Source organism: Streptomyces sp. NPDC045998, from assembly GCF_056430285.1.
In genome coordinates, this window is sequence record NZ_JBWKLJ010000003.1 from 795,250 (window position 1) to 850,984 (window position 55,735).

The following is a 55,735-nucleotide window of genomic DNA, read 5'->3' on the forward strand; positions in this document are numbered from 1 at the left end:
GTGTCGCCCTCCTCGCGGCAGGCGTAGTCCGCGTCCCACGCTCCCGGCATGTCCTCGGCCGCCGCGGCCCGGCAGGCGTCCTGCCCGCCGACCGTGCCCGCCCGCACGCCCTTGTCCGCGGCGTTCCCGGCCAGCGAGAAGGTGTAGCCGACGAGCGCCGCCTGCCAGAGCAGCGCCAGGGTGATGAGAATCAGCGGCAGCGTGCCGGTGAACTCGACGACCGTCTGTCCCCGGTCATCGAGGCGTGTCCGTGCAAGTGGGAGTGCCATGACTCAACGTGCCCCCTCGGTCCGCCGACGGCGTCGCCGTCGCCCGTCACTTGTTCCTGGTACGAAGCATGCCGATCGAACCCCGGTCGCCCCGGAACTTTCCCTGTTTCTCCACGCCCTCGGGTGCCTTGACCAAGCCGAGCTCGCCGGCCAGCGCCCACATCGCCTGCTTGACCGCCGACTTGGCCTCCAGGTCCTGCATGCGTCCCGCGTCGACCGCCGGCTGGAGCTCCTTGAAGCCGGAGGGCACGGCGGTCCGGGCGACGCGGGTGCCGGTGATGCGCTCGACGAGCGGCGGCTGGATCTCCGTGGAGCGGGTGTGGCGGTTGACCACGGTGACGGTCTCCTCCGCCTTGCGGATCTGGAGCCGGTCCCAGAGCCGCACCATCCGCTTGGCCGCCCGGACCGTGACCACGTCCGGGGTGGTGACCAGCAGCGTGAGGTCGGCCATCTCGATGGCGGCGGCGTTGGCGCCGGTCATGTGGGTGCCGCAGTCGACCACGACGATCTCGTAGCGGTGACGCAGGGCGCTGACGATCTGGCGTACGGCGCGCTCGTCGACCTCCTCGCCGCGCTCGCCCTCGCCGGGCGCGAGCAGCAGGCCGATGCCCGTGGGGTGGGTGAAGAGCGCGTCCTGGAGCACCCGCGGCGCGACGTCCTGGATGCCGGCGAGGTCGACGACGGAGCGCCGGAACTGCACGTCGAGGTACGAGGCGACGTCGCCGGCCTGGAGGTCGAGGTCGGCGAGCGCGGTGTTCTTGCCGGAGGCGCGGGCGGCGAGCGCCAGCTGGACCGCGAGCACCGTCGTGCCGACGCCGCCCTTGGCGCCGCTGACGGTGACGACGGTGCCGCCGGGGCCGGTGAGGGCCTCCGCGGCGCCGTGGCCGAGGTGGCGGCGTACGCCGGTCGACCAGGAGGCGGCCGCCTGGACGCGCTGGGCGAGTTCCTCGTACGACATCGGCAGCCCGACCAGGCCGCGGGCGCCGGAGTCCATGGCGGCCGAGTACAGGCCGGTGCCGGCGTCGGAGGTGACGAGGATGACGCCGACCGCGGGAAAGCGGAGGGCAACCTCCCGGATCAGCTCCAGGGCTGGGACCGGGCCGATCCGTTCGTGGACCAGGACGACTTCGGGCAGCTCGTCGAGTGACTCGGCGGCGAGCCGGGCCAGGGTGTCGAGCAGTGAGGTCGAGTCCCCCACCGGCCCGGCCGGCTCCGCGTCGGGGAGCTGGCTGAGCAGGGTGGTGACGGATCGGGCGGCGTCGGCGTCACCGACGGCCGGGAGGATGCGTGTGGTCATCCGGCCCTCACTTGTTCTTGTCTTCGTCGAGGGTGTACGTGCCGTCGCCGGGGCGCAGGGTGGTCGGGCTGCCGTCCGCGACCAGGGCGAGGCGTACGTGGACGGCGAACGACTCGGCGAAGGCGACGCGCTGGGCGTCGAGGGTGTTGAGCGCGAAGGTGATGGGCACGGCCTCGGTGGCGCGGCTGCCGCGGTCGTCGCGGCTCGGCTCCAGGGCGGTGAGCTTGCCGACGTCGATGACGCGGGCGTTGGTCACGATGATGCGGGACTCGGCGAGGGCGCCCTTGCCCTTCCCCTCGTCGTCGAAGGTGGCGAAGATGTTGACGAGCGAGCCGGGGGTGATCTTGCCGGCGACGCCGGTGGCGGCGTCGATCATGATGGCGATCTCCTGCTGGCCGTTCTCCAGCGCCGGGCGCTTGACGATCATGTCGCTCTGGAGCAGCGAGCCCTTGCGGAGCTGGGTGACGGCGATCTTCCCGTCGAGTACGCCGAGGTCGGTCACGGCGTTGTCGGAGAGCCAGCGCTTGGGCATTTTGATCTTTTCGAACTGGCCCGGCGCGAGGGCCGTATAGGCGGCCACATCCGATTTGACGCGGTACGCGGTCACCTCCGGCCCCACCTTGGAATTCACATCGCTGATCACCGAGAGAACTCCGGCGAACGCGCCGAACGCGCAGAGCACGGAGAGGAGGAGCAGAATGACGCCGCGGCGTTGCCGTGAATTCATGGGCAGGACGACCTCGTGGGAGACGGGGACTGACGAGCGGGCGATTCGGGCGGTCGGTCCGAGCGGTCGATTCGAGTGGTCGACGCGTACGAGCCGAGCCGGTGGTGCGCGCTTACGACCCGTGGCGCATCGGTGTTCCATGGTTCAGGACACCGTCGGGCTGTTGTCGGTTCTCGGGCGGCGCGAGCGGTGCGGAGCAGAAACCGCAGCGGTCACCGATGAGTTCGATCCCGCACCAGGTGCACATTTCCCGGCGTACCGAGGAGACCAGCTGGTAGAGCACGGAAACGTCCGGCAGGAACGCCGCGAATTCGATCATCTTCGCCGTGCCCCACCATCTCGGCGAATCGGCCGGCAGCGGGGATTCCTGAACTCCCTGGACGCGCCACGCGGGTGCGAGGACCGCGGTGACCCAGTCCGATTGCAACTGCCCTTTGGCGACGAGGAGCTGGGTGCCGAATTCGGGCCCGGCGAGCTCGCCGCCGCCGATCTTCACCAGCTGGGGGTCCGGATGGGCGAGCACCCCGAACTGCGAGCCGGGCACCCACGACTTGGCGTGCGTCTTCAGGCTCACCGGCACCCGGTCCAGCTTGGTCACCGAGTTGAGCAGGGCCCCCGCGTAGATGTAGTGCGCGAGCAGCCGCGCCGCGGAGGCGACGACCCCGGGGCTGAAGTCGAGGACCGACAGCTGGCGCAGTTGGCGTACGAGGACGGCGACGCCCAGCGGTGGCAGGTCGAGCTTGAGCAGCGCGATGCGGTCGCTCTCCAGGACCGAGCGGACGGTGTGCAGCCGCCGCTGGTGCGCGACCGGGATGGACGCCGGGTACAGGGCGATGACGTAGCCGTGCTGTTCGACCAGCACCTGCATGTCGGCGAGCGCGGCGTCCAGCGGCTGGCCCTCGGGCGGTGGCAGCACCGCCGCGGGGGGCGTCTGGCGGTCGGTCGGCGGCAGCACCAGATCGGCGCTGGTCACGGCTATTGCGGTCGGCACGCTGGTTCCCCGTTCGGCTCCGGCCACCGGGGTTCCGGCGGGCCGCAGTTACGTATTGCTACGTCGTGCTTCCGTGCTGCTCCTGCAGCAGCACTTTATCCACGTCCTACGTGGCGGAGAACACCTTTCGGCACCCTTGCGGAACCGGAATCGGCGGTGGGCGCCGGCGGGCCCGCCCGTGGCGCGCCTGGGCCCGTGCGTCTGGGCCCGGATTGGGGCCCGAGGGCCCACGTCCCCCGCCGGGTCGCTGCGTAATCTCCGCTTCCGGTCATCCGAATCATCCGAACGGGCGACGGGGGCATGGGACATGGGACCGAGACGTCTGCGCCGCGACCGCGGCGCGACCACGTCCGAGTACGTCGGGGTGGTCGTGGTGGCCGCGGCGATCCTCGGCGCGCTCGTCGGGACGAACGTCGACGCGGCGATCGCCGCCAGGTTCCGCTGCCTGCTGAGCTTCTCCACCGGCTGCTCGGCGGCCACCGGGGGCGGCGGGCGGGACGAGGCGGGCACGCCGAGGACCGACGCCGACTACGAGCCGCCGCTCTGCCAGATCTCGGCGCTCTCCGACAAGGCCGGCGCCAAGGCGAAGGTCCTGTTCGTCGAGTGGGGCGAGGAGTACGGCTTCCAGCAGCAGACGTTCCGCTCCAGCACCGACCAGAACGGCGACGGCAAGGTCGACGACGGCGACCGGCTCGTCATGATGACCTTCACCGACGCCGCGTCCCTCGCCGCGAAGAAGGACTTCAAGCCCGGCGCGAAGATCGGCAGGTTCGGCTCCGACAAGGTCGAGCTGGGCGCCGGCATCAAGGTCACGAACGGCGACACCTGGGTCTTCCGCAGCGAGGAGGAGGCCAGGGCGTTCCGCGACGACATCGAGAAGCTGAAGACGTACGAGCTCACCAACCGGCACGCCAACGCGCGCGGCGGCGGCCTGGGCAGCAGCATCCTCTACCTCTTCGGCAAGGGGCCGATGGCGGAGGAGGAGAAGCTGCGCGACCGCATCGAGGAGAAGCTCGGCAACCGGCACATCGGGTACGGCAAGGTCGGGCTGGAGGCGAGCGCGGCCGGCGGCCTCAAGGTCGGCCCCGGCGACGAGAAGAAGCTGAGCGCCACGCTCGGCGGGAAGTTCACCTTCTCCCCCGAGGTGACCTGGACCGACAACGACTACAAGGGCACCAAGTCGTACACGTACAGCGCGGCGATCGAGTACGGCTCGAAGGTGGGGTACGAGGCCGGGCCGGTCGCCGGCGAGTCGTCGGCGGCCACGACGCGGACCGGCACCCTCACCGTCACGCACGACAAGAAGACCGGCGAGCTGCTGCGCATCGACATGACGCGGACCGTGGAGAAGGGTGCCGTGAAGGACGGCGTCAAGGTGGGCGGCGACAACGGCGGGACCGGGGACGGCAAGCGCGGCGGCAGCGGCGGTGTGAAGGGCGGGGACCACGGTGTCGGCATCGAGGTCGTGACCCACTCCGTCGTGCTCAAGCCCGGCCCGCAGGGCGACGCGCACCGGAAGGTGGCACAGGCGTGGCTGGACGGCAACGGGCAGTACGGAGCACCCTTCGCCTACATGTTCGACGACCATGCTCCGACGACGCGACCCGGGAACGACGACCCGTTCGGGCAGCTGCTCTTCGACGAGGGCCTGTCGAGCCGGATGACGTACACGGGGCGGACCCAGGCGGCGGAGTACGGCTTCGAGCTGAACCTGGGGCTGAGCCTCGGCTTCTCGGTGTCGACCGAGAAGAAGGAGGAGACGCTCGACCGGGCCCGCTTCCTGGGGGCGCCGACCGGGAACACCCGCAGCTATGTGCCGTACAGCTACTGTGCGAACTGACCTGCCTGGGACGGGAGTGCCATGAGTGCCACGAGCTTCGTGCAAGGTGTCGTGCAAGGTGTCGTGCAGGGCGAAAGGACCCGGCTGCCGGCCGTCGCGCTGCTGGCCGCCGCCCTGGTCGTCGGGTGCGGGACCGGGGACACGGGCGGCGACGGCCCGGTGCCGGAGGGCTGGGGGACCCTGAAGACCCGGGCCGTGACGGTCGCGCACCCGCCCGCGTTCACGCCGCAGGGCGACGCCGAGCGCAGCAGGCACAACGCCGCGGCCGCGGTCCGCACCGAGGGCGGCAAGGCGACCGGGATGCTCTCGGTGCAGCTGGACTTCACCCACGCCGACTCGGTCGAGGAGGCGGCGATCGGCGCGGAGGCCGGGATCGCCCTCGGCTCGACGCTCGGCGAACAGGAGGACATCGAGGTCGCCGGGCCCGAGGGCGCGCGGGAGGCGCGGCGGATCGCGTTCGCCTTCACGGAGAAGGGGACGCGGTACGCGGGCGTGATCGTGGCCGGGCTGGACGCGGGGAAGAAGGCCTACGCGGTGCGGGTCGACGCGGCCGAGGGCACGCTGAGCGACGCCGACGTGGACCGGATCGTCCGCTCGATCACGGTCGTGGGGTAGGGGCGGCGCGCATGGAGGTGCCGGGCGGGGACCACCTCTTCTTCGGCTTCATGGTCGCGCTCTTCGGCTGGCTGACGGTGACGTACGCCAGACGGCTCGCGGCGGTGGTGCGCGGGGTGCGGGGCGGCGAGCGGGCCACGGGCGAGTGCGTGCGCGTGGAGTCGGAGCCGTACGGCCGCTCCGACGCGGAGCGGCACTTCTTCGCCTTCCGGGCGCGGGACGGGCGGCGGGTCGAGTTCGAGGACCTGGCGGGCCGGTCGGTGACGGCCGGGACGCGGGTGACGGTGTCGTACGACCCTTCCGACCCGGAGGGGACGGCGACGATCGCGGGGCGCGGGCGGTGGTCGACGCTCGTGCGGTACGGGGTGCTGGTCGCGGGGTGCGGGTTCGGGACGGCGGGCTTCGCGGTCGTGTTCCTGCTGACGTGGGGGGAGGGCCGATGACCCGGGGTGCGGGTGTCCTCGCGCTGACGTGGGCGTGGGCGGTGGGGATCGTGGTGCTGGTGGTGACGGAGTACGCGCAGGCCACGCTGGTGTACGAGCACCTCGCGTCGGAGGCGCGGCTGGAGACCTTCGGGGGCCGGTTGCTGTTGATCCACCTGCCGAACGCCCTGTGCGTGGCGCTGGCGGCGTGGGCGGCGGGGCGGTCGCACCGCGAGCCGTACCGGGAGCGGCCGGCCCGGCACCTGGCGGCCGTGCTGGCGGTGCCGGTGGCGGCGCAGGCGCTGCACATGGCGTTGCAGTGGCGGGAGCTGGCGGCGGAGGGGCTGTTCCTGTCGAACGCCGTGCTGGCGGTGGGGTGCGTGGCCGGATACGCGGCCGACCGGCTGCAGGAGAACGCCGCCTGACAGCCCGTCATATGACGGGGATCGGCGCCGGAAGTCTTGACAACACGATTGGTCTGGACCAACTTTACGGCAGCGGTGGCCACCGTTCTCCGTCCGTACCCCCCACTCCCCCACTCCCCACCGGAGGCAGCAAGTGGACCGCATTCGCGCACGCAGATGGCTCGGGGGCGCACTCGCGCTCGCCGCCGCCCCCGGGCTGGCGCTCACCGGCGGCGCGGGCACCGCGCAGGCGGCCGGCGCCGCCGCCGACGTCAACGTCGCCAGGAACGCGGGCTTCGAGTCCGGCCTCGCCAACTGGAGCTGCTCGGCGGGCAGCGGCACCACCGTCTCCACCCCCGTGCACGGCGGCACCGCGGCCCTCAAGGCCACGCCGAGCGGACAGGACAACGCGCGCTGCGCCCAGAGCGTGACGGTCAAGCCGAACTCCACGTACACGCTGAGCGCCTGGGTGCAGGGCGGGTACGCGTACCTCGGCGCGAGCGGCACGGGCACCACCGACGTCTCGACCTGGACGCCCGGTGCGGCCGGCTGGCAGCAGCTGACCACCCGCTTCACCACCGGCGCGAACACCACCTCCGTGACGGTCTACACGCACGGCTGGTACGGGCAGGCCGCCTACCACGCCGACGACGTCTCCGTCTTCGGCCCCGACGGCGGCGGGGGCGGCGACCCCGACCCCGTGGTGCCCGCCACCCCGGCCGGGCTCACGACCGGCGCGGTGACCTCCTCGTCCGTCGCCCTCGGCTGGAACCCCGTCCAGGGCGCCACCGGCTACCACGTCTACCGCGACGGCACCAAGGCCCAGACCGTGACCGGCACGTCGGCGACGGTGACCGGGCTCGCGGCGAACACCTCGTACAGCTTCCAGGTCAGCGCGGTCAACGCCGCCGGCGAGTCGGCGAAGTCGGCGGCCGTGACCGGGAAGACGGCCCCGGGCGGGACCAACCCGAACCCGGCCGTGCCGCGCCACGCCGTGACCGGCTACTGGCAGAACTTCGACAACGGCGCGACCGTGCAGAAGCTGCGCGACGTGCAGGCGCAGTACGACATCATCGCGGTCTCGTTCGCGGACTCGACCGCCACGCCCGGCCAGATCGTCTTCAACCTCGACCCGGCCGTCGGCTACGCCTCGGTCGCCGACTTCAAGGCCGACATCGCCGCGAAGAAGGCCGCCGGCAAGTCGGTGATCATCTCGGTGGGCGGCGAGAAGGGCAACGTCACGATCAACAGCGACGCCTCCGCGACCGCCTTCGCGAACAGCGCGTACGCCCTGATGCAGGAGTACGGCTTCAGCGGGGTCGACATCGACCTGGAGCACGGCATCAACTCCACGTACCTGACGAAGGCGCTGCGCCAGCTGTCGGCCAAGGCCGGGCCCGGCATGGTGCTGACGATGGCGCCGCAGACCATCGACATGCAGAACACCGGGACGGAGTACTTCAAGACGGCCCTGGCCGTGAAGGACATCCTCACGGTGGTCAACATGCAGTACTACAACAGCGGTTCGATGCTCGGCTGCGACGGCAAGGTGTACGCGCAGGGGTCGGTGGACTTCCTCACCGCGCTCGCCTGCATCCAGCTGGAGGGCGGTCTCGACCCGTCCCAGGTCGGCCTCGGCGTCCCGGCCTCGCCGCGCGGCGCGGGCAGCGGTTACGTCGACCCGTCGGTCGTGAAGAACGCGCTGGACTGCCTGACGCGCGGCACCGGGTGCGGCTCCTTCAAGCCGTCGAAGACGTACCCGGCGCTGCGCGGGGCGATGACCTGGTCCACGAACTGGGACGCGACGGCCGGCAACGCCTGGTCCAACGCGGTCGGCCCGCACGTCCACAACCTGCCGTAACTACCGCCTTCCGGCGAGGTAGTAGTGCAGTACGGGGCCCAGCTCCGCCAGCCACTGGTGGAGCTGGGCCTTGCGGCGCGCGGCGATCCGGCACTCGTAGAGCATGCCGCCGGGGTGGCGGACGGCCACCATCAGCACGTGGCCGTGGGGGGCGGGCGCGAAGTGCACGGTCGCGACCGCCTCCCACGGGAAGTCCATGGGGTAGCCGTTGACCTCCAGGCCGACCCCGGAGGCGTCGACGACCACGGAGTTGTGCTTGTCGTGCGCGACGAACTCGGGGCCGCCGGTGGGGTGGAGCGGTGGTACGGGTATCGGGGGGCCGAAGCCCGGAGGGGGCGGCTGGGGCGGCATGCTCATGCCGCAGTTCTACCAGGGGCGTTCCCGGGGTCCCTACCAGGGCAGCTCACGCACCTGCTGCACGCACAGCACCACGAACAGCAGGCCCGCCGCGACGAGCATGCCGTTGCTCAGCCAGCCGTTGCGCCACTCGCGCGGCGTACGGTCGGAGTTGAGCAGCCATACGAGGGTGAGCGCCAGGAACGGCATGAAGAACGCGCCGATCAGGCCGTACACGATCACCAGGCCGAACGGCTGGTCCAGGAACAGCAGGCTGATCGGCGGGAACGTCAGCCACAGCAGGTACGCGCGGAACGGCAGCGACTTCTCGCGCGCCACGACGTCGGCGGCTTTGCCCCCGCCCCTCCCCTCGCGGAAACGGGCGACGAAGTCGGCGAACATCAGGCTCACGCCGTGCCAGACGCCGATGAGGGAGGTGAAGGAGGTGGCGAAGAAGCCGATCAGGAACAGCTTGGCGGTGGCGGCGCCGTACCGGTCCTCCAGGACCTTGCCCAGGTCCAGCAGGCCCTTGTCGCCCTTGGTGAGCGCGACGCCGGAGGAGTGCAGCAGCTCGGCGCCGACGAAGAGCATCGCGACGACGAAGACGCCGGTGGTGAGGTAGGCGACGCGGTTGTCGAACCGCATGACCTTGATCCAGCTGATGTCGGTCCAGCCCTTGGCGTTGACCCAGTAGCCGTACGCGGCGAGCGTGATGGTGCCGCCGACGCCGCCGATCAGGCCGAGGGTGTAGATCAGCGAGCCGTCCGGCAGGACGGGCGCGAGACCGGCGACCGCGTCGCCGAGGTGCGGGGTGACCCGGACGGCGAGGTAGACGGTGACCAGGAACATCACGCCGACCAGGACCGTCATGACCTTCTCGAAGACGGCGTACCGGTTGAACCAGACGAAGACCAGGCCGACGAGGCCGCACAGCACGGCCCACCACTTCAGGTCCATGACGCCCGGGAAGAGCGCGCTCAGCGGCAGCGCACTGGAGGACATGGCGGCCGCGCCGTAGACGAAGCCCCAGATGACGACGTATCCGACGAAGTAGACGGTCGTCCAGGCGCCGAGGCTGCGCCAGCCGTCGAAGAGGGTGCGGCCGGTGGCCAGATGCCACCGGCCGGCGGCCTCGGCGAGCGAGATCTTGACGAGGCAGCCGATGACGGCGGCCCACAGCAGGGTGTAGCCGAACTTGCTGCCCGCGATGAGCGTGGCGATCAGGTCACCGGCACCGACGCCGGTGGCGGCGACGACGATGCCGGGGCCGATGGAGCGCCAGCTCGCCTTGCGGGGCGGCACCCCGGGGGCACCGGGGCTGCCGGGGGCACCCTCGCCCGTCCCCTCCGTCCGTGCCGTGTCCGCGTCCGTCATGTCCGGCCACCTTCCCCTCGCGCTCATGTGACGTCAGGTCACGTAACCGGGTGCGGGGTGATCGCGCAAGGGGCCGTGCGGGGTGAGGCGGCGGCGGCCGGCGGAGCGACCTTGGCCGGAGTCAGGCTCTTGACGCGGTCATGCCACGGCCGCACGATGCCTCGCACGGGGAGAGCCACCCCGTACCCCCCACCCAGGAGACTCAGCATGCGACTTCGCATACGCGGCTCACGCGGCAGAAGGTCCGCCACCCTCACGGCCCTGCTGGCGCTCGCCGTCGTCGTGCCCCTCGGCGCCTCGACCGGCACCGGAACCGACGCACCGGCCGCCCCCGCCGCCACCGCGGAGGAGGTCGTCCGGCAGTACGAGATCCACGGCCCGTCCACCCCCGCCGAGCGCACCGCCCTCGCCGCCACCGGCGTCTCGATCGACGAGGCCGACTCCCACGCGGTCGTCGTCAGCGCCACCGCCGACCAGGCCCGCCGCCTGCGCGCCCTCGGACACAAGCTGGAGGTCCTGCCCGGGCCGCCCGACCGGAGCGGCGGCAAGGCGTCCGGCACCTCCCTCGGCGCCCTGGACTTCCCGTCCGCCGACTCGCGGTACCACAATTACGCGGAGATGAACGCGGAGATCACCCAGCGGCTCCAGCAGTACCCGAACATCATGAGCCGCCGCGTCATCGGCAAGAGCTACCAGGGCCGCGACATCGTCGCCATCAAGATCAGCGACAACGTGGCGACGGACGAGAACGAGCCCGAGATCCTCTTCACCCACCACCAGCACGCGCGCGAGCACCTCACCGTCGAGATGGCGCTCTACCTGCTGCGCGAGCTCGGCGCGGGCTACGGCTCCGACTCCCGGATCACCAGCGCCGTCAACAACCGCGAGATCTGGATCGTGCCGGACCTCAACCCGGACGGCGGCGAGTACGACATCGCCTCCGGCTCCTACCGCAGCTGGCGCAAGAACCGCCAGCCCAACGCCGGCTCCACGTCCGTCGGCACGGACATGAACCGCAACTGGAACTTCAAGTGGGGCTGCTGCGGCGGCTCCTCCGGCTCGTACGGCTCCGAGACCTACCGCGGCTCGGCCCCCGAGTCGGCGCCCGAGGTGAAGGTCGTCGCCGACTTCGTACGCTCCCGGGTCGTCGGCGGCACGCAGCAGATCAAGGCGGGCATCGACTTCCACACGTACAGCGAGCTGGTGCTCTGGCCGTACGGCTACACGTACAACGACACCGCCCCCGGCCTGACCCAGGACGACCGCGACGCCTTCGCGGCGGTCGGCCGCAAGATGGCCGCGAGCAACGGCTACACGCCGCAGCAGTCGAGCGACCTCTACGTCACGGACGGGTCGATCGACGACTACCTGTGGGGCGCGCACAAGATCTTCGGCTACACCTTCGAGATGTACCCGCGCGGCTCGAGCGGCGGCGGCTTCTACCCGCCGGACGAGGTGATCGAGCGGGAGACCAGCCGCAACCGCGACGCGGTGCTGCAGCTGATCGAGAACGCGGACTGCATGTACCGCTCGATCGGCAAGGAGCAGCAGTACTGCGCGTAGGCGTCCGAGACCGCCGTGGCACGGACTTCCCTGCCGTGCCACGGCGGTCGCGTGCGTGTCAGCCCAGGACCGCCAGGGCGTCGATCTCGATGAGCAGGCCGGCGGGGAGGCCGACGTAGACCGTGGTGCGGGCCGCCGGGGGCGCCTTCAGGTCCTTGAAGTAGGCGTTGTAGATCTCGTTCATCTCGGCGAAGTGGTCCGTGTCGGTGAGGTAGACGCGGATCATGATCACGTCCTCCCAGCTCGCCCCGCCTTCGGTGAGGACCGCCTCGACGTTGGCGAGCGTCTGGAGGGTCTGCTCGCGCAGGGTGGGGCCCGCGACGGCCGGGGGTTCGCCCTCGACGGCCGGCAGGAAGCCGACCTGGCCCGCCACCTGGAGGATGTTGCCCTTGCGGACGCCGTGCGAGAAGGCGGCCGGGGGCGCGGTGTGGGTCGGGGGCGTGAGCGCGGTCTTCTCGGTCATGCGGCGTCCTTCGGTGTCGGTTGCGGGGTCGTGGTACCGGAGTAGTCCCGCGTGACGGCGTCGGCGGTGCGGCGCACCAGCGGGAGGAGGGCGACGAGTTCGTCGGCGGTGACGACCACGTTCGGGGCGGAGATCGACATGGCGGCGACGACACGGCCGTCGGCGCCGCGGATGGGCGCCGCGACGCAGTTGATGGACTCCTCGTGGCCGCCGAGGTCCGTGGCCCAGCCCTGTTCGCGTACGGTCGCGAGCTCCTGGAGGAAGGCGGCGGCGTTCGGGGTCGAACGGGCCGTGTACATCGGGTAGTCGAGCTTGGCGGCGACGGCGCGTCGCTCGGCCTCGGGCAGGTCGGCGAGGAGCAGCTTGGCGACGGCGGCGACGGTGATCGCGACGGGCTTGCCGATCCGCGAGTACATGCGGACCGGGTAGCGGCTCTCCACCTTGTCGAGGTAGAGCACCTCGCCGTCCTCGTACACGGCGAGGTGCACGGTGTGCCCGGTCCGCTCACCGAGCCGTACGAGGTGGGGGTGGGCGATCTCGCGGACGTCGAGGCTCTCGACGGCCTCCTGCGCGAGCGCGAAGAGCCGGGCGCCGAGGCGGTAGCGCTGGTCCTGCTGGCGGTAGACCAGGCCGTGCTCGTGGAGCGTGCGCAGCAGGCGCAGGGCGGTGGACTTGTGCACGCCGAGGGCGTCCGCGACCTGCCCGAGGTCGGCGGGGCCGCGCGCGAGCAGCGGCAGAATGCTGAGCGCGCGGTCGACGGTCTGGCTCATGGCGTGCGTGCCTCCTGGTCGTTCCCGGTTCCGTTTCCCGATCCCGGCCCCGTCACCGGCCCCGTCGCCGTCCAGCCCGGGCCGAGGTGCAGTCTCCCCCAGGCGGCGTCGTCGAGCTCCACGAGCCGGTCCGCGTACGCGGTGGCGGGTGGCGCGCCGAGGTCCCCCGGCACGGTGAGCGCGGCGGCGGCCATCAGGTGCCCGTGGCGCAGGCGCCGGCGCAGGTCGAGGCCGCGGAGGGTGGCGGCGAGGAAGCCGGCGGCGAAGGCGTCGCCGGCGCCGGTCGCGGCGACGACGTCGACGCGGGGCGCGGGGACGTGGGTGTAGCCGCTGCGCGTGTCAGCCCGCCCGGCGTGTGAGGACACGCGCGCAGCGCGTACGGGGTCCGGGGCGCAGCCCCGGTTACGGGAAGGGGCGGGGTGGGGAACAAGCCCCGCGCAGCGGCTCGATGCCATCGCCCCGGCCCCGCCCTGCTTCACGACCACCACGCACGGCTCCGGCAGCGCCTCCCGGATCTCCGCCGCGCCCCGCACACCCCACACCGCCTCCGCCTCGTCCTCGCCGACGAAGACGACGTCCGCGCCCCGCGCCAGCTCCAGCAGGACGTCGGCGGCGTCCGGGCGGCCGTGCCACAGGGCAGGCCGGTGGTTGACGTCGAAGGACACGAGCGGGCGGCCGGGCCACCGCCCCGTCAGGCCGCGCAGCAGAGCGAGGCAGCCGTCCGACAACGCGGCCGTGATGCCCGACAGGTGGAGGACGCGGGCCGGGCGGAGGTCGTCGTACGCCACGGTCTCGGGGGACATCGCGGAGGCGGCGGACCCGGCGCGGTAGTAGACGACCTCGTGTTCCGCCGCCGCGCGGTCGGTGGCCGTGCGGAAGTACACGCCCGTCGGGCGGTGCGGGTCGCGGCGCACGGCCCCGGTGTCGACGCCGTACGCCGCGATGGCCGCGACCAGGTGGTCGCCGAAGCCGTCGGTGCCGACGCGGCTCACCCAGCGGACGCGGTGCCCGCCGGCGGCCAGCGCGCAGGCGACGTTGGACTCGGCGCCGCCGATGGCGCGGGTGAAGGAGGGGACGTCGGCGAGCGGGCCCGGCCGGGAGGGCAGGAAGGTGACCAGGGACTCGCCGAGGCAGACGACATCGACTTCGATCACGCTGGGGGCTCCTCACGGGCCACGCGCATCCGGGTCCATTGACCCGGCGTTGAGCCGGATGTTAGACAGCGGCAAACGGCATACGCAACGAGCATTGCGCACCACGCAACGCTACTCCAGCAGGAGGAGGGGCCCGCATGACGGACGACCTCAAGGACGAGCGCGTCGACCACCGCTTCAAGGGGCTGCCGGTCGACGCCGAGGGCCTGACCGTCGGCGCGCTGGCGGCTCAGCGCCGCAACCTCTTCACCGGCGGCTTCACCACGCCCGTCCTCGCGCTCTCCGCCGAGTCCGTCGAGCACAACCTCGCGCTCCTGGAGGCGTACTCCGAGCGGCACGGCCTCGCCTTCGCCCCGCACGGCAAGACGTCCATGGCGCCGTACCTCTTCGACCGCCAGATCGCCCACGGCGCGTGGGGCATCACGGCGGCGGTGCCGCACCAGGCGCGCGTGTACCGGGCGTTCGGCGTGCGGCGGATCTTCCTCGCCAACGAGCTCGTCGACGCCGCCGCCCTGCGCTGGCTCGCGCGGGAGCTCGCCGACGACCCGGACTTCCACTTCGTCTGCTACGTCGACTCGGTACGCGGCGTCGAGCTCATGGAGGAGGCGCTCGACTCCGCGGAACGCCCCGTCGACGTCGTCGTGGAGCTCGGCGCGGGCGACGGCGCGCGCACCGGGGCGCGTACGGAGGCGGACTGCGCCGCCGTCGCCGACGCCGTCGCCGGGGCCCGCCACCTGCGCCTGGTCGGTGTCGCGGGCTACGAGGGCGAGGTGCCGGACGCCACGCCGGAGACCGTACGGGCCTGGCTGCGCCGGCTGACCGCGCTCGCGGTCGACTTCGACAAGGCGGGGCGCTTCCCCGCCGGCCTGGACGAGATCGTGGTCAGCGCGGGCGGCAGCGCCTGGTTCGACACGGTGGCCGAGGTCTTCGCCGAGCTGCCGCCGCTGTCCCGCCGGGTCCTGAAGCTGCTGCGCTCGGGCGCGTACGTGTCACACGACGACGGTCAGTACCGCAACCTCACCCCGTTCAACCGCGTGCCCGAGGAGGGCGCCCTCCAGCCCGCCTTCCGCCTCTGGGCGCAGGTGGTGTCCCGTCCCACGCCCGAGCAGGCCTTCGTCAACGCGGGCAAGCGGGACGCGGCGTACGACCTCCACCTCCCGGAGGCGCAGGTGGTGCGCTCGGCGCGCGACGGGTCGGTGCGGCCCGCGGCCGGGATCACGGTGACGCGTCTGTCGGACCAGCACGCGTGGCTGGAGACGACGGCGGAGGCGGCGGAGCTGGAGGTGGGCGACTGGGTCGGCATGGGCCTGTCGCACCCGTGCACCATCTTCGACAAGTGGCAGCTGATCCCGCTGGTGGAGGCGGACGGCACGGTGGTCGACTACATCCGGACGTTCTTCTAGAACGGCCCGGCGGCCATGGACCTCGTCATACGCGGCGCACGCGTCGTCGACGGCACCGGAGGCCCGTCGTACCGCGCCGACGTCGGCGTCAGCGGCGGCCGCATAGCGGCCCTGCGCCGTGCCGGTGACCCGGCGCTGTCGGGGCGGCGCACGCTGGACGCGCACGGGCTGGCGCTCGCGCCCGGTTTCATCGACATGCACGCCCACAGCGACCTCGCCCTCCTGCGCGACCCGGACCACAGCGCGAAGGCGGCGCAGGGCGTCACGCTCGAAGTGCTGGGCCAGGACGGCCTGTCGTACGCGCCGGTCGACGCGCGGACGCTCGACGGGGTCCGCGCGGCCATCGCGGGCTGGAACGGCGACGGCTCCGACATCGACTTCGACTGGCGGAGCGTCGGCGAGTACCTCGACCGCCTGGACCGCAACTTCGGCGGCCAGGGCATCGCCGTCAACGCCGCGTACCTGATCCCGCAGGGGACGGTCCGCGCGTACGCCATGGGCTGGGACGACCGGGCGCCCACCGACGCCGAACTCACGCGGATGAGGGAGCTGGTGGCGCGGGGCCTGGAGGAGGGCGCCGTCGGCCTGTCGTCCGGGCTGACCTACACGCCGGGGATGTACGCGCGCGACGCCGAACTGGCCGCGCTGTGCCGGGTGGTGGCGGCGTACGGCGGCTACTACTGCCCGCACCACCGCAGTTACGGCGCCGGGGCGCTGCGGGCGTACGAGGAGATGATCGCGGTCACGCGCGAGGCGGGCTGCGCGCTGCATCTGGCGCACGCCACGCTCAACTTCCGCGTCAACGAGGGCCGGGCGCCGGAGCTGCTGGCGCTCCTGGACGCGGCGCTGGCCGAGGGCGCGGACATCACCCTCGACACGTACCCGTACACGCCCGGCTGTACGACGCTGGTGGCGCTGCTGCCGAGCTGGGCGAGCGAGGGCGGGCCGGAGGCGACGCTGGCGCGGCTGCGCGACGAGGCGACCGCCGCCCGGATCCGGCACGGCCTCGAAGTGACCGGCTCGGACGGCTGTCACGGGGTGCCGGTCGAGTGGGACACCGTCGAGATCTCGGGCGTCGGCGACCCGGCGCTCGCCGGATACGTCGGCCGTACGATCCGGCAGTCGGCGGCCGCGCGCGGCGAGGAGCCGTGGACGACGGCCCGCCGCCTGCTGCTCGCGGACCGGCTCGCCCCGACGATCCTGCAGCACGTCGGCCACGAGGAGAACGTCCGCGCGATCATGCGCCACCGCACGCACACGGGCGGCTCGGACGGCATCCTGCGCGGCGCCAAGCCGCATCCGCGCGCGTACGGCACGTTCCCGCACTACCTGGGGCGGTACGCGCGCGAGCTGGGCGTGCTCTCCCTGGAGGAGGCGGTCGCCCACCTCACCGGCCGCCCCGCGGCCCGCCTCCGGCTGTCCGACCGGGGCCTGGTCCGCGAGGGCCACCGCGCCGACCTGGTGCTCTTCGACCCGGCCACGGTCGCGGCCGGCGCCACCTTCGAGGCCCCGCGCACCGCCCCGACGGGCATCCCGTACGTCCTGATCGACGGCCGCTTCGTCATCGCGGACGGCCACCGCACGGCCGTCCTGGCGGGGCGATCGGTCCGGCGGAGCCAGGAGAGCCGGTCGACCGTGGCCTGACGCGGTGTTAGAGCGCTGTTGGTGATCCGTTGCGCCGGCCCGTCAGGGTGTCTCAGCAGCAACGTGTTGCATACGCCGTGACCGGCATGGGCCACGGCCGACCGAGGCAGCACCCGAAGAGATGTTGAGACAGTCATGAAACCCCTGCGTCTGGCCACCACCGTCGCCGCGTCCGCAGCGCTCGTCTTCGGCGTCGCGCCGTCGGCCTCCGCCAACGGAAACGTCACCTGGGAAAGCGTCGCCCAAGGCTCCTGCATCGCCACCTCCCACAACACCGATGCCGTCATGAAGAGCTGTGGTGCTTGGGAGTCCCTCTGGTACGACCAGCAGGAAAGCGACGGCTCCTGGACCCAGCACGTCCGAGGTGACCACTCCTACTGCCTGGCCGCCTACTCGGACCACGACGTGTACGTGGAGGAGTGCACCGCCAACAACCCCTGGCAGCGCTTCCGCGAGCAGTACGACGGCTCCCGCGGGATCTGGCGACTCCAGCACGTGGCCACCGGCTGGTACGTCACCGTCTACGACAACGGCTACCGCATCGGCGTGGACCCGCTCAACGAAGGCGACAAGCGGCAGTACTTCCGCTGACCACCCCGTCGACCCCGCCTCGCCATCCACCCACAGGAGACCCCATGCGCAAGCTCACCCGCGTCCTCGCCACCGCCGCTGCTTCCGCCGCCCTCGTCGTCGGCTTCGCCCCCTCGGCCTCCGCCAACGGAAAGGTCACCTGGCGCAATCATTTCAACGGACTGTGCCTGGGAACGACCACAGCCCACAACGACGCCGTCATGCGCGGCTGCAGTTACGGTGAAGCCCAGTGGTACGACCAGCAGGAAGCCGACGGTTCCTGGACCCAGCACGTCAACAACGACCGCTCGTACTGCCTGGCGGCCTACTCGGACCACGACGTGTACGTGGAGAAGTGCACCGCCAACAACCCCTGGCAGCGCTTCCGCGAGCAGTACGACTCCCAGCGAGGCCTCTGGCGGCTCCAGCACGTGGCCACCGGCTGGTACATCACCGTCTACGACAACAACTTCGGTATCGGCGTGGACCCGCTCAACGAAGGCGACAACCGGCAGTGGTTCGCCTGATCCGACCGCCCCTGAACAGGCAGCACCCCCTGGAGGGATCCTCCCGGGGGTGCTGCCGGGCCCCGGACGGCGCACGGTCCCGTACACCGCGTCGATGAAACGGCGACACGCGCCTCATCCACCACGGTTGGAAACTTTTCGCCCCTGTCACGACACCTCATTAGCATGCCGCTAACAGCGGGTGCCGGGGGGTGAGCGTGGGATACACATGCCCGGCCTGGTCGGGGGGCGATGTCGGTGGCGGTGCGGTTCGGAGTTCTCGGTGGTCTGACGCTGTCCGTGGAAGGAGAGCCGAGACGGATACCCGGGCCGAAGACCGCGGCGGTGCTGGCCTCGCTGTTGCTGCGGCCCGGCTCGCCCATGTCGATGGACTGCCTCATGGACATGGTGTGGGGAGACCGTCCTCCGCGGACCGCGTTGGCCTCCCTGCACAACCACTTAGGTCGGCTGCGGTCGGCGCTGGGGCCGGAGCGGGACCGGCTCCGCGTCGTCCGGAGCACGTGCTCGCTGGACGTCCGTCCCGGCGAACTCGACGCCGAGGTGTTCGAGTCGCGGGTGAGGCGGGCACACGACGCGCACTGCGCGGGTGACTGGGAGGCTCTCGGAGAGGAGACCGCCTCGGCGCTCATGCTGTGGCGCGGCCGCCCCGTGCCGGAGTTCCCCTCGCTGCAGGAGATTCCCGAAGTCACCTACCTCGTCGAGCGGCATCTGCAGGCCGTCGAGTGGCGCTTCGAGGCCTGCCTCCGGACCGGCCGGCATCAGATGATCATCGCCGAGCTGGCCCGTTACGCCGCCGACCATCCCCTGCGCGAGCCCTTCCACCGGCAGCTGATGACCGCACTGCACCGAGCCGACCGCACCTCCGACGCGATCGCGGCTTACCACCTGCTGCGCAGGACACTCGCCGACGAGCTCGGCCTGGATCCCGCCCCGAGCACGCAACATGTGTTCCACGCGCTGCTCGCCGCTGAAGACGCCGACACACCCGGGCCGGACCCGGCACTCCCGGCGCCCCCTCCCGCCACGCTGTTCCAGACCCCCCGGGACACCGCCGACTTCACCGGCAGGGAAGCCGAGCTCGCGGCCGTACGCGAGGGACTCCTGGCCGCCACCGACGGCCCGCCCCCGATCGTGGTGATCTCCGGTATGGGCGGTGTCGGCAAGACCGCCCTCGCCATCCACGCGGCCCACCACGTCCGTGCGGCTTTCCCGCACGGCCAGCTGTACGCGGACCTGAGGGGTTTCGGCTCCGGCCCTCGCCGCACCGCCCATGACCTGCTCGCCCGGTTCCTGACCGATCTCGGCACCCCCGCCACGGCGGTACCGGAGGACACCGACGACCGCGCGGCCCTCTACCGCGCCACGCTCGCGGAGCGCCGCATGCTGATCGTCCTCGACAACGCCCGCGACGCCGGACAAATCACGCCGCTGCTCCCCGGCAGCGGTGGGAGCGCGGTCCTCGTCACCAGCCGTCAGTCGCTCGCCGGACTGCCCGCGGCGGCGCGCGTCACCCTCGAGCCGTTCGACGCGACGGAGCAGTACCAACTGCTCGCCGCCCTCTGCGGCCACCAGCGCTTGGCGGCGGAGGAGGAGGCGACCCGGCGCATCCTGACCGCGTGCGCGGGTCTTCCCCTCGCCCTGCGCATCGTCGGCGCCCGACTGGCTCAGAACGGCGGCAGGACGGTCGCGAGCATCGCCGACCGGCTCGGCCAGGCCGACGGACGACTCACCACGCTCGCGCTCGACCACCTGGACGTCAGCAATGTCTTCTGGATGAGCTACCAGGCACTCAGCTCCGACTCCCGGCAGGTGGACCGCGAGGCGGCCGCCGCCTTCCGGCTGCTGGGACTGTGGTCCTGCCACCCGCTCTCCGTCGAGGCGGCCTCCGCGCTCCTCGGCCACCCGGTCGAGCGGACCCTCGACCTGCTCGACGTCCTCGTCAACGCCCACCTCCTGCAGAACTGCACAGCCGGCACCTACCGCTTCCACGACCTGCTGGGCGAGTTCGCGTTCCAGCGGGCCGTCGCCGAGGAAACCGCCGAGGACAGGCAAGCGGCGCTGCTCCGGCTGTTCACCTGGTACCGCGCCGCCCTGGACCGCGCGGACGCCGCCACACAGACCCGCACCATCCCGCGGACAACGCCGGCCACCGGCCTCGCCCTGCCCGAGTTCGCCGACGCGGCCACGGCTCTCGCCTGGACCACGAGGGAACTACCCGCCATCACCACCGCCATCGGCGCCATCGGCACCGCGGCGCGCCCCGAGCTGGCCTGGCAGTTGGCGGACGGCCTGTTCGGCTGGATCCTCTCCAACTGGTGGACACGACAGTGGGAACAACCGCTGACCGGGGCACTGGCCGCTGCGCGACGCAACGGCGACCTCGCCGGACAGGCACAGATGCACCGCCTCCTGGGCGTCGCGCACGGGGCCTCCTACCGCGACGAGGAGAGCCGGAGGCACCTGAAGGTGGCGGCCACCCTGTACGAGGAGATCGGTGACACTGAGCAGCAGGCCCTCGTGCTGGCCAACTACGCCAACGCCTGCGGTCAGGCAAAGAGGTACGAGGAGGGGCTCGATGCCATCGGCCGGGCCCTCCGGCTCCGCGAGGGCCGCGGGTCGCTCCCCCTGCCGTTCCTCCACACACAGGGCACGCTCCTCTTCGGCACCGGGAAGCTCGATGAGGCGGAGGCCATCTTCCGTCAGTGCCTGCCCATCTGCCGCACCGAGCTTCGCCCCCTCCTGCCCATCGTGCTGGTCAACCTGGGCGACGTCCTCCGCGCCCGGGACCGCCGCGACGAATCCTTCACGTACCTCGAAGAGTCGCTGCGCCTCGCGCGGGAACTCGACAACCAGTTCCTCGTCGCCGACGCCCTGGAAGCCCTGGCCCGCTCCCACCGCCACTTCGGCGATCCTGCACGTGCCAGGGTTTGCTGGGAGAAAGCCCTGCGTGTCGCCGAGGAGAACCGTCTCGACCGGGTGATCCGTGACTGCGCGGCCGGACTCCGCTCGCTGGATGCCGCCCTCATGAAGTGATCCGGAGGCGTGTCCTCAGCGTCCCCGCCACGCACACGACCCCCGCCAGGACGAAGCCGTACGCCGGGGTGTGCCCCGACGGCTGGGTCTCGTACGGCAGGGCGGCCGACAGGACCGCGAGGGCGGGGACGATGCGGCTGTCGGGCGTGGCGGTGGCGGCGAGCGCGGTCACGCTCCACAGGAGGTACCAGGGCTGCACCACCGGCGAGAGGGCGACCAGGGCGAGGAGGGCCAGGCCCAGGGCGTGCGCGGGGTGGAGGTGGCCGCGCAGGGAGCGCCAGGCCAGGTACGCGATGAGCGCGAGCGCGGCGGCGAGGCCGAGCTGCTGGACGGCGGCCTTGACCGGGGCGGGGTCGGTGCCCGCGAGGAGGTGCAGGGCATGGCCGAGGCCGAGGCCGAGGTCGCTGGTGGCGGACAGGGCGGTGTGGATCGTCCCGGCGACGCCCTGGGTGCGGAGCCAGCCGAAGCCGGTGCCCGTCAGCAGCGTCGCGGCGACGGCGACCGCCGCGGCGACCAGGCCGGGGGCCAGCAGGCCCATGGCGAGGCGCCGGGCGCGGGGGCCCGCCGCCGCGCGGGCGACGATCACGCCGATGAAGAGCAGCGCCACGGCGGCCGGTGACTTGACCATGGCGGCGAGGCCGACGAGCGCGCTGCCGAGGATCCAGCGGCCGCGCAGGGCGCACACCACGCCCGCCAGCATCAGGGCGATCATCAGGCCGTCGTTGTGGACGCCGCCCACGACGTGGATCAGCAGCAGCGGGTTGAGCGCGCCGAGCCAGAGCGCACCGCTCTCGCTGCCGCCCCGCTCGCGGGCGAGGCTCCGCAGCGCCCACGCGGTCAGCGCGAGCGCGCCGACGGCGATCAGCCGCAGGCCGAGGACGGCCGGCACGATCGTTCCGCCGGTCACCCAGGTCACCGCCTGGGCGAGCACGAGGAAGACCGGGCCGTACGGCGCCGGGGTGTCGGTCCAGTGCCCGCCGACGCTCGCCGCCGCGTCCCCGCCGAGCCCGCCGGGGTCGAGCACCGAGGGCCCGGCGCCGTAGACGTCGTGTCCTTCGAGGACCATCGCGCCCTGGGCGATGTAGCTGTAGGCGTCGGCGCTGTAGAGCGGCGGCGCGAGCAGCAGCGGCCCGGCCCACCAGGCCAGGGTGCGGAGGGTCTCGCGCACGGGCAGCTCACGGGCGCCGCGCCCGTACCCCCACCAGGCGGCGATGAGCAGCGTGAGTCCGGCGTACGCGAGGACGGCGGCGGCCACGGTCGTCGCGGTGCCGTGCGCCACCCACAGGCCCCACGGGTCGCGCGCGGGCAGCGATCCGGCCGCCCAGCCGCCCGCGGCCACCGCGACCGCCCCGGCCACACCCAGTCGGCGGTACCCGACCGCGCTGATCTCCCACATGACCGGCCAGCCTAGGGGCTGGCGGTGGGGTTCCCGCTTCGGAGCAGCCGCGGTTGCGGGGAGCGCCCGCCCGCCTACCGTGAGTGGTGATCCACCCCTCACCCCAAGGGAGGCGCCATGCGCCGCATCGCCACCGTCTGCATCACCCTGGCCGCCGCCGCGGCCGTCGCCGTCTCCGGCGCCACCGCCGCGTTCGGCGCGCAGGGAACGCTGTACGTCGACCGCACCGCCGTGCCGAACCCGAGCGGCTGCTACGACTTCCACGCCATCGAGCCGCTCGTCTACAACCTGACCAACGACGTCGTGATCGTCTACGAGCTCCCCGGGTGCACGGGCGAGGTCGAGGAGATCGTCGAGGCGCACGACTGGGAGGAGGACGTCGACGGCATGAGCCTCTTCGTCCGCTGACTCCGTCACTGATTCCGTCGCTGATTCCGTCGCCGAATCCGTCACCGATCCGTCGACGGCAGCGGTCCGGGCCGGGCGCCGAGTGGCACAAAACACGAGGCGCCCCTCCCGCCACCGCCGTAAGCTCGCGATATGCAGGTGATCCAGTCCACGAAGCTCGCCAACGTCTGTTACGAAATCCGCGGCCCGGTGCTCGAGGAGGCGATGCGGCTGGAGGCTGCAGGTCACCGGATCCTCAAGCTCAACACCGGCAACCCCGCCGCCTTCGGGTTCGAGTGCCCGCCCGCGATCCTGGAGGACATCCTCCGCAACCTCGGGGAGTCGCACGGCTACGGCGACGCGAAGGGCCTGCTCTCCGCCCGGCGCGCGGTGATGAGCCACTACGAGACCAAGGGCATCCCCCTCTCGGTCGAGGACATCTACCTCGGCAACGGCGTCTCCGAGCTCATCCAGATGTCCATGCAGGCGCTGCTCGACGACGGCGACGAGGTGCTCGTACCGGCGCCGGACTACCCGCTGTGGACGGCGTCCGTCTCCCTGGCCGGCGGTACGGCGGTGCACTACCGCTGCGACGAGCAGGCGGACTGGATGCCGGACCTCGCCGACATCGAGCGCAGGATCACCGACCGCACCAAGGCGATCGTCATCATCAACCCGAACAACCCCACGGGCGCGGTGTACGACGACGAGATGCTGCGCGGCCTGACGGAGATCGCCCGCCGCCACAACCTGGTCGTCTGCTCGGACGAGATCTACGACAAGATCCTCTACGACGGCGCCACGCACACCCCGACCGCCGCGATCGCGCCCGACCTGCTGGTGCTGACGTTCAACGGCATGTCGAAGAACTACCGGGTGGCCGGCTACCGCAGCGGCTGGCTGGCGGTGTGCGGCCCGAAGGCGCACGCCTCCTCGTACATCGAGGGCCTCACGATCCTCGCCAACATGCGGCTGTGCGCCAACATGCCGGCGCAGCACGCGATCGCCGCCGCGCTGCAGGGCCGGCAGTCGATCGAGGCGCTGGTGCAGCCCGGCGGGCGGCTGCTGGAGCAGCGGGACGTGGCGTACGACCTGCTGGTGCAGATCCCGGGCGTCACCTGCGTGAAGCCGAAGGGCGCGCTGTACCTCTTCCCGCGGCTGGACCCGAACGTCTTCAAGATCAAGGACGACCGGCAGATGGTGCTCGACCTGCTGCGGGCCGAGAAGATCATGGTGGTGCACGGGACGGGCTTCAACTGGCACGAGCCGGACCACTTCCGGATCGTGACCCTGCCGAACGCGACGGACCTGGCGGACGCGGTGACGCGCATCGGGAACTTCCTGGACGGCTACAGCCAGCCCTGAACCCGGCACTTAAAGCGAACTCAACTTTAGATCGATTCCAATGTAGGATGGCTTCCTGTCCAAGAGCAGGAGGCCGTCCACCATGTACGAACCGATCCGCACCAAGTCGGTCCACCGGATGGCCGGCGACGCCCAGGACCGGATCCCGCACCGCTCCCGCGAGGAGGAGCTGGACATCCAGCTCGCCGGACACCTCGCCGCGCTGCTCGCCGTCACCGACGAGCTGGGCGACGACGCGGCGGCGGAGCGCATCGCCCAGCAGGTCGCCCGGCTGCGCGGCGCGCCGCCGGCCCGGCACGCGGGCCTCACCGGAGCCGAGCCGGCGGATCTGCACCGCCGCGCCCACACCCTCGCGGGCCGGGCCCTGGTCGTCGCCGCCTCCCGCGCCGACACGGCCGCCGCGATCCTCGCCGCCGAGCGCATGGACGCGCACAGCGCCGCGCTGGAGCGGCCGCGCCCGGTCGGCGCCCTCTGAACGGCCCCGGCCCGCGGCCGTCTCAGGCGCGCGGGCCGGGTGCCACCCACCTCGCTCCCCGAGGGGAGCTCGGCGGCGGTGGCGTCAGCGGACCACCCGCACCGTCGCCGCGGCGCTCGACCCCGCGTGCGTGTCGTCACCGGCGTACGTCACCGTGTACGTCACCGCGCCCCGTGTCCTCGGCAGGTCGTTGATGCGGAACGTGCCGTCCGCCGCGACCGCCACCGAGGTGAGGGTCCCGCTGCCCAGCCGGTCGGCGCGCTGCACCCCGAGCGTCAGCCCCTGCGGCAGCGCCGGGCCCTGCGCGGTGAGCCTGCCCGTGATCTCCAGGCCCGCGCTCTTGGACGCCTCGGCGGGCGCGGTCAGCGTGATCGCGGTGGGCGCCTTCGCCACGGACACGGTCAGGCTGACGTCCTCGGCCGGCCGGTGGGTGAGGTCGCCGAGGAAGGAGAGCGTGTACGTCGACTGCCCCACCCGCGAGGGCACGTCCAGCACGGTGAACGTCCCGTCGGCGGCGACCTCGGCGGCGGCGGTCTTCCGGGTGCCGTCGGCGTCGGTGCGTACGGCCGTGACCTTGGCCGGTTCGGCGGGCGCCGGGCCGTCCAGCTCCAGCCGGCCCCGGATGCCGAGCGGCTCGCCGATGACGGCCTGGGCGGGGGTGGAGGTCAGCGTGCCGGTGAAGCGGGAGTCGTACTGCGCGGCCGGCGGCTGGATGACGTGCAGCCAGAAGGCGTTGCCGCCGGCGTTGGTGGTGAGCGCGAAGAGCCGGGAGCCGTCCGCGGACCACTCCATGCCGCGCGGGACGACCCGGCTGCCGTCGAGCTCGCCCTCGTAGGCGAACTCCAGCGCGGTGGTGCCGTTGGCCGGGTCGGCCGGCTGGATCAGCAGGTCCGGCGTGGAGCCGCCGGCCGAGGCGCCGCGGGCGATGTACTTCCCGTCCCCGCTGAAGGCGACCCCGGAGGCGACCGCTCCCTCGGGCAGCGGCTGGTACGGGGTCGGGGCGTCGCGCAGGTCACCGGAGTTCAGCAGCCGGGTGCCGTACGCCGCGTCGGCGACCGCGAGGCGCCTGCCGTCCGCGCTGACCGCCAGATCCTTGAGGTCCAGGCCGCCCTTGCCCTCGGCGTCCGCGAAGCGGCGCGAGTCGCCGCGCACCGGGGTCTCCCCGCTGGTGTCGAAGGAGGTCAGGGCCGGGTCGGTGGCCTTCTCGTTCTTGGCCTGGCCCATGAACAGGCGGTTCTCGGCGCCCGCGCCGGTCTCCAGCAGCATCCGGCCGGTGACGTTCCAGCCGGTGGCGGCCTGGACACCGCCGCTGACGGAGTCGAGGGCGTGGACGGCGTACGCGCACTCGGAGTCGTACGGGGCGTTCCCCCTGGTGTGCCACTGCTTGCCGCCCGAGAAGGCGAGTTCACGACCGCACGTCTCGCTGTACGCCGGCGTCCGGCCGGTCTGCTGGAGCGTGCCGGTGTCGTACGCGGCGATGAACTCGCGCTCACCGGCGTACAGCGTCGCGCCGTCGGCGCTCAGCGCGAGCCCGGTGACCGGGCCGGTGCCGGTCAGGACCGCGACCTGCTGGCCCTGGAAGTTGTAGACGAGGACCCGGCCCTTGTCGTTGTAGTAGTAGGACTGCTTGTCCGCGATGTACACGCGCTCGTGCGCGGAGTCGACGGCCATCGCGGAGTACGAGGAGATCGGCAGCTTGGCGACGACGTCGCTCGCCTCGGCGGCGTACGCGGCGGGCGCGACGGCCGTGGCCAGGCCGGCCGTGCCGAGGGTGAGCGCGAGGGCGACGAGCGTGGATGTGGCGCGCCGCCGGGACCGCACGGACGGTACGGGCAGTGCGGATGCTACGGACGGTGCGGATGCTACGGACGTACTCAACTGGGCCCCCCACAGGCATGGTTGCCCCCTCCGCGAGGAGAGGGACACGTGGGGGAAATGTAACCGCTGTGCACAGATGGCACACAGGAGTTCGAAAAGCAGGCGCGGAAGAATCCGGCCCGCGCAAATCGGCCCCCGGAGCCTGAGGGGGCTCCGGGGGCCGGTGCATCGCGGCGGGTCATTCGTGAACCCACAGGTCAGGGCGGATGCAGGCTGACCCGCCGCGAGGTCTTGGCGGCGCGGGTCAGCCCAGACGGGCGACCAGCGAGCGGTACTCGTCCCACAGCTCCTTCGGCGTGTGGTCACCGAAGGTGTTGAGGTGCTCGGGAATGAGGTCGGCCTCCTCGCGCCACACCTCGGTGTCGACCTTCAGCAGGAAGTCGAGGTCCTCCTCGGGCAGCTCCAGGCCGTCGGTGTCGAGGGACTCGCGCGTCGGCAGGATGCCGATCGGGGTCTCGACGCCCTCGGCCTTGCCGTCCAGGCGCTCCACGATCCACTTCAGCACGCGGCTGTTCTCGCCGAAGCCCGGCCAGACGAACTTGCCCGCGTCGTTCTTGCGGAACCAGTTGACGTAGTAGATCTTCGGCAGCTTGGCCGCATCCGCGCTCTTGCCGACCTTGATCCAGTGGGCCATGTAGTCGCCCATGTTGTAGCCGCAGAACGGCAGCATGGCGAACGGGTCGCGGCGCAGCTCGCCGACCTTGCCCTCGGCGGCGGCGGTCTTCTCGCTCGCCACGTTGGCACCGAGGAAGACGCCGTGCTGCCAGTCGAAGGACTCGGTCACCAGCGGGACCGCGGTGGCGCGGCGGCCGCCGAAGAGGATCGCCGAGATCGGCACGCCCTTCGGGTCCTCCCACTCGGGCGCGATGATCGGGCACTGCGAGGCGGGCACGGTGAAGCGGGCGTTGGGGTGGGCGGCCGGCGTCTCGGAGTCCGGCGTCCAGTCGTTGCCCTTCCAGTCGACGAGGTGCTTGGGCGCCTCCTCGGTCATGCCCTCCCACCAGACGTCGTTGTCGTCCGTGAGCGCGACGTTGGTGAAGACGGCGTTGCCCCACAGGGTCTTCATGGCGTTGGCGTTGGTGTGCTCGCCGGTGCCGGGCGCGACGCCGAAGAAGCCCGCCTCGGGGTTGATCGCGTACAGCCGGCCGTCCTCGCCGAACCGCATCCACGCGATGTCGTCGCCGATCGTCTCGACGGTCCAGCCGGAGATCGTGGGCTCCAGCATCGCGAGGTTCGTCTTGCCGCAGGCGGACGGGAAGGCCGCGGCGACGTACTTCGCCTCGCCCTGCGGCGGCGTGAGCTTGAGGATCAGCATGTGCTCGGCGAGCCAGCCCTCGTCGCGGGCCATGACGGACGCGATGCGCAGGGCGTAGCACTTCTTGCCGAGCAGGGCGTTGCCGCCGTAGCCGGAGCCGTACGACCAGATCTCGCGGGACTCCGGGAAGTGCGAGATGTACTTGGTGGTGTTGCAGGGCCACGGCACGTCCTCCTGGCCCTCCGCGAGCGGGGCGCCGAGGGTGTGGACGGCCTTGACGAAGAAGCCGTCGTCGCCGAGCTCGTCGAGGACGGCCTGGCCCATGCGGGTCATGGTGCGCATGGAGACGGCGACGTACGCGGAGTCGGTGATCTCGACGCCGATGGCGGAGAGCGGCGACCCGAGCGGGCCCATGCAGAAGGGGACCACGTACATGGTGCGGCCCTTCATGGAGCCGCGGAAGATTCCCTCGTCACCCGTGAAGATCTCCCGCATCTCGGCGGGGGCCTTCCAGTGGTTCGTGGGGCCCGCGTCCTCCTCCTTCTCGGAGCAGATGAAGGTGCGGTCCTCGACGCGGGCGACGTCGGAGGGGTCGGACGCGGCGTAGTACGAGTTCGGGCGCTTGATCGGGTCCAGCTTGCGGAACGTGCCCTTGGCGACGAGCTCCTCGCACAGACGCTCGTACTCGGCTTCGGAACCGTCGCACCAGACGACCCTGTCCGGCTGCGTGATTGCTGCGATCTCGTCGACCCAGGAGATCAGTTCCCGGTGGTTGGTGGGGACGACGGTGGAGGGAGCCGCGTTGTCGCGCGCCACGATTGCTCCTTGTTGAGGGGTTTGAGGTTGTCTGCCCCGTGGGGGCTGCGACCCGGATGCTTCACGGCATTGATCTCCTGGCGCTCATCCGGTGCCGACCGCACTCATCTGATCATCCGCGTCCGGTGCGCATATGTCCAGAGGGCCTCTCACGTGAGCATTGCCACTCATTACGCCCCCACACCTCCCTCATCGGCCTCCAACACCCCACGTACGGAGGCGTCGGTAGCATTCCGACATGACTGCAGCGGCCATGCCCGATGAAACTGACGACGTGACCGAGATAACACCGAGCGTGTCGAAGCCGAAGCTGCGTGGCTGGCTGCACGCCGGGATGTTCCCGGCCGCACTGATCGCCGGCATCGTCCTGACCGCGCTGGCCGACTCCACGCGCGGCCGGATCGCGTGCGGCATCTACGCCTTCACCGCCTGCGCCCTCTTCGGCGTGAGCGCGCTGTACCACCGGGGGAACTGGGGCCCACGCGCCACCGCCGTACTGCGCCGGCTCGACCACGCCAATATCTTCCTGATCATCGCGGGCACCTATACCCCGCTGACGCTGCTCCTCCTCCCCGACTCCACCGGGCGGGTGCTGCTGTGGGCGGTCTGGGCGGCTGCGGTGGCGGGGATCGCCTTCCGGGTGTTCTGGGTCGGCGCCCCGCGCTGGCTGTACACGCCGTGTTACATCGCGATGGGCTGGGCGGCCGTCTTCTTCCTGCCGGACTTCCTGCACAAGGGCGGCGTCGCCGTGCTGGTCCTGGTGGTCGTCGGCGGCCTGCTCTACAGCGTGGGCGGCGTGGTGTACGGCTTCAAGCGGCCGAACCCGTCACCGCGCTGGTTCGGCTTCCACGAGGTGTTCCACTCCCTCACCCTGGCGGCGTTCGTCGCCCACTACGTGGGGATCTCGCTGGTGGCGTACCAGCACGCCTGAGCCGCGACAATGGGTTCCATGGCCGCCCGCACCCCGCTCCTCGCCGCGCGTCAGCCCCTGGGCCTGCGGGAGCGCAAGAAGCTCAAGACCCGCATCGCGATCAGACGGGCCACCTACCGGCTGATCGCCGAGCGGGGGTACGAGGCGACCACCATCGAGCAGATCGCCGAGGCGGCGGAGGTCTCGCCCAGCACGGTCATCCGCTACTTCCCCGCCAAGGAGGACATCGTCCTCACCGATGAGTACGACCCGGTCATCGAGGCGGCGCTGCGCGCCCGTCCCACCGGCGAGGAGCCCCTGCGGTCGCTCCACGCCGTACTCACGCAGGCGGCGGGCGAGCTCCTGGAGCGGGAGCCGGAGGAGATGCGGCAGCGCGCCCGGCTGCTGGTGGAGGTCCCGGCCGTACGGGCCCGGATGACCGAGACCATGGCCGAGACCTCCCAGCCGCTGTCCCGCGTCCTCGCCGACCGCACCGGGCGGGCGGCGGACGACCTGGAGGTGCGGGTCTTCACCGCCGCCGTCATGGGCGCCCTGCGCGAGGTGCTGCTCCATTGGGCGGAGCGCGACCAGCGGGACGATCTGATCGCGCTCATCGACCGGGCGTTCGACACGCTCAGCGGCGGCCCTTCGCTCTAGCGGCGCTTCCCTGGAGCGGTGTCCCCCTTTCCGCAGGCCAGGCCGTCGCGGTTCGGGTCGAGCCGCAGCGGGTCGTCGTTGCCGTTGACCTTGAGGCGGCCGTAGTCGTGCGCCGCCAGCCAGTCGCAGCGGGCCTTCGTCGTCGCCTTCACCGACGCCGGGAACGCCGTCGGCACGCACACCCCGGCCGTGCCGTAGTGCCGGTCGCACCCGGCGATCCGCGGGCTGACCGGGGCCGAGTCCCGCTTCTTCAGCGGCTTCTTCGGCGCGGCGGCGAGGTCGCCGGCGAAGTCGTGGACGTGCGCCGACCTCTCCGCCTCCGCCGCCATCGCCGCGGGCCCGCCGAGGTGCACCCACCGGGCGACGGACGGGATGCCGTGCGCGTCGACCGCGAAGAGCATGTACCAGCCGGGCGGGGCGAGGTTCGGGTTGCCGGTGACGTTCAGGTCGACCGTCCGGTCGTCGATGACGGACAGCGGCAGGTCGACGAACCGCTGGTTGGGGTCGGAGGAGTGGGTGACGGCCGCCGGGCGGATCAGCTCCGCCTTGGCGATCGGCCGGTCCACCGTGATCCGCTGGGTGTCGCCGTAGTTCCAGCGGCCGTCGATCACCGAAGTGATCTTCGGGCGCGGGCCCTTGAGCAGGTACGGCGGCGTGTAGACGGACACGTCGTGGTTGTACGAGCCGTTGCCGGGGTTGTCGCCGACGGCCATCACCCGGCCGTCGGGCAGCAGGAACGCCGAGGAGTGGTAGCCGCGCGGAACCGGGTCGGCGGCCATGCCCGCCTGGTAGGTGTCGGTGGCCGGGTCGAAGAGCGACGCCTCGTACACCGGGTCGGCCCGGTCGTGCAGCGCGCCGCCGGTCTCCAGGACCTTGCCGTCGGGCAGCAGCACCGCGGAGACGTACATCTTGCCCTCGTCGCCGGTCTGCGGGCGCTTGCCCGCGCCCTGGTCGACCAGGCCCTGCGGGAGGGGCGGGCCGGCGACGTACGCCGGGTTGGGCTGCTTGAGGTCGATGATGTCGGTGAGGCGGTTGGCGGCGGGGTTCCGCTCGTTGTTGCCGCCGCCGATGGTCAGCACCCGCTGGTCCTGCGCCGGGGGCAGCAGCACGCTGGCGGACTCGTCGCGCTCGTCCTTGTTCCGCAGGCCCGGCACGTCGGTGATGGTGTTCTTGTCGTAGTCGTAGATGGAGGCGCCGGTGCCGGGGGTGCCGTTGCCGAAGGTGTGGCTGCCGGAGTAGAACAGCCGCCCGTCCTGCATGAGGATCATCGACGGGTACAGGCCCCAGTACGACCAGGTCTGCTTGACCTCGTTCGTCGGCAGCCACTTGTTCTGCGCGGCGGAGAACCTCTCCGCCGTCACGTTGCCGGTGGAGTCCTCCTTCAGGCCGCCGAAGGAGATCACGTCGCCGTTGCCGAGGATCGTCGCGGACGGGTACCAGTGGCCGTCGTGCATGTCGTTGGTCCTGGTGTACGACTCGGTCGCGGGGTCGAAGACGTACGAGTCCTTCAGGCCCTGGTAGCCGATCTTGCCGTCGGCGGACGGGTAGCCCTTGTTGCCGCTCATGACCAGCACCCGGCCGTCGGACAGCTGCACGTGGCCGGCGCAGAACATGTCGACGGGCGTCGGGATGGTCTTGAAGGAGCCGTTGGCCGGGTCGTAGACGGCGGAGGTGAAGGTGCCCGCCTTGAACATCTCCGGGTCGTTGCCGGAGCCCGCGATCAGCAGCACCTTGCCGTTGTGGAGGACGACGGAGTGCATGGAGCGGACCGGGTTCTTGACGCCCAGCACCTCCCACTTGCCCTTGGCGCACTCCTCGGCCGTGCCCGTGCAGACCGGGTCGGGCGCGGGGGCCGCGACCTCCTCCATCACGTAGTCGTCGGTGGTGACGCTGCCGGTGCCGAAGACGGACACGCCCCAGGCGATGCGGTCCGTGCCCGGCGGTACGGCGGGCGTGCGCACCTCGGCCCGGGTGTACGCGCCGGCCATCGGGAGGGTCTTGAGGTCCGTCCAGTACTGCCAGCCGGCGTCCGTGTCGTGCCGGAAGAGGGTGATCGCCGTGTCGGGGGTCGTCGACTTGTACCAGAGGGACAGGTCGTACTGCCGCGCGGCGACGACCGGTGGGGCGCAGGCGTCGGACTCGGTGATCAGGGCCTTGCGGTCGCCGTCGACCCGGCGGGTCAGCTCGACCTTCATGGCGCCGGTGCCGGAGTGGGCGTCCGTGGTCGTGGTGAAGGTGGCGTCGTTGTCGCCCCAGCCGGACTTCGACCAGCAGGCGGGCATGCCGTCGTGGCCGGTCCCCGGGGTCTCGAAGCCGGGGTTCTTGATGAGGTTGATCCCGGCGGCTGCCGGGGGCTGGGCGGCCAGGAGGAGGCCGGAGGTCATGGCGCCGATGGCGAACAGCGCCACTCCCCGCCTTCGTCGAGGGGTCCGTTTCACCGGGGGTTCCTTCCCGTGCGGGCGGCACGCGCTCTGCGGGGCAGGTAGACCAGCGCCTCCGTCCCCGCGAACCGCAGGACGAAGGTGGTCAGCAGCGCGAGGGCGGTGGCGGGCAGCGCCGACAGGTGGAGCTGCCCGACGAACAGGGCGATCAGCGGGATGCGCACGACGAGGTCGGCGTTGGCGAGCAGCGCGAAGCGGCCGACGCGGTCGGCCCAGTGGCGGTGGTGGCGGCGGTCGCGGAAGAGCAGCACCTCGATGAGGAGGAAGTTCCAGGCGACGCCGAACTGGTTGGCGAGGATCTCGGCCGGGAGGTAGTGCACCCCGAGGCCGGTCAGGACGTACAGGGCGGCGAGGTTCGGTACGAAGCCGGTGAGGCCGATCAGTCCGAAGGCGGCCATGCGCGCGAGCGGCGACGCGGTGCGCAGCTCGACGAGGTGGCGCAGGAAGCGCAGGCCCTCCTTCGCCGTGGACTTGGACTCGCCGGCGTACCGCTCCTCGAAGACGAACGGCACCTCGGCGACCCCGGCCGGCCGGCACCGTACGGCCAGCTCCAGCAGGATCTTGTAGCCGAGGGGCTTGAGGGCGTCCGCGGTCACCGCGGAGCGCCGGATGGCGAAGAAGCCGCTCATCGGGTCGCTGAGGGAGCCGAGGGCGCGCGGGAACAGGCCCTTGGCGACCCAGGTGGCCGCGCGGGAGACGGCGACGCGGTAGCCGCCCGCCAGCCCGGCGCGGCTGCCGCCCGGGAGGTAGCGGCTGGCGACGACCAGGTCGGCGGCCTCCTTCTCGCCGGTGGCGAGGAGGTCGGGGACGAGCGCGGGCGGGTGCTGGAGGTCGGCGTCCATGACGACGACCCAGTCGGCGGTGGCGGCCCTGAGGCCCTCGACGACGGCGCCGCCGAGGCCGCCGTCGGGCGTGTCGCGGTGGAGGACGGTGACGGGGAACGGGCAGTCCCGGGCGGCGTCGGCGATCACGGCGGGGGTGTCGTCGGTGGAGTCGTCGACGAAGACGACCTCGCACGGGACGCGGTGGGGCACGGCGTCGGCGATGCGGCGCAGCAGCTCCCGTACGTTCCCCGCTTCGTTGAAGGTGGGGATGACGACGGTGACGGCTCCCGGCTCGGGTACGTCCCCGGCGACCGGGGCGACGTGCTCGGCGCCGGTGGGCTGGATGGTCAAGAGGCCTCCGCTCCGGTGATCTTCCGGATCTCGATCCGCTCCTCGCCCTCGCCGAAGGTGGCGACCGGCGTCGAATGCTCCAGCGCCGCCTTGACGTTGGGCAGGTCACGCGCGTCGCGCCGTACGGTCGGGGAGGCGACGACGTAGTCCAGGTCCCGCCAGCCGCCGGGCAGGGTCTTCGTCACCGCCGGGTCGAGGTCGGCCTTGTAGAACCAGATGGCGCCGAGCCCCGGTTCGTACCCGGCGTGCACCAGGTCGAGCCAGAGCGCGTCGTCGACCAGCACGCGCGTGCGCGCCGGGTCCGGGACCTCGTGGGAGAGCCAGGAGGCGGCCGCCCGGTAGGGGGCGTTGGCGTCGGCGGTCATGGCGGTGCGGTCGCCGTCGTACCAGCGCGGGACGACGTACACCGCGGCGGCCGCCGCCAGCAGGACGGCGGCCGTCCGGCGCGCGGGGACCAGCCCCGGCAGCGGGCGGCCCTTGCGCAGGACGGCGTGGGCGACGCTCGCCGCTCCCCCGGCGAGCACCAGGGCGAGGAAGGGCAGCGCCTGGATGACGTACATGGCGGGCAGGTAGCCGGAGGGGCGCATCGCGACGATCGCCAGGATGGCGACGGCGAGGGCCGGTCCGGCCAGCGCCCGCGCGGTGACCGACCAGCGGAGGGTGACCAGGAGCAGCGCGGCGCCGGCGAGGCCGCCGAGCGGCAGGACCCGGTCGTAGTAGAGCCAGCTTTCGAGGACGCCGTGGGAGCCGGTGCCCTCGGTGAGGATGAAGCCGGAGCCGGGGCGGCTCATCTGGTACGTGATGCCCTCCCACAGCGACACGTGCCCGGCACCGGGCAGCAGCTCGCCCTTGAGGAGCGCGAACAGCGGGTACGTGAGGCCGATCAGCGCGCAGGCCGTGACGGCGCCGGTGACGGCGAACTTGCGGGTGTCGCGGTGGCTGTGCCGCCACATCGTCACCAGCAGCGCCGGCAGGACGACGAGCATCGTCTCCTTGGTGAGGACGCCGACGGCGGCGGCGAGGCCGGCCCCGAAGTGGTGCCAGAGGTGGCGGTTGGGCGAGGCGGCCAGGCAGAACGCCAGCAGCGTCCACATCACGGCGAGGTTGTCGAGGAAGATCTCCCGCTGGAGGACGACGGAGAGCGGGGAGAGCCCGAACAGCGCCATGGCGAGGCCCGCCGCCCAGCGCGGCAGCCACAGGCGGCGCGCCAGCACGTACAGCATCACGGCGGACGCGGCGGCGATCAGCAGCATCGCGAAGCGCATGGAGGCGACCGTCATCGACTCGGGCGCCAGGAGCGACGGTATCCACGTCAGGGCGGCTATCTGCATCCAGCCGAGCGGCGGGTGGTCGTACCAGTACGTGTAGTGGGCGAGGCCGTGGCCCTTCTGCACGGCCCAGGCCTGGGCGAGGTAGGTGCCCTCGTCGTCGCTGAGGGTGGGGTAGTGCTGGATGTTCCAGCCCTGGACGAGCAGGATCGCGGCGAGCAGGACGCCGCACAGGACCAGGTCGGGGCGCGAGCCGCGGAAGCGGACGACGGGCCGGGTGACGAGCCGTCTCTTGTCGGGCGGCGCCGGGGCGGCCGCCTGCGGGGCGGCGGCGGCGTGCGGTGCGGGCAGGGTCGCGGTCATCGGGTGGCCTCCTCTCGGACGAGGTGGGCGCCGACGTGGCTGGTGAGCTCCCATTCGTTGCGGCCGCGCTGTTCGCGCCAGACAGCGCGGACGGCCGCGCCCGCCAGCAGCAGCTGGTAGAAGGGCCCGCCGACGATGAGCTTCAGGTAGTGGACCAACCGCACGCGCAGCCCGTACTGGCGGCCGAAGTCGTGCAGTCCGACGATCTCGAAGACGAACGTCACCAGGGCGGTGATCATCGGCAGGAAGGTGATGAAGGCGATCCCGACGGGCACGTCGAGGAAGAGGGCGACCGCGGCGTTGAGCGGGATGATGACGCCCGTGAAGGCCTGCATGAACGGGGTCATGAGGGTGTAGCGGGCGAGCATCCGCTGGCCCAGGGTGGGCAGTTGGCGCCAGTCCTTCTTGCGGTAGACCTGGAGGAAGCCCTGGTTCCACCGGGTGCGCTGCTTGAGCAGGCTCACCAGGGTGCCGGGGGTCTCCTCGCGGGTGACCAGGTCGGCGTCGTACGCGACGACGACCTTCTTGCCCGTGCTGGAGAGGCGTACGCCCAGGTCGCAGTCCTCGGCGAGGCAGTCCTGGTCCCAGCCTCCGGCCTCCCGCAGCACGTCGGTGCGGACGAAGACGGTGTTGCCGCCGAGCGGGATGAAGCCCTTGGCGGCGTGCAGGTGGAGGCGGGAGCGGAACCAGAAGAAGTACTCCAGGCAGTTGCGCAGGGAGTACCAGCTGGAGTGGAAGTTGATCAGCTGGACGCCGCCCTGGACGACGTCGGCGCCGGTGGCGGTGAAGGCGTGGTCCACGTGGGCGAGCAGCTCGGGGTGGACCTGGTCCTCGGCGTCGAAGACTCCGACGACGTCGCCCCGGCAGTACGGCAGGGCGGTGTTGAGCGCCTTCGGCTTGTTCTTGGTCTCGTGGGTGTCGACCACGACGCGTACGCGCCCGGGGTCGCGGGCGGCGGCGCGCTCGGCGACCTCGGCGGTCTCCGGGTCGTCGTGGCCGACTATCACGATGATCTCGAAGTCGCGGTGGCTGGACTCCCGGAGCCGGTCGATGGTGTGCTCCAGGACGAGCTGTTCGTGCCGGGCGGGCAGCAACAGCGAGAAGGACAGGCCCTGTTGGCCGTCCGGGCGGGCGAATCGGGTGGCGGCGAGCGTCTCCGGCGTACGCCAGGCGTGCATCTGCCACCAGAGTGTGAACGCGGCCATCCAGAACAACGCCAGTGAAACGGCAGCGACGAACAGCGATAGGAGCACGGAAGGTCCCCCCTCGGACCTGCCGCGGTGACGCGGGCGCGTGGTCAGGTACGGCGCGCGCCACCGCGACGGTGGTCGATCCCCGGATCGAAAAGCAGCTTTTCGGGGCGGATCGCGGCAGGACCCCCCTGGCCGTCGACGCCCATGCGCGACGTCCGCACACGCCCTCCCCAGAACGCGTGCGGAGTCTCCTCAACTCCTCGTGCAGACGAGAATAGAGGCCGGGACCGACACTCAGGGGCTATCCCGATAAAAACATTGTTTCCGTCGTCAGTTGGACAGTTTCCGACCGAGTTCGGCCACGTCCGTGGTAGGCGCGTCGCAGACGAAGTGGCGGCACACATACGCCGCGGGCCGCCCGTCGATCAGCGGACGGTCCCTGAGCAGCGGGAACTCGTCCCCGGCGCCCGGCCGCCCGAAGGCCACCACGGCCCCCGGCGCGGTGCCGAGCAGCGCCGCGCGGTGCAGCGCCCGGGCCTCCTCCGCGACGTCCGGCCCGCCGACGACCGCGACCTCGCGCGGCCCGTCGAGCACCGCCTCGGCGACCGCCAGCCCCCAGCCGATGAAGCGCGGCGCGCGCGGCCCGAGCGCCTTCACCACGCCGAGGGCCTGCTCGGCGGCGGTCCGGTGGGCCTCGGAACCGGTGTGGGCGGCGTACGCGAGCAGGGCCCCGGCGGCGGCGGTCCAGCCGGAGGGGGCGGCGTTGTCGGTGGGGTCCTGCGGGCGGCGGATGAGCCGCTCGGCGTCATGGGCCGTGTCGTACAGCTCACCGCCCTCGCCGGTGAACCGGTCCAGCACGATGTCGAGCAGGAACCCGGCGAACTCCAGCCACACGCCCTCGCCGGTGACCGCGGCCAGGGTGAGGAATCCTTCCGCCACGTCGCCGTAGTCCTCCAGGACACCGGCGTTGGCGCCCACATGTCCGTCCTTGGAGGTACGCGCGAGCCGCGCCGAGCCGTCCATGTGGAGGCGTACGAGGAGGTCGGCGGCCTCCGTGGCCCGCTCGACCAGGTCGGGCCGGTCGAAGAAGGCCCCGGTCTCGGCGAGCGCGGCGATGGCGAGCCCGTTCCAGGCGGCCACGATCTTGTCGTCCCGGCCGGGGCGGGGCCGCCGGTCGCGTGCGTCGAACAGCCGCCGCCGGATGTCCTCGATGTGCTCGGCGTCGGCGACTCCGGCGTCCTGCGGCAGCTGCAGCACCGAGGAGCCGTGCTCGAAGGTGCCCTCCTCGGTGACGCCGAAGTACCGCGCGGCGTGGGCGGCGTCCTCCTCGCCCAGCACCTCGCGCAGCTGCTCGGGCGTCCACACGTAGTACGCGCCCTCGACGACCTTGCCGCTTCCGTCGTCGCTGTCCGCGTCGAGCGCCGAGGCGAAGCCGCCCTCGGCGGTGCGCAGTTCGCGCACCATGAAGTCGGCCGTCTCCAGCGCCACCCGGCGGGCCAGGTCACTGCCGGTGGCCCGCCACAGGTGCGCGTACACCCGACACAAAAGCGCATTATCATACAACATTTTCTCAAAATGGGGCACAACCCACTCGCGGTCCACCGAGTAGCGGGCGAACCCGCCCCCGAGCTGGTCGTAGATCCCGCCGCGTGCCATGGCCTCGCACGTGTGGACCGCCATCTCCAGCGCGCCCTCCGCGCCGGTCCGCGCGTGGTGCCGCAGCAGGAACTCGACCACCATGGACGGCGGGAACTTCGGCGCCCCGCCGAACCCGCCGTGCTTCGCGTCGTAGTCCCGGGTCAGCCCCAGCAGCGCCTGCGCCAGCTCCTGCTCCCCCGGCACCCCGGCCCCGCCGAACGCGAGCGACCGGCCGGCCAGCTCGCGCACGATGTTGCCCGCGACCTCCCCGACCTCCTCGCGCCGGTCCGACCACGCGACCCGTACTCCTTCGAGGACCTGGAGGAAGGACGGCATGCCGTGCCGGGGCTCGGGCGGGAAGTACGTACCGAAGTAGAAGGGCTCCGCGTCGGGCGTCAGGAACACCGTCATGGGCCACCCGCCCTGCCCGGTGGCGGCCTGCACCGCCTCCATGTACACGGCGTCGACGTCCGGCCGCTCCTCGCGGTCGACCTTGACGGGCACGAAGTGCTCGTTGAGGTAGGCGGCGGTGGCGTCGTCCTCGAACGATTCGTGCGCCATGACATGACACCAGTGGCACGACGAGTAACCGACCGACAGCAGGACGGGTACGCCGCGTTCGCGGGCCTCGGCGAACGCCGCGTCCGACCAGGGCCACCAGTCGACCGGGTTGTCGGCGTGCTGGAGGAGGTACGGGGACGTCTCATGTGCGAGTCGGTTGGCCATGCCTCCATCCTGCCCTGCGCAGCCGGCTCGCGCGGGACCCCGTTCCCGCCGTCGCTCGGAGCAGGGGCCGCTACGCCCGGCCGAGGCGGGTGAACACGGCCCGGCGGGCCCATCCCGTCCGGCGCAGGCCCGCCCAGACACACCAGGCGGCGATGCCCAGCGCGACCAGGGCCGCACCGGGCGCGGACGGCATCTCCGCCATCGCGAGGACGCCGACCAGCACGACGACGAGTCCGTCGAACTGCCAGACGAAGACCCGGAGCCCGGAGAGGTCGCCCAGGGGCGTGATGACGGGCAGCAGCAGCTCGATCGGCAGGTTCATCTTCATCTCGCGCAGGAACCTGGCACCGAGCACGAGCACCACCGTCCCCGCGGCGAACAGCAGCGCGTCGAGCGGCCCGCCACCCGCGAACGGCCACCGGACCATGGCCGCGACACCGCCGGCGAGGCCCACCGTGGCCACCACCGCGACGACCGGCCAGGCCAGGGTGCGGGCGAGCAGCCCGCCCCACCACTCGCCGTACAACGGGGCCAGCGTCAGCTCGTCGCGCAGTCCGCGCCAGGACTCGCCGACCCACCCGGACCCCCAGTACACGGCGACCGGGCCGGCCACCAGGGAAAACGTCGCCAGTCCGCCGTCCGGCTCCGTGACGCCGAGCGTCAGCAGGGCACCGCCGGTCAGCAGGAACGCCCCGGCCGCGAGGGCGCGACCCCGGGTGCGGAGGGCGCGGACCGCCCCCTGCGCGAGGTGGCCGCGCAGGCGCCCGTCCGGACGCACCAGGACCGACGTGAGCCCGCGCGGCTGCGGGCGGTAGAGGTCGAGCGCGTGGTGGAGCGTGCCGGTCCAGGCGAAGGTCTGGGCCTCGGCGGCACGCGCCGATTCGCGTGCGAGCCGGGCGAGGTCGACCGTGCGGACGGCCCGGAAGGCGGACCGCCCGAGCACCGGCGCCGAGACCGCCAGCACACCGGCGACGAGCCACAGGCCGCCCCCGCCCAGGACGGCGGACCGGCCGAGCAGCGCGACGACGACGGCTGCGGCGGCCACGGCGGAGGCGAGCAGGAGGTTGTCGCGCACCGTACGGATCTGGCCCCACAGCCAGGCCACGGCGGCGACGGCGCCGATGCCCACCGCGACGGACACGCCCTGCGGCAGCAGCGCGGTTCCCCGGTGGTCGAACAGGTCGGTCACGAGGAACGCCGCCGTGCACACCGTCAGCAGCGTGCCGAGTCCCGCGTACAGCAGCCGGCGGCGGGCGATCGGGCCGAGGTAGTGCGTCGGGGACAGGTCCGTCGACATGAACACGTGCAGCAGGAACGGTTTGAGCACCAGGGGCCCCCAGAACCGCCCGGTGAGCTGGGCGCCCCAGACCACCGCGGCCGCGACCACGCAGGCCACCGGCGTCGCCGCCTGGGAGGACCCCAGCGGAACCAGCGGCTGCGAGGTGCTCACCAGGTAGACGACCGGCGCCACGTAGACGGAGGCGAGGATGACGGTGAGGTAGATGGTGTACGCCCAGTCGTGCGCCGTGGGGCGGTCACCGCGGCGGGCGTACCGGTGCCGTACGGCGTGGACGCGGGCCTTGGGGTCGGCCTCCACCGCCGTGATGCTGTCCGTCGTCATCCCAGCTCCATGACGCCGTCGCAGGCGTCCACCATGGCGGCCTCGTGGGTGGCGACCAGGAAGGACGTCCCCTGCTCCGCGCGTTCGGCGAGCAGCGTGGCGACGAGATCGACGCGGTCGGTGTCGAGGTGCCTCTCGGGCTCGTCGAGCAGGATCACGTCGGCGGGGCGGACCAGGGTCAGCGCGAGGTTGAAGAGCTGCAGCTGACCGGAGGAGAGCTGCGAGGGGAACCGCTCGCCCAGAGGGGTGAGGCCCAGGTGCCCGATGACCTCTTCGGCGCGCTCCGCGGTCGTCGTGGTGTTGCCGTGCCAGGAGGCGGCCACCAGCGTCACCTGCTCGCGCAGTGTCATGTCGCGCGCGACGGGCACCGGATCGACGAGCGAGGCGACGATCCGCCGGTGCCGGGGCTTGGCCAGGTCGACGGTCTCGCCCTGCACGCGGACGGCACCGTCCGTCAGCCGCCGGCTCCCCAGGAAGGCCCGCAGGAGGGTCGTCTTCCCGGAGCCGTTGCTGCCGGTGAGACACCAGAACTCGCCCGGCATCACCGCGAACGTCGTCGGCGCCAGCAGCGTGGTTCCGTCCAGGACGACCGTGGCGCCCTCGGCCTCGATCGCGGGCACATTGCTCACTGCGGCTCCAGAACGACCAGCATCTCCCGAGAGCGCGCCCCGTAAGGCTCCCCCGCGTACGAACCGTTGACGTCCGCGACCTGCAGACCTGCGATCCGTGCCATCAGCCGGATCTCCGCGAGCGTAGCCCAGGTGGCCTGCTCGTGGAACGCGGTCAGTGTCGACGCGCTCTGGACGATGAAGACGCTCAGGACCTGCTGGGCGGCGCGGTCCGCCGTCTGCGTCACCGTCACCATGTGCTCGCGGCCCAGCGGGTAGGTGACCGAACGCGCGTCGCCGCCCGCCTGCTGGAACTCGGCGGGGTCGGTGCAGTCGAGGAAGGCCGCGCCTCCCGGTTTCAGGTGCCGGGCGATGACGCGCAGCAGGTCGATCTTCTCCTCCTGCGTCTGGGCGAGGAAGAAGGTGTTCCGCGACAGGGTGATGACGTCGAACGCGGAGTCGAACCGGAGGTCCCGGAAGTCGCCCTGCACCGCTTCGACGTCGCGGTCCAGGCGTCGGCCCTCGAGGACGTCCAGCGACGGCCGTGAGGCGTCGACCGCCGTGACGCGCGCACCGGCCTCGGCGAGCGCGAACGAGGACACGCCCGTGCCGCACCCCAGGTCCAGGACGGTACGGCCGGCCAGGGGCCGGTGCGACGACACCCAGGCGGCGAGCCCGGCCCCGGGGGAGAGCATCGAGGACACCAGGTCGTAGGCCTCGATCGCCGCCTCGTCGTACACGCTCGGGTCACTCACCGGGACGACCTTCCTTCAGCATTGCGTTGGCCACGGCGAGGGCACCCGGCAGGTTGAAACCCACCTCGGCCGTCGACCGGTTGCTCGCGCGTACGCCGGTCACCCGCGGGGCGAACGCGACGTTCGGGCGGAGCTCGAGGGTCCGCACATGGCTCTCGACGATCTCGTTGGAACCCGGGAACGTGTCCGCGATGACGATGGGCGCATCGGTCACCTGCAGCATCAGGAGGGCGGGTGAGTCCGCGCGCCCCTGCGCCAGGCGCATGACGGTGTCCAGGGTGGCGGGGAAGACGAGGAAGCACTCGGAGGCGCCGCTCCTCCCGGAGTTGACCTCGGGCGGCGTCTCCTCGTCGTCCCACGCGTCGATCCACACCTTGCCGTTGGCCAGGTGGCGGAGGGACCGGACCGCCAGGAACCGCGACGCGGCGCGTGTCACCGACACGTTGACGACCAGGTCCGGATGGAGCTCCCGCAGCCAGTGGATCCACCACGGCACGAGCGCCGCGCTGATGGAACCCGTGATGTGGACGTGGAGCTCCGCGCCCTCGAACCTCTCCACGTTCACCCGGCGGCTCCCGCCGTGCGGGCGGCGGTGCCGAGGGGGATCCACTCGGAGGTGAGGATCGGCTTCATCCGGTGCTCCGGCGGCGCGCTGGGGAACACGTTCATCAGCAGGAACTGCAGGGCCTGCGCGTCGTCGGCCACCGCGGCCCGGCTCGCCGCGAGCACCAGGTCGTACGGCAGGCTCTGGGTGACCCAGGCGAAGTCGGCCTGGTTCGCGCTCATGACGGACAGCTGCTGCATGGCGTCGAACAGCGCCTTGGGGCCGCGGCTCCGCGGGTTGTACAGCACCTGTGTCCATCCGTGCGGGACCACCGGGGTCACGTCACGCCACGGCGTCGGACCGTCGCCGGTGGTCTCACGGACCAGCAGGTGCACGTTCTGCACGCCCGGGTTCGGCGCGAAGAACCTCCATCCGGGGATGGGCCAGCCGCCCGTGAACTTGCGCAGGTCCTGGTTGTAGGAGTCGGGCGTGTTCTGCAGGACGGTGGCGACCAGGTGCACCGCGAGCGCCCCCACGGCGCAGGAGGCCGCCACGCCCTTGATCCGGTCAGCAAGCATCCATGAACCTTCTGATAGCGCCTTCGACCTTCTCGGCGTGCTTCCGGTATCCGATGATCGACCGGTGCGCGGAGCCGTGCACCACCTCGAACTTCGCTCCGAGCTTCTCGGCCAGCACCGCCTGTTGGTCGGCGTACTCGTCCGAGGCGACGACCAGGACCGATGCGACGGACCCGAGACGGGAGACGGCGTCGTCGGTCCGCATGCCCCGGTACTCGCGGACCGAGTTGACGATGTTCCTCGGTGTGAACACGAACTGCACGTGGCTGTACTGGGTGTCGGGCGTGTATCCCGCCTGCCGTTCCACCGCGTTGGGCGCCCACTCGTAGATCCCTGTCACGGCGGCGACGAGGGTGTAGAGCTGGGCCTGGAGGAACTTGCCGAGCCGCCTGCGGTCCGTACGGTCCTCCTCCAGGAGCACCGGGTCGGTGCCGTCGACGACCACCAGCTTGCCGACGCGGTCGGCGAAGCGCTCGTCGCGCACGTAGGAGGCCGCGCTCAGCGAACCGATGGAGTGGGTGACCACCACGATCTCCCCCTCGGCCCCGACCTCGTCGAGCACGGCGGCCAGGAGGTCCCCGCTCTCCGCACGCGACGTCGTGAGGCCGTATCCGGGCCGGTGGTAGCGGATGACCGTGTGCTGCTGCGCCAGGCCCTCCGCGACCCACTCCCAGGACTCGAGGGACTGCCCCAGGCCGCACTCGAGGATGATCACCGTGCCGGAGGCGGACCCGTCCGCGGGGCGGTGCACCCGGTACTCGACGACGCCGTCCGCATGGGGGAGCCGTGCGGCGCCCTTGGGGCCGAGCCGCCGCTGCTCGGCGATCCGGCGCTTCTCGCGCGCGATCAGCGCGCTCGCGAGGGTGACGCCGCCGGCGATGCCCAGCACGGTCTTCTCGAAGGTCCGGCGCGCGCCGCGGGTGTCCAGGACGTAGCCGACCGCTCCGTGGGAGCCGAAGAAGCCCCACACGAAGCGCGGCAGCTCCATGGTCGCCGCCACGCCGACGTGGAAGGCCTTGACCGCCGAGAGGGCGTGGGAGGCCTGCTTGCGCGGCAACAGGTAGATGAGCGGGAAGGCCGCCTCCCAGACCACCGTGCCGACGGTCAGCGCCCGGCAGAGCCGGGGGTACCTGCGCAGGAGGGCCGCGGCGGGCCCCCGGCCGTAGGCCTCCGTCTGCAGGACTTCGAGCAGGGCGTCGCCCTGGACCCAGCTGCTCCCGAAGGCCTTGGCGACGCCCGAGACCACGTAGCTGAGCCCGGCCTGGAAGTTGACCGCCCGCAGGAAGAGGTCGTCGGAGACCTGCCGGTCGGGGATCAGCGCCGTGAGGGCGCGGTACTGCGTGATGACGGCCGTCATCTGGTCCGCACCGTCCCGTCCGTACGGGGTGCGGATCTCGTTCAGCCGGTTGCACGTTCCGATGACCGTCGCCGCGGCGATCTGCGCCTTCCTGTTGCCACGGGCGAGCACCAGGCCCGCCGAGGCCGCGAGGGTCACTCCCGCGAGCACCCTGGGGGTACGCGGATGGTCGAGGACGCGGCCGATCCGGTGCCGCAGACTGCCTGGCGGATACTGCTGGGCCGAGGTGCCCCGGAGAAATCCGTCGTCTTCGAATTCCTCGCGGAGAAACAGCGTTTCCGCCGCCGCGAGGATTTGCCCGACCGCTATCGGCAGAAGTACGCGGTCAGCCGCTTTCTGGGCGGCATTCGCATGTGAGGCACGCCGCCTCCGCCGCTTCCATCTCACCGGATTCTTCGTCTCCCCCATCGCACATCTGGCCATCATCACGAACGCGCGGAAACCGAACGCGCGGAAACCGAATGCCGGGGAAACCCACATGACGCGGGTTTCCCCGATACCCGGATCAGTTATCCGTCAGCAGACGAGGCAGATGGTGCTGCCCTGGATGACGAACTGAGCAGCGGTCGGGGTGGCCGGCGTGGCCATGACGGGCGTCTCGCAGTCCGCGTGGAAGCCGGGCGCCGCACCGCTGAGGACGGTGTTCGCGAAATCCTGCGCAGCCAGCGCCTCAGGGCGGATGGCAGCGGAATCCGAGCGCGTGATGGTCATTTCAGATCGCACTTCACTAACCTTTCGTCGGTGGTCATTCGAGCGAATGGTCTCGGTGTGCCGAACGTTGAACCCCCGTCGTCCACTCCGAGTGAGCGGGCTGCACAACATCTGCAACTCGATCTTGTGGCGACTATAAACAGCCCCGTAAGAACGCGTCAAGCAGCATTGACCTCCAAGCACCTTACACATCGGCGAAGTCGACGTGTCTCAAAATCAACCGCGCTTTTCGGCCACTGACAGAAAACCGCGCACTGACGCGACGCCGGAATTAATTGTTCCGCTGCCGCGGGCGCAACTTATCGACCCACTGTCGCCGCCGCAATGCACTCCGTACACACAAGCCGGCATCGCATGCGACGGCGTCCGCGGGGAGAAGCCCCCGGGCACGCCGCAGGGCCGCCCCGTCCTGCGGAGCGGCCCTGCGGCGGAGCCGGATGGTTACTCGGCGCCCTTGGGCGCCGACTGCGCGGTCGCCGGCTCCGGGGCTTCCTCGAAGTTCACCTTGCCCATGTGGCGGTTCATCGACTTCATCAGCATCCACACGGCCAGGGCCATGACGGCGAAGACGATGAAGCCGAGGACGCCCGGAGTGACCTTGTTCTTGTCGAACTCCTGGGCGGCGATCGGGACGAGCTGGGTCAGTGCCTGGTGTGCGCTCATGTCAGACATTGTCCCGGATGCCCGCGAAGAGGTCGTCCTCGGGGAGGGAGGTGTCGACCAGGGACTTGGCGAGCTCGTAGTCCTCGGTCGGCCAGACCTCCTTCTGGATCTCCATCGGCACGCGGAACCAGCCGCCGTCCGGGTCGATCTGGGTGGCGTGGGCGATCAGCGCCTTGTCGCGGGTCTCGAAGAAGTCGGCGCACGGCACGTGCGTGGTCAGCGTCCGCTCGACGCGCTCGAACTCCTTCCAGCGCTCCAGCCACTCGCCGTACGGCGACTCCAGGCCGCGGGCGAGGAGCGCCTCGTGGAGCGCGACCGTGCGCGGCCGGTTGAAGCCCTGGTTGTAGTAGACCTTCAGGGGCTGCCAGACCGGGCCGAACTCCTGCTCCGGGTACTTCTCGGCGTCGGCCGCACCCTCGAAGGCCACCATCGTGATCTTGTGGGTCATGATGTGGTCGGGGTGCGGGTAGCCGCCGTTCTCGTCGTACGTCGTGATGACCTGCGGCCGGAAGGCGCGGATGGACTTCACCAGGCGGCCGGCCGCCTTGTCGACGTCCTCCAGGGCGAAGCAGCCCTGCGGCAGCGGCGGCAGCGGGTCACCCTCGGGCAGGCCGGAGTCGACGAAGCCGAGCCACTCCTGGCGGACGCCGAGGATCTCGCGGGCCTCGTCCATCTCCTTGCGGCGCACCTCGTGGATGTTCGCCTCGATGTACGCGTCGCCCTGGAGCTTCGGATTGAGGATGGAGCCGCGCTCGCCACCCGTGCACGTGACGACCAGCACGTCCACCCCCTCGGACACATACTTGGCCATCGTGGCCGCGCCCTTGCTCGACTCGTCGTCGGGGTGGGCGTGAACGGCCATCAGTCGCAGCTGCTCGGTCAAGACTCGATCCTCGATGAATAGTCGGCGTGGGGCGGCTTCTATAGTGACGGAATCGGGGCACGGAAAATTCCGTCGTCCGGCGTACGAGAGGACCGATCATGAGCGCGGTGCGCGAAGGGCTCCCCGAAGGCCGTTACGGCCGCTCGGCGGACGAGCGCGCCGACCGCCGGCTCAAGGTCCTCGGCGCGGTGCTGGGCGCCGTGCTGCTCGCCGTGGTCGGCTGGTTCGGCTACGACTACGTCGCGGGCCAGAAGGTCAGCGCCGAGGTGATCAAGTTCGACCTCTCCGCGGAGGACCGGGTCGCGGTCCACCTGGAGGTCCGCAAGGAGCGGGACGCCCGGGGTTACTGCACGCTGCGGGCCCTCGCGGAGGACGGCGGCGAGGTGGGCCGCAAGGAGGTCCGCTTCGACGGGGCCGCCACGCGGATCGACGAGGTCGTCACGGTGCGTACGACGGCGAAGGCGACCAGCGCCCAGTTGCTCGGCTGTACCTCCGAGTAGGAGCGGGCGGCCCGGGGTAGGCGCCTCGGAGTAGCCGGGAGTAACCGGAACGGCCCTGTCCGATTCGGCGCTGACCTGCGACGACGCAAAATAAGTGACGTTCGTCCTCCCCCTTTGCCTGCGAAATTGTTAGGCTCGTGGTTTCGCCCATCCAGGAAGGCAGAATGCTTCTGGATAGGGCGTTGCTTTGTATCCCAGTACCGACGAGGAGCACCTGTGACCCAGACCAGCGAGAACGTCACCTGGCTCACCCAGGAGGCGTACAACCAGCTCAAGGCCGAGCTGGAGCACCTGTCTGGTCCCGCGCGAACCGAGATCGCCGCCAAGATCGCGGCTGCTCGGGAGGAGGGCGACCTGCGCGAGAACGGCGGGTACCACGCGGCCAAGGAGGAGCAGGGCAAGCAGGAGCTGCGCATCCGCCAGCTGACCCAGCTGCTGGAGCACGCGAAGGTCGGCGAGGCTCCCACGGAGAGCGGTGTCGTCGCGCCCGGCATGGTGGTCACCATCGCGTTCGACGGCGACGAGAGCGACACCCTGACGTTCCTCCTCGCCTCCCGCGAGTACGCGAGCTCCGACGTCGAGACCTACTCCCCGCAGTCGCCGCTCGGCACGGGCGTCAACGGCAAGAAGGTCGGCGAGGACGCGCAGTACGAGCTCCCGAACGGCAAGAAGGCGTCCGTCAAGATCCTCGACGCCAAGCCGTACAAGGGCTGAGACCGCCCGATCGACGAGAAGGGGCCGGGCCGCGCGCGACGCGGCCCGGCCCCTTTTCGTACCCGACCGTCAGGCGGCCGCCGACCGGTACTTGCGCACCGCCAGGGTCCGGAAGACGACCAGGATCAGCAGCGACCACAGCACCGAGGCGAGGACCGGGTGCTGCATGGGCCAGGCGTCCGAGACCGTGAAGCCCGGGGGCAGGTTGCCGAAGAGCTCCCGGCACGCCTGCACCGTGGCGCTGAACGGGTTCCACTCGGCGATGTGGCGCAGGAAGGTCGGCAGCTTGTTGGCGTCGACGAAGGCGTTGGAGATGAACGTCAGCGGGAACAGCCAGATCAGGCCGCCGGACGTGGCCGCCTCCGGCGTGCGCACCGACAGGCCGATCAGGGCGCCGATCCAGGAGAACGCGTAGCCGAGCAGGAGCAGCAGGCCGAAGCCGAGCAGCACCTTGCCGATGTTCTCGTGGACCCGCCAGCCCACGATGAGGGCGACGATCGCGAGCACGACCAGCGTGAACGTGGTCTGGACGAGGTCGGCGAGCGTCCGGCCGGTGAGGACCGCCCCGCGGGCCATCGGCAGTGACCGGAACCGGTCGATCAGGCCCTTGTGCATGTCGTCGGCGATGCCCGCGCCGGCGCCCGCGGTGGCGAAGGTGACGGTCTGGGCGAAGATGCCGGCCATCAGGAACTCGCGGTAGGCGCCCGGGGCGATGGTGCTGCCGACCTCGATGGAGCCGCCGAAGACGTACGTGAACAGCACCACGAACATGATCGGCTGGATCAGCCCGAAGATCACCATCTCCGGGATGCGGGACATCCGGATGAGGTTCCGCTTGGCGACCACCAGGGAGTCGGCGACCGACTGGGCGATGCCCCCGCGCGGCCGGGGGGCCGCGACCTTGGGGGCGTCGGAGAGGGTGCTCACTTCACGGCCTCCTTCACGACCTCGGTGTCGTCGTCCCCGCGCTCGGCGGCGTGGCCGGTCAGCGAGATGAACACGTCGTCGAGGGTCGGGCGGCGCAGGCCGATGTCGTCGATCTCGACCCCCCGTGCGTCGAGCTCGCGGATGACCTCGGCGAGCAGCTTGGCGCCGCCGGTGACCGGCACGGTGAGCTTGCGGGTGTGCTCCTCCACGGCGACCTCGCCCTTGCCGAAGCCGGCGAGGACCTCGCGGGCCGGGGCGATCTCGTCGTGCCGGTGGACGACGACCTCGACGCGCTCGCCGCCGGTGCGGGCCTTGAGCTGGTCGGAGGTGCCGCGGGCGATGACCTTGCCGTGGTCGACGACGCAGATGTCGTGGGCCAGGTGGTCGGCCTCCTCGAGGTACTGCGTGGTGAGCAGCAGCGTCGTGCCGCCGGCGACCAGCTCCTTGATGACCTCCCACAGCTGCTGGCGGTTGCGTGGGTCGAGGCCGGTCGTCGGCTCGTCCATGAACATCACGGGCGGGGAGACGACGAGGGCGGCGGCGAGGTCGAGGCGGCGGCGCATGCCGCCGGAGTACGTCTTCGCGGGGCGGTCGGCGGCGTCGGCGAGGTTGAACCGGTCCAGCAGCTCGCCGGCGCGGACCTTCGCCGCCCTGGCGGACATCTGGTAGAGCTGCCCGACCATCTGGAGGTTCTCCCGGCCGGTGAGGTACTCGTCGACGGCCGCGAACTGGCCGGAGAGGCCGATGGAGCGACGGACTTCGTTGGGGTGCTTGAGCACGTCGATGCCCGCGACGACCGCCCTGCCGCTGTCGGGCTTCAGGAGCGTGGTGAGCACGCGCACGGTGGTGGTCTTGCCGGCGCCGTTGGGGCCGAGAAGCCCCAGGACCGTCCCCTCGGGGACGTCCAGGTCCACGCCGTCCAGAGCCCTTACGTCGCCGAAGGTCTTCACGAGACCCTCGGCATGAATAGCGCCTGGCATGTGGGTTCTCCCGTTGGCAGGTGCGAGTGGTGGGTCGGGCGTATCAACACGTACTGCCCGAGCGTAGGTACGCCGAGTCGGTCGCGCTCGGCGAACATGACAACCCGCTCACCGTAACGCGATACATCGCGTTTACTCAAGCGCTTTTCCGTTGTCCGCCGCCGCTGTCCGCCGCCGCTGTTCGCCGCCAATCGCCGCCACTCGTCGGCCGGTTCGGCTCTCGCGATACCCATCGCGATATACGGCTCCCCCACCGCCCCACCCGGCACGGCGGGGTCTCACTCCATGACCACGTACCCCGCGTCCCGCAGCGCCGCCCGCACCTCCTGACAGTGCTCCGGCCCCTTCGTCTCCAGGTGCAGCTCCACCTCCACCTCCGTGAGCCCGAGGCGGGGATCGGTGCGTACGTGCCCGACGTCGAGGACGTTCGCGTCGGACACCGACAGCACCCCGAGCATCGTCGCGAGCGCCCCCGGCCGGTCCGTCAGCCGCAGCCGCAGGCTCAGGTAGCGCCCGGCCGCCGCCATGCCGTGCCGAAGGATCCGCTGGAGCACGAGCGGGTCGACGTTCCCGCCCGACAGCACCGCGACCACCGGGCCCTGGAACGCCTCCGGCGTGCTGAGCAGGGCCGCCACCGGGCTCGCCCCGGCCGGCTCCACGACCTGCTTCGCCCGCTCCAGGCACAGCAGCAGCGCCGACGAGAGGGCGTCCTCCGAGACCGTGCGGACGTCGTCGACGAGCTCGTCGACGATGGCGAACGGTACGTCGCCGGGGCGGCCCACCTTGATGCCGTCGGCCATCGTGGGCGCGGTGTCCACGACGACCGGCCGGCCCGCCCGCAGGGAGGGCGGGTAGGCGGCCGCCGCCTGCGCCTGCACCCCGATCACCTTCACGTCCGGGCGCAGCGCCTTGACCGCCGTCGCGACGCCCGCCACCAGGCCGCCGCCGCCGACGCCCACGAGGATCGTCCGCACCTCCGGGCACTGCTCCAGGATCTCCAGCCCGACCGTTCCCTGCCCGGCGATGATGTCGTGGTGGTCGAAGGGGTGGATGAACACCGCGCCCGTCGCCCGCGCGTACTCCTGCGCGGCGGCCAGCGTCTCGTCCACCACGTGGCCGTGCAGCCGGACGTCGGCGCCGTACTCCCGGGTCGCCGCCACCTTCGGCAGCGGGGCGCCAACCGGCATGAAGACGGTGGAGCGCACACCCAGCAGCGAGGAGGCGAGGGCGACGCCCTGCGCGTGGTTCCCGGCCGACGCGGCGACCACCCCGGCCGCCCGCTCCTCGGGGCGGAGCCCGGCGATCCGCACGTACGCGCCGCGCAGCTTGAACGAGCCCGTCCGCTGGAGGTTCTCGCACTTCAGGTGGACCGGGGCCCCCACCAGCCGCGACAAGTGCCGGCTGCCCTCCATCGGGGTCATCCGGGCCACGCCCGACAGCATCTTCTGCGCCCCGCGGATGTCGTCGAGGATCAGCGAGTGTGAGGGGTGTGGCGTACGGAAGCTCATGACCGCCAGTCTCTCAGCTCGCCCCACGCCCCACATCACCGCTCGCCGCGGCTCCGGACCGGTGCCGGACCAGTGCCGGACCAGTGGCGGACCAGTGCCGGACCGGTGGCGGCCGGCGCCCGGAAGGCCGCTCGCACCGCCGGTCACACCGCCGCTCATCACGTTTGTGCAGCGCTGGTACGGACTGGCGCGGGTCCGCGTACTCTGTCCCCCACCAACCACCACCACCGCACGAGAGAGCCACAGCCATGCCCACGTCCCAGGACATGACGACTGATCTTCACCAAGGCCTCCTCGATGCCCTCCAGCACGAGGTGGCCGTCTTCGCCCGGCGGGCGGAGCAGACCCGCCTCGGCGGCACCGGCCAGCTCCGCAACTCGATGGACCGGGCCGCGTACCTGCTCCTGAACCGGCTCGACCGGGAGGGCCCGATGGGCGTGAAGGCGCTGGCGGCCGGGATGGGCATCGACTCGTCCACCGTCACCCGCCAGGTGGCGCCGCTGGTGGACACCGGCCTGGTCAAGCGCACCTCGCACCCGGAGGACGGCCGGGCCGTCGTGCTCCAGCTGTCGCCGCGCGGGCAGGCCCGGCTGGAGGAGGTCCGCTCCTCGCGGCGCGAGCTGATGGCCCAGGTGACGGAGGGCTGGACGGAGGAGGAGCGCGAGTCGTTCTGCACGCTGCTCACCCGGTTCAACTCGGCGCTCTCGGCCCGCCAGGCCGGACTGCCGCCCGTCGAGGCGCCCGCTGCCGTGGCCTCCCCGGAAGACGACGGCACGACGGAAGCCGCCCCGGCCTCTTGACCCGGCCGTGCGCACGCCCTCATATGAGGACGTGCGACAGCGGCGGCGGGCGACGGCACGGCGATCACGGGCCCACCGCGCCCGCGAGTTCGAGGCGTTCGTCGCGGGCGCGGCCGGCCGGCTGCTGCACGCCGCCACGCTGCTGACGGCCGAGACGCCGGCCCGGAACCCGTACGCGCGGGAACTGCTGACCGCCGCGCTGGCCGCCACGTACGCCCGCTGGGACCGGCTGCGCGGCGAGGACCCGTACGACATCGCCCGCCACGAGCTGACGGAGCGGTTCGCCCGCGCCGCCTGGCGCTTCCGCCGGGGGCGGGGCGGCCTGCTGTCCCCGCTCACCCCCCGCGAGCGGCTCGTCCTCGTGCTGTGCCTGTACGAGGGGATCGGCGAGGAACGGACGGCCGCCCTGCTGGACCTGCCGGTGGAGCGGGTGCGGGCCCTCTGTACGCGCGCGGTCCGGACCATGCGGGTACGGGCCCGCCACCGTGACGGCCGGGAGACCGGGCCCGGGACCGGCCGGGGGTCCGCGCCGTGAACGACCCCGCGAAGGAGGCCGAGGTCCGGCGGATGCTCCAGGCCCCGCCGCGCCCGCGGGTCCCCGCCGACCTGGCCGCCCGCGCGATCGAGCGCGGCGCCCGCAGCCTGCGCCGCGCACGCCTGTTGCGGCGCACGGCCTGGCTGCTGCTGTGCGCCGCGCTGACCGCGCTCACGGTGTGGGCGTCGGCCCTGGAGCCCTGACCCGGCCCGGGGGCCCGGGTCTAGCCGAGCGCCCGGCGCAGGTCCGCCAGCAGGTCGTCGACGTTCTCGATGCCGACCGACAGCCGCACCAGGTCCGCCGGGACCTCCAGCAGGGAGCCGGCCACGCTCGCGTGGGTCATGCGGCCCGGGTGCTCGATGAGCGACTCGACGCCGCCCAGGGACTCGCCCAGCGTGAACAGCTCGGCGCGGTTGCAGACCTCGACCGCCGCGGCCTCGCCGCCCCGGACGCGGAAGGAGATCATGCCGCCGAAGTCGCGCATCTGCTTGGCGGCGACCTCGTGGCCGGGGTGGTCGGCCAGCCCCGGGTAGAGCACCTGCGTCACCTTCGGGTGCTGGGTCAGCATCTCGGCGACGCGGGCGGCGTTGGCGCTGTGCCGGTCCATCCGGACGGCGAGGGTCTTGATGCCGCGCAGCACGATCCACGAGTCGAAGGGGCCGGCCACCGCGCCCATGGCGTTCTGGTGGTACGCCAGCTCCTCGCCGAGCGCCTCGTCGGCGGTCACCAGGGCGCCGCCGACGACGTCGGAGTGGCCGCCCATGTACTTGGTCAGCGAGTGGACGACGACGTCGGCGCCGAGCGCGAGCGGCTGCTGGAGGTAGGGGCTGGCGAAGGTGTTGTCGACGACGAGCCTGACCCCGGCGGTGCGGGCCACGTCCGCGAGGGCCGCGATGTCCGTGATGCCGAGCAGCGGGTTGGACGGCGTCTCGACCCAGATGGCCTTCGTGCGGTCGGTGATCGCGTCCCGTACCGCCGCCGGGTCGGAGGTGTCGGCGACGGACCACTCCACGCCCCACCGGGCCACGACCTTGGCGAACAGCCGGAAGGTGCCGCCGTACGCGTCGTTGGGGATGACCACGTGGTCGCCCGGGGCGAGGAGCGCGCGCAGCAGGCAGTCCTCGGCCGCGAGACCGGAGGCGAAGGCCAGGCCGCGCCGGCCGCCCTCCAGGGCCGCGAGGTTCTCCTCCAGGGCGGTACGGGTGGGGTTGGCGCTGCGGCTGTACTCGTAGCCGCCGCGCAGGCCGCCCACACCGTCCTGCTTGTAGGTGGAGACCTGGTAGATGGGCGGTACGACCGCGCCGGTCAGCGGGTCCGCGGTGTTGCCCGCGTGGATGGCGCGGGTCTCGAAGCTCTGGTGCGTGTGCTCGTCGCTCATGCAGCCCGAGCGTAGTCGGGCCGGCGGCGCGGCGGACGCGACGCCGCTGTGGGGTGGACCGCCGCTGCGGTCCCGACCCCGCCGGCGGGGTCCGGAGTGCCAGTGAGGTCCGGGACAATGGGCGCATGGAGATTCTCTGGTTCCTGTTGGCCGTCGGTCTGATCGGCGTGGTCGTCGCGTCGTTCCTGTCGCGCCGCCGCGGCGGCATCCGGCTGGTCGACCCCGGCGCGCCGGACGCGGCCGACCCGAGCGCGTACGGCTTCGTGCGCCAGGAGGAGCTGGACGTCCGCATGCCGGGACCCGACCAGGACCTGGTCGACGTGCTGGACGTGGTGCAGCGGACGCAGGACTGGCGGGCCGCCTCGCAGCTGCTGGCCGGCACCGACAAGGACGGCGAGGTGCGCTGGCAGCGCGTGCAGGCGTTCGCGGGGGCGGCGGCGCTGGAGCTCCAGCGGCAGCCGGGCACCGGCGGCGCGTGGCTGCGGGTGTGGCGGGCCGAGAAGCCGAAGGACCCGGGCGGCGCGGCGGTGCACGCGGAGTTCCTGGTGCAGCAGGCGTGGCGGTCGTCGGCGGCGGGCACGGACGACTTCCGGATCATCCTCGAGGAGGCGCGCACGGTGTGCGCCGAGGCGGCGCTGCTGGCGCCCGGCGACCCCGTGCCGTACATCATCGAGCTGGCCGTCGCGCGCGGCCTCGGGTACGGCCACGAGCAGTTCGACCAGGTGTGGGCCAAGATCATCGACCGGGCGCCGCACCACATGGGGGCGCACCTGGCGGCGCTGCACTACTGGTGCGAGAAGTGGCACGGCTCGCGCCGGGACGCGGACCAGTTCGCCACCGCCGCGGCGGCCCGCGCCCCGCGCGGCTCGCTGCTGGCCGCGCTGCCGCTGTTCGCGGTCTTCGAGCACCTGCCCGAGGTGGCGCTGGTGCGGGACTTCTACGGCACCGAGGTGGTCTCCAAGGCCATGGAGGGCGCGCTGTACGCCGTGCACTCGGCCCGCCCGGACGACCCGATGCTGGCGCACGTGCGCCATTTGCTGATCCACTTCCTGGTCAGCGCCGAGCGCTGGTCGGAGGCGATGCACCAGCTGGTGCACGTGGACGGCCACGTCGGGGCGCTGCCGTGGACGCTCAGCGAGGACCCGGCGGCGCAGTACGCGATCTTCCGGGCGCTGGCGGTGGCGGGGTACGAGGCGAACGGCGGCAGCCCGGCGACGCTGCCGCACTGAGCCTTCCGCCGGAGAAAAGGAGGGGGTGGCCCGGCCGGGCCACCCCCGCTTCCCTCGCAGGCGTCAGAACGCCGTCTCGCGCTCGTCCCAGTCGTAGTCGACGCCGTCCTGGCGCAGCCGGGCCGTGCCGTTGTTGGCGTACAGGTACAGGAGCGGACCCTCCAGGGCGTACAGGTCGTTGGTGCCGTCCCCCTGGACATCTCCGACGGAGAAGACGCGGCTGAACTTCTTCCAGCCC

54 protein-coding genes (2 of these 54 running past the window's edge) are annotated in these 55,735 nt (G+C 71.8%); 23 read left to right on the forward strand and 31 right to left on the reverse strand.

Annotation, left to right across the window (positions count from 1 at the left end):
* The 4 genes from AC07FJ_RS12605 to AC07FJ_RS12620 form a co-directional block, all read right to left on the reverse strand.
* Positions 1-269, reverse strand: the 5' portion of a protein-coding gene (locus AC07FJ_RS12605) for a TadE/TadG family type IV pilus assembly protein (RefSeq protein WP_361427799.1). Its footprint begins 109 nt before the window's first position; only the first 269 of its 378 coding nucleotides appear in the window; it begins with the start codon at positions 267-269; its stop codon lies beyond the left edge, outside the window.
* 46 nt (positions 270-315) lie between these two features.
* Positions 316-1,566, reverse strand: a complete 1,251-nt coding sequence (locus AC07FJ_RS12610) for a CpaE/TadZ family protein (RefSeq protein WP_479048119.1) — start codon at positions 1,564-1,566, stop codon at positions 316-318.
* A gap of 7 nt (positions 1,567-1,573) precedes the next feature.
* Positions 1,574-2,293 carry a Flp pilus assembly protein CpaB gene (cpaB, locus tag AC07FJ_RS12615; RefSeq protein ID WP_479048121.1) on the reverse strand — a complete coding sequence of 240 codons (720 nt, stop codon included), beginning with the start codon at positions 2,291-2,293 and terminating at the stop codon, positions 1,574-1,576.
* 112 nt (positions 2,294-2,405) lie between these two features.
* On the reverse strand, positions 2,406-3,284 hold the full coding sequence (locus AC07FJ_RS12620; RefSeq protein WP_479048123.1) for a hypothetical protein: 879 nt from the start codon (positions 3,282-3,284) through the stop codon (positions 2,406-2,408).
* Between the two features lie 307 nt (positions 3,285-3,591).
* Here AC07FJ_RS12620 and AC07FJ_RS12625 point away from each other — a divergent pair, with 307 nt between their 5' ends.
* The 5 genes from AC07FJ_RS12625 (at position 3,592) to AC07FJ_RS12645 (ending at position 8,426) form a co-directional block, all read left to right on the forward strand.
* A complete protein-coding gene (locus AC07FJ_RS12625) occupies positions 3,592-5,124 on the forward strand; it encodes a hypothetical protein (RefSeq protein WP_479048126.1) in 1,533 nt (510 codons plus the stop codon).
* Between the two features lie 63 nt (positions 5,125-5,187).
* Positions 5,188-5,739 (forward strand): hypothetical protein, encoded by a 552-nt coding sequence (locus tag AC07FJ_RS12630; RefSeq protein ID WP_479048128.1) that lies wholly within the window; start codon positions 5,188-5,190, stop codon positions 5,737-5,739.
* 11 nt (positions 5,740-5,750) lie between these two features.
* Positions 5,751-6,182, forward strand: a complete 432-nt coding sequence (locus AC07FJ_RS12635; protein ID WP_479048131.1) for a DUF3592 domain-containing protein — start codon at positions 5,751-5,753, stop codon at positions 6,180-6,182.
* Entirely contained in the window at positions 6,179-6,586 is a 408-nt protein-coding gene (locus tag AC07FJ_RS12640) for a hypothetical protein (RefSeq protein WP_479048133.1), read from the forward strand. The genes AC07FJ_RS12635 and AC07FJ_RS12640 overlap by 4 nt, the downstream gene beginning before the upstream one ends.
* Before the next feature lie 133 nt (positions 6,587-6,719).
* On the forward strand, positions 6,720-8,426 hold the full coding sequence (locus AC07FJ_RS12645) for a chitinase (protein ID WP_479048136.1): 1,707 nt from the start codon (positions 6,720-6,722) through the stop codon (positions 8,424-8,426).
* Here AC07FJ_RS12645 and AC07FJ_RS12650 read toward each other — a convergent pair whose 3' ends face one another.
* Together AC07FJ_RS12650 and AC07FJ_RS12655 are read right to left on the reverse strand one after the other, a co-directional pair.
* On the reverse strand, positions 8,427-8,783 hold the full coding sequence (locus AC07FJ_RS12650) for a hypothetical protein (protein WP_361427824.1): 357 nt from the start codon (positions 8,781-8,783) through the stop codon (positions 8,427-8,429).
* A 33-nt stretch (positions 8,784-8,816) separates the two neighbouring features.
* On the reverse strand, positions 8,817-10,136 hold the full coding sequence (locus AC07FJ_RS12655; RefSeq protein WP_479048138.1) for an Nramp family divalent metal transporter: 1,320 nt from the start codon (positions 10,134-10,136) through the stop codon (positions 8,817-8,819).
* 207 nt (positions 10,137-10,343) lie between these two features.
* On the opposite strand from AC07FJ_RS12655, the gene AC07FJ_RS12660 reads away from it, so the two are divergent.
* Complete coding sequence (locus AC07FJ_RS12660) at positions 10,344-11,699, forward strand: M14 family metallopeptidase (protein ID WP_479048141.1); 1,356 nt, start codon at positions 10,344-10,346, stop codon at positions 11,697-11,699.
* Positions 11,700-11,757: 58 nt separating this feature from the next.
* Here AC07FJ_RS12660 and AC07FJ_RS12665 read toward each other — a convergent pair whose 3' ends face one another.
* From AC07FJ_RS12665 to AC07FJ_RS12675, 3 genes are read right to left on the reverse strand one after another with little or no spacing between them, the layout of a single operon-like run.
* Positions 11,758-12,162, reverse strand: a complete 405-nt coding sequence (locus AC07FJ_RS12665; protein WP_479048144.1) for a RidA family protein — start codon at positions 12,160-12,162, stop codon at positions 11,758-11,760.
* Entirely contained in the window at positions 12,159-12,932 is a 774-nt protein-coding gene (locus AC07FJ_RS12670; protein ID WP_479048146.1) for an IclR family transcriptional regulator, read from the reverse strand. Before AC07FJ_RS12670 ends, AC07FJ_RS12665 begins: the two co-directional genes overlap by 4 nt.
* Complete coding sequence (locus tag AC07FJ_RS12675) at positions 12,929-14,086, reverse strand: sugar kinase (protein ID WP_479048149.1); 1,158 nt, start codon at positions 14,084-14,086, stop codon at positions 12,929-12,931. Before AC07FJ_RS12675 ends, AC07FJ_RS12670 begins: the two co-directional genes overlap by 4 nt.
* Positions 14,087-14,223: 137 nt before the next feature.
* On the opposite strand from AC07FJ_RS12675, the gene AC07FJ_RS12680 reads away from it, so the two are divergent.
* The 5 genes from AC07FJ_RS12680 (at position 14,224) to AC07FJ_RS12700 (ending at position 21,263) form a co-directional block, all read left to right on the forward strand.
* Positions 14,224-15,489, forward strand: a complete 1,266-nt coding sequence (locus AC07FJ_RS12680; RefSeq protein ID WP_479048152.1) for an alanine racemase — start codon at positions 14,224-14,226, stop codon at positions 15,487-15,489.
* 15 nt (positions 15,490-15,504) lie between these two features.
* Positions 15,505-17,133 carry an N-acyl-D-amino-acid deacylase family protein gene (locus AC07FJ_RS12685; protein ID WP_479048154.1) on the forward strand — a complete coding sequence of 543 codons (1,629 nt, stop codon included), beginning with the start codon at positions 15,505-15,507 and terminating at the stop codon, positions 17,131-17,133.
* Between the two features lie 135 nt (positions 17,134-17,268).
* Positions 17,269-17,724: a hypothetical protein gene (locus tag AC07FJ_RS12690; protein WP_479048157.1), complete on the forward strand. Its 456-nt coding sequence runs from the start codon at positions 17,269-17,271 to the stop codon at positions 17,722-17,724.
* A gap of 44 nt (positions 17,725-17,768) precedes the next feature.
* Entirely contained in the window at positions 17,769-18,230 is a 462-nt protein-coding gene (locus AC07FJ_RS12695; RefSeq protein ID WP_479048160.1) for a hypothetical protein, read from the forward strand.
* Between the two features lie 279 nt (positions 18,231-18,509).
* Positions 18,510-21,263: an AfsR/SARP family transcriptional regulator gene (locus AC07FJ_RS12700; protein ID WP_479048163.1), complete on the forward strand. Its 2,754-nt coding sequence runs from the start codon at positions 18,510-18,512 to the stop codon at positions 21,261-21,263.
* On the opposite strand, the gene mptB is transcribed toward AC07FJ_RS12700, so the two are convergent.
* The gene (gene mptB / locus AC07FJ_RS12705) at positions 21,253-22,659 is read right to left on the reverse strand and encodes a polyprenol phosphomannose-dependent alpha 1,6 mannosyltransferase MptB (RefSeq protein WP_479048165.1); all 1,407 of its coding nucleotides are present in this window, start codon (positions 22,657-22,659) and stop codon (positions 21,253-21,255) included. The genes AC07FJ_RS12700 and mptB overlap by 11 nt on opposite strands.
* 117 nt (positions 22,660-22,776) lie before the next feature.
* On the opposite strand from mptB, the gene AC07FJ_RS12710 reads away from it, so the two are divergent.
* From AC07FJ_RS12710 to AC07FJ_RS12720, 3 genes are all read left to right on the forward strand, one after another.
* Positions 22,777-23,067 (forward strand): hypothetical protein, encoded by a 291-nt coding sequence (locus tag AC07FJ_RS12710; RefSeq protein WP_361427852.1) that lies wholly within the window; start codon positions 22,777-22,779, stop codon positions 23,065-23,067.
* A 132-nt stretch (positions 23,068-23,199) separates the two neighbouring features.
* Entirely contained in the window at positions 23,200-24,411 is a 1,212-nt protein-coding gene (locus AC07FJ_RS12715) for a pyridoxal phosphate-dependent aminotransferase (RefSeq protein WP_361427854.1), read from the forward strand.
* A gap of 82 nt (positions 24,412-24,493) precedes the next feature.
* Entirely contained in the window at positions 24,494-24,886 is a 393-nt protein-coding gene (locus AC07FJ_RS12720) for an SCO4983 family protein (protein ID WP_361427856.1), read from the forward strand.
* 84 nt (positions 24,887-24,970) lie between these two features.
* Here AC07FJ_RS12720 and AC07FJ_RS12725 read toward each other — a convergent pair whose 3' ends face one another.
* A complete protein-coding gene (locus AC07FJ_RS12725) occupies positions 24,971-26,707 on the reverse strand; it encodes an Ig-like domain repeat protein (RefSeq protein WP_479048168.1) in 1,737 nt (578 codons plus the stop codon).
* A gap of 301 nt (positions 26,708-27,008) precedes the next feature.
* Positions 27,009-28,835, reverse strand: a complete 1,827-nt coding sequence (locus tag AC07FJ_RS12730) for a phosphoenolpyruvate carboxykinase (GTP) (protein ID WP_479048169.1) — start codon at positions 28,833-28,835, stop codon at positions 27,009-27,011.
* A 238-nt stretch (positions 28,836-29,073) separates the two neighbouring features.
* Here AC07FJ_RS12730 and trhA point away from each other — a divergent pair, with 238 nt between their 5' ends.
* Together trhA and AC07FJ_RS12740 are read left to right on the forward strand one after the other, a co-directional pair.
* Positions 29,074-29,766 carry a PAQR family membrane homeostasis protein TrhA gene (gene trhA, locus AC07FJ_RS12735; protein WP_479048171.1) on the forward strand — a complete coding sequence of 231 codons (693 nt, stop codon included), beginning with the start codon at positions 29,074-29,076 and terminating at the stop codon, positions 29,764-29,766.
* Between the two features lie 18 nt (positions 29,767-29,784).
* Positions 29,785-30,402 carry an acyl-CoA-like ligand-binding transcription factor gene (locus AC07FJ_RS12740; protein WP_479048174.1) on the forward strand — a complete coding sequence of 206 codons (618 nt, stop codon included), beginning with the start codon at positions 29,785-29,787 and terminating at the stop codon, positions 30,400-30,402.
* On the opposite strand, the gene AC07FJ_RS12745 is transcribed toward AC07FJ_RS12740, so the two are convergent.
* From AC07FJ_RS12745 to AC07FJ_RS12795, 11 genes are all read right to left on the reverse strand, one after another.
* On the reverse strand, positions 30,399-32,786 hold the full coding sequence (locus AC07FJ_RS12745) for a galactose oxidase-like domain-containing protein (RefSeq protein ID WP_479048351.1): 2,388 nt from the start codon (positions 32,784-32,786) through the stop codon (positions 30,399-30,401). The two genes, AC07FJ_RS12740 and AC07FJ_RS12745, sit on opposite strands and share 4 nt — an antisense overlap.
* 50 nt (positions 32,787-32,836) lie before the next feature.
* Positions 32,837-34,018: a glycosyltransferase gene (locus AC07FJ_RS12750; protein WP_479048176.1), complete on the reverse strand. Its 1,182-nt coding sequence runs from the start codon at positions 34,016-34,018 to the stop codon at positions 32,837-32,839.
* Complete coding sequence (locus AC07FJ_RS12755; RefSeq protein ID WP_479048178.1) at positions 34,015-35,649, reverse strand: ArnT family glycosyltransferase; 1,635 nt, start codon at positions 35,647-35,649, stop codon at positions 34,015-34,017. The genes AC07FJ_RS12750 and AC07FJ_RS12755 overlap by 4 nt, the downstream gene beginning before the upstream one ends.
* Entirely contained in the window at positions 35,646-36,854 is a 1,209-nt protein-coding gene (locus AC07FJ_RS12760) for a glycosyltransferase (protein WP_479048180.1), read from the reverse strand. The genes AC07FJ_RS12755 and AC07FJ_RS12760 overlap by 4 nt, the downstream gene beginning before the upstream one ends.
* Positions 36,855-37,172: 318 nt before the next feature.
* Entirely contained in the window at positions 37,173-39,206 is a 2,034-nt protein-coding gene (locus AC07FJ_RS12765; RefSeq protein ID WP_479048182.1) for a thioredoxin domain-containing protein, read from the reverse strand.
* Between the two features lie 70 nt (positions 39,207-39,276).
* The gene (locus AC07FJ_RS12770) at positions 39,277-40,827 is read right to left on the reverse strand and encodes a hypothetical protein (RefSeq protein WP_479048185.1); all 1,551 of its coding nucleotides are present in this window, start codon (positions 40,825-40,827) and stop codon (positions 39,277-39,279) included.
* Positions 40,824-41,456 (reverse strand): ABC transporter ATP-binding protein, encoded by a 633-nt coding sequence (locus tag AC07FJ_RS12775; RefSeq protein WP_479048187.1) that lies wholly within the window; start codon positions 41,454-41,456, stop codon positions 40,824-40,826. The genes AC07FJ_RS12770 and AC07FJ_RS12775 overlap by 4 nt, the downstream gene beginning before the upstream one ends.
* Complete coding sequence (locus tag AC07FJ_RS12780; protein WP_361427888.1) at positions 41,453-42,190, reverse strand: class I SAM-dependent methyltransferase; 738 nt, start codon at positions 42,188-42,190, stop codon at positions 41,453-41,455. The genes AC07FJ_RS12775 and AC07FJ_RS12780 overlap by 4 nt, the downstream gene beginning before the upstream one ends.
* Complete coding sequence (locus AC07FJ_RS12785) at positions 42,183-42,755, reverse strand: CypD family RiPP peptide-cysteine decarboxylase (protein WP_479048189.1); 573 nt, start codon at positions 42,753-42,755, stop codon at positions 42,183-42,185. Before AC07FJ_RS12785 ends, AC07FJ_RS12780 begins: the two co-directional genes overlap by 8 nt.
* A complete protein-coding gene (locus AC07FJ_RS12790; RefSeq protein ID WP_361427892.1) occupies positions 42,752-43,312 on the reverse strand; it encodes an amidohydrolase family protein in 561 nt (186 codons plus the stop codon). Before AC07FJ_RS12790 ends, AC07FJ_RS12785 begins: the two co-directional genes overlap by 4 nt.
* A complete protein-coding gene (locus AC07FJ_RS12795; RefSeq protein WP_479048192.1) occupies positions 43,302-44,807 on the reverse strand; it encodes an alpha/beta fold hydrolase in 1,506 nt (501 codons plus the stop codon). Before AC07FJ_RS12795 ends, AC07FJ_RS12790 begins: the two co-directional genes overlap by 11 nt.
* 27 nt (positions 44,808-44,834) lie before the next feature.
* On the opposite strand from AC07FJ_RS12795, the gene AC07FJ_RS12800 reads away from it, so the two are divergent.
* On the forward strand, positions 44,835-45,026 hold the full coding sequence (locus tag AC07FJ_RS12800; RefSeq protein WP_479048195.1) for a hypothetical protein: 192 nt from the start codon (positions 44,835-44,837) through the stop codon (positions 45,024-45,026).
* A 159-nt stretch (positions 45,027-45,185) separates the two neighbouring features.
* Here the strand turns inward: AC07FJ_RS12800 and AC07FJ_RS12805 are convergent, their stop codons facing one another.
* The 3 genes from AC07FJ_RS12805 to mca all read right to left on the reverse strand — a co-directional run bounded on the left by AC07FJ_RS12805 (position 45,186) and on the right by mca (position 46,926).
* Positions 45,186-45,380, reverse strand: a complete 195-nt coding sequence (locus tag AC07FJ_RS12805) for a cypemycin family RiPP (protein WP_479048197.1) — start codon at positions 45,378-45,380, stop codon at positions 45,186-45,188.
* A gap of 441 nt (positions 45,381-45,821) precedes the next feature.
* On the reverse strand, positions 45,822-46,052 hold the full coding sequence (locus AC07FJ_RS12810) for a hypothetical protein (RefSeq protein ID WP_479048200.1): 231 nt from the start codon (positions 46,050-46,052) through the stop codon (positions 45,822-45,824).
* A complete protein-coding gene (gene mca, locus AC07FJ_RS12815) occupies positions 46,045-46,926 on the reverse strand; it encodes a mycothiol conjugate amidase Mca (protein ID WP_479048201.1) in 882 nt (293 codons plus the stop codon). Before mca ends, AC07FJ_RS12810 begins: the two co-directional genes overlap by 8 nt.
* Positions 46,927-47,024: 98 nt before the next feature.
* Here mca and AC07FJ_RS12820 point away from each other — a divergent pair, with 98 nt between their 5' ends.
* On the forward strand, positions 47,025-47,426 hold the full coding sequence (locus tag AC07FJ_RS12820) for a DUF4307 domain-containing protein (protein WP_361427904.1): 402 nt from the start codon (positions 47,025-47,027) through the stop codon (positions 47,424-47,426).
* Positions 47,427-47,642: 216 nt separating this feature from the next.
* Positions 47,643-48,140: a transcription elongation factor GreA gene (gene greA, locus AC07FJ_RS12825; protein ID WP_479048204.1), complete on the forward strand. Its 498-nt coding sequence runs from the start codon at positions 47,643-47,645 to the stop codon at positions 48,138-48,140.
* A 69-nt stretch (positions 48,141-48,209) separates the two neighbouring features.
* Here the strand turns inward: greA and AC07FJ_RS12830 are convergent, their stop codons facing one another.
* From AC07FJ_RS12830 to ilvA, 3 genes are all read right to left on the reverse strand, one after another.
* Positions 48,210-49,067: an ABC transporter permease gene (locus tag AC07FJ_RS12830; RefSeq protein WP_479048205.1), complete on the reverse strand. Its 858-nt coding sequence runs from the start codon at positions 49,065-49,067 to the stop codon at positions 48,210-48,212.
* Complete coding sequence (locus AC07FJ_RS12835) at positions 49,064-50,047, reverse strand: ATP-binding cassette domain-containing protein (protein ID WP_479048207.1); 984 nt, start codon at positions 50,045-50,047, stop codon at positions 49,064-49,066. Before AC07FJ_RS12835 ends, AC07FJ_RS12830 begins: the two co-directional genes overlap by 4 nt.
* 278 nt (positions 50,048-50,325) lie before the next feature.
* Positions 50,326-51,555 (reverse strand): threonine ammonia-lyase, encoded by a 1,230-nt coding sequence (gene ilvA, locus AC07FJ_RS12840; RefSeq protein WP_479048210.1) that lies wholly within the window; start codon positions 51,553-51,555, stop codon positions 50,326-50,328.
* A 248-nt stretch (positions 51,556-51,803) separates the two neighbouring features.
* Here ilvA and AC07FJ_RS12845 point away from each other — a divergent pair, with 248 nt between their 5' ends.
* Genes AC07FJ_RS12845 through AC07FJ_RS12855 form a run of 3 tightly spaced genes read left to right on the forward strand, consistent with a single transcriptional unit; the run spans position 51,804 to position 53,093 of the window.
* A complete protein-coding gene (locus AC07FJ_RS12845) occupies positions 51,804-52,355 on the forward strand; it encodes a MarR family winged helix-turn-helix transcriptional regulator (RefSeq protein WP_479048213.1) in 552 nt (183 codons plus the stop codon).
* 31 nt (positions 52,356-52,386) lie between these two features.
* Complete coding sequence (locus AC07FJ_RS12850; protein WP_479048216.1) at positions 52,387-52,890, forward strand: sigma factor-like helix-turn-helix DNA-binding protein; 504 nt, start codon at positions 52,387-52,389, stop codon at positions 52,888-52,890.
* A complete protein-coding gene (locus AC07FJ_RS12855) occupies positions 52,887-53,093 on the forward strand; it encodes a hypothetical protein (protein ID WP_479048219.1) in 207 nt (68 codons plus the stop codon). The genes AC07FJ_RS12850 and AC07FJ_RS12855 overlap by 4 nt, the downstream gene beginning before the upstream one ends.
* A 20-nt stretch (positions 53,094-53,113) precedes the next feature.
* On the opposite strand, the gene AC07FJ_RS12860 is transcribed toward AC07FJ_RS12855, so the two are convergent.
* Positions 53,114-54,268, reverse strand: a complete 1,155-nt coding sequence (locus AC07FJ_RS12860; protein WP_479048221.1) for a cystathionine gamma-synthase — start codon at positions 54,266-54,268, stop codon at positions 53,114-53,116.
* Positions 54,269-54,393: 125 nt separating this feature from the next.
* Between AC07FJ_RS12860 and AC07FJ_RS12865 the strand changes: the two genes are divergently transcribed.
* Positions 54,394-55,497 (forward strand): hypothetical protein, encoded by a 1,104-nt coding sequence (locus AC07FJ_RS12865; protein WP_479048224.1) that lies wholly within the window; start codon positions 54,394-54,396, stop codon positions 55,495-55,497.
* A 63-nt stretch (positions 55,498-55,560) separates the two neighbouring features.
* Here the strand turns inward: AC07FJ_RS12865 and AC07FJ_RS12870 are convergent, their stop codons facing one another.
* On the reverse strand, positions 55,561-55,735 hold the final stretch of the coding sequence (locus AC07FJ_RS12870; RefSeq protein WP_479048227.1) for an FG-GAP-like repeat-containing protein. It continues 1,046 nt past the right edge of the window; only the last 175 of its 1,221 coding nucleotides appear in the window; its start codon lies off the right edge, out of view; it ends in the stop codon at positions 55,561-55,563.

Excerpts from the sequence above, each read along its gene's own strand:
- AC07FJ_RS12770 (WP_479048185.1), bottom strand. The coding sequence starts at position 40,827 with ATGACGACGGACAGCATCACGGCGGTGGAGGCCGACCCCAAGGCCCGC.
- AC07FJ_RS12625 (WP_479048126.1), top strand. The coding sequence starts at position 3,592 with ATGGGACCGAGACGTCTGCGCCGCGACCGCGGCGCGACCACGTCCGAG.
- AC07FJ_RS12820 (WP_361427904.1), top strand. The coding sequence starts at position 47,025 with ATGAGCGCGGTGCGCGAAGGGCTCCCCGAAGGCCGTTACGGCCGCTCG.
- ilvA (WP_479048210.1), bottom strand. The coding sequence starts at position 51,555 with ATGAGCTTCCGTACGCCACACCCCTCACACTCGCTGATCCTCGACGAC.
- AC07FJ_RS12695 (WP_479048160.1), top strand. The coding sequence starts at position 17,769 with ATGCGCAAGCTCACCCGCGTCCTCGCCACCGCCGCTGCTTCCGCCGCC.
- mptB (WP_479048165.1), bottom strand. The coding sequence starts at position 22,659 with ATGTGGGAGATCAGCGCGGTCGGGTACCGCCGACTGGGTGTGGCCGGG.
- AC07FJ_RS12740 (WP_479048174.1), top strand. The coding sequence starts at position 29,785 with ATGGCCGCCCGCACCCCGCTCCTCGCCGCGCGTCAGCCCCTGGGCCTG.
- AC07FJ_RS12650 (WP_361427824.1), bottom strand. The coding sequence starts at position 8,783 with ATGAGCATGCCGCCCCAGCCGCCCCCTCCGGGCTTCGGCCCCCCGATA.
- AC07FJ_RS12640 (WP_479048133.1), top strand. The coding sequence starts at position 6,179 with ATGACCCGGGGTGCGGGTGTCCTCGCGCTGACGTGGGCGTGGGCGGTG.
- AC07FJ_RS12765 (WP_479048182.1), bottom strand. The coding sequence starts at position 39,206 with ATGGCCAACCGACTCGCACATGAGACGTCCCCGTACCTCCTCCAGCAC.
- AC07FJ_RS12790 (WP_361427892.1), bottom strand. The coding sequence starts at position 43,312 with ATGCTTGCTGACCGGATCAAGGGCGTGGCGGCCTCCTGCGCCGTGGGG.
- AC07FJ_RS12610 (WP_479048119.1), bottom strand. The coding sequence starts at position 1,566 with ATGACCACACGCATCCTCCCGGCCGTCGGTGACGCCGACGCCGCCCGA.
- cpaB (WP_479048121.1), bottom strand. The coding sequence starts at position 2,293 with ATGAATTCACGGCAACGCCGCGGCGTCATTCTGCTCCTCCTCTCCGTG.
- AC07FJ_RS12745 (WP_479048351.1), bottom strand. The coding sequence starts at position 32,786 with ATGACCTCCGGCCTCCTCCTGGCCGCCCAGCCCCCGGCAGCCGCCGGG.
- AC07FJ_RS12810 (WP_479048200.1), bottom strand. The coding sequence starts at position 46,052 with ATGTCTGACATGAGCGCACACCAGGCACTGACCCAGCTCGTCCCGATC.
- AC07FJ_RS12655 (WP_479048138.1), bottom strand. The coding sequence starts at position 10,136 with ATGACGGACGCGGACACGGCACGGACGGAGGGGACGGGCGAGGGTGCC.
- AC07FJ_RS12680 (WP_479048152.1), top strand. The coding sequence starts at position 14,224 with ATGACGGACGACCTCAAGGACGAGCGCGTCGACCACCGCTTCAAGGGG.
- AC07FJ_RS12860 (WP_479048221.1), bottom strand. The coding sequence starts at position 54,268 with ATGAGCGACGAGCACACGCACCAGAGCTTCGAGACCCGCGCCATCCAC.
- AC07FJ_RS12635 (WP_479048131.1), top strand. The coding sequence starts at position 5,751 with ATGGAGGTGCCGGGCGGGGACCACCTCTTCTTCGGCTTCATGGTCGCG.
- AC07FJ_RS12845 (WP_479048213.1), top strand. The coding sequence starts at position 51,804 with ATGCCCACGTCCCAGGACATGACGACTGATCTTCACCAAGGCCTCCTC.
- AC07FJ_RS12715 (WP_361427854.1), top strand. The coding sequence starts at position 23,200 with ATGCAGGTGATCCAGTCCACGAAGCTCGCCAACGTCTGTTACGAAATC.
- AC07FJ_RS12800 (WP_479048195.1), top strand. The coding sequence starts at position 44,835 with ATGGTCGAGGACGCGGCCGATCCGGTGCCGCAGACTGCCTGGCGGATA.
- AC07FJ_RS12755 (WP_479048178.1), bottom strand. The coding sequence starts at position 35,649 with ATGACCGCGACCCTGCCCGCACCGCACGCCGCCGCCGCCCCGCAGGCG.
- AC07FJ_RS12760 (WP_479048180.1), bottom strand. The coding sequence starts at position 36,854 with ATGGCCGCGTTCACACTCTGGTGGCAGATGCACGCCTGGCGTACGCCG.
- AC07FJ_RS12720 (WP_361427856.1), top strand. The coding sequence starts at position 24,494 with ATGTACGAACCGATCCGCACCAAGTCGGTCCACCGGATGGCCGGCGAC.
- trhA (WP_479048171.1), top strand. The coding sequence starts at position 29,074 with ATGACTGCAGCGGCCATGCCCGATGAAACTGACGACGTGACCGAGATA.
- AC07FJ_RS12685 (WP_479048154.1), top strand. The coding sequence starts at position 15,505 with ATGGACCTCGTCATACGCGGCGCACGCGTCGTCGACGGCACCGGAGGC.
- AC07FJ_RS12805 (WP_479048197.1), bottom strand. The coding sequence starts at position 45,380 with ATGACCATCACGCGCTCGGATTCCGCTGCCATCCGCCCTGAGGCGCTG.
- AC07FJ_RS12660 (WP_479048141.1), top strand. The coding sequence starts at position 10,344 with ATGCGACTTCGCATACGCGGCTCACGCGGCAGAAGGTCCGCCACCCTC.
- AC07FJ_RS12865 (WP_479048224.1), top strand. The coding sequence starts at position 54,394 with ATGGAGATTCTCTGGTTCCTGTTGGCCGTCGGTCTGATCGGCGTGGTC.
- AC07FJ_RS12670 (WP_479048146.1), bottom strand. The coding sequence starts at position 12,932 with ATGAGCCAGACCGTCGACCGCGCGCTCAGCATTCTGCCGCTGCTCGCG.
- AC07FJ_RS12665 (WP_479048144.1), bottom strand. The coding sequence starts at position 12,162 with ATGACCGAGAAGACCGCGCTCACGCCCCCGACCCACACCGCGCCCCCG.
- AC07FJ_RS12690 (WP_479048157.1), top strand. The coding sequence starts at position 17,269 with ATGAAACCCCTGCGTCTGGCCACCACCGTCGCCGCGTCCGCAGCGCTC.
- AC07FJ_RS12710 (WP_361427852.1), top strand. The coding sequence starts at position 22,777 with ATGCGCCGCATCGCCACCGTCTGCATCACCCTGGCCGCCGCCGCGGCC.
- AC07FJ_RS12835 (WP_479048207.1), bottom strand. The coding sequence starts at position 50,047 with ATGCCAGGCGCTATTCATGCCGAGGGTCTCGTGAAGACCTTCGGCGAC.